The sequence below is a fragment of the Rouxiella silvae genome (assembly GCF_002093625.1).
In the GTDB taxonomy this organism is placed as follows: domain Bacteria; phylum Pseudomonadota; class Gammaproteobacteria; order Enterobacterales; family Enterobacteriaceae; genus Rouxiella; species Rouxiella silvae.
The window spans coordinates 1-57671 of sequence record NZ_MRWD01000027.1 but is presented as its reverse complement, the minus strand read 5'-3'; the positions used below and the strand labels follow the sequence as shown (position 1 = coordinate 57671).

General features: G+C 51.7%; 52 protein-coding genes and 9 tRNA genes. 29 read left to right on the top strand and 32 right to left on the bottom strand.

Annotated elements, in window-relative coordinates; genetic code table 11:
- Positions 1 to 13: 13 nt before the first annotated feature.
- Positions 14 to 964: a transaldolase gene (tal, locus tag BS639_RS12685; RefSeq protein ID WP_055773899.1), complete on the bottom strand. Its 951-nt coding sequence runs from the start codon at positions 962 to 964 to the stop codon at positions 14 to 16.
- A gap of 210 nt (positions 965 to 1174) precedes the next feature.
- A complete protein-coding gene (gene rpiB / locus BS639_RS12680) occupies positions 1175 to 1624 on the bottom strand; it encodes a ribose 5-phosphate isomerase B (protein ID WP_055773896.1) in 450 nt (149 codons plus the stop codon).
- A gap of 522 nt (positions 1625 to 2146) precedes the next feature.
- Here rpiB and BS639_RS12675 point away from each other — a divergent pair.
- The 7 genes from BS639_RS12675 (at position 2147) to maeB (ending at position 11376) form a co-directional block, all read left to right on the top strand.
- On the top strand, positions 2147 to 3514 hold the full coding sequence (locus BS639_RS12675) for an MFS transporter (protein ID WP_055773894.1): 1368 nt from the start codon (positions 2147 to 2149) through the stop codon (positions 3512 to 3514).
- A gap of 10 nt (positions 3515 to 3524) precedes the next feature.
- Positions 3525 to 5285, top strand: a complete 1761-nt coding sequence (locus tag BS639_RS12670; protein ID WP_084983234.1) for a dihydroxyacetone kinase family protein — start codon at positions 3525 to 3527, stop codon at positions 5283 to 5285.
- Positions 5285 to 6073, top strand: a complete 789-nt coding sequence (locus tag BS639_RS12665; RefSeq protein WP_055773889.1) for a triose-phosphate isomerase family protein — start codon at positions 5285 to 5287, stop codon at positions 6071 to 6073. Before BS639_RS12670 ends, BS639_RS12665 begins: the two co-directional genes overlap by 1 nt.
- A complete protein-coding gene (locus BS639_RS12660) occupies positions 6073 to 6873 on the top strand; it encodes a sugar phosphate isomerase/epimerase family protein (RefSeq protein WP_055773887.1) in 801 nt (266 codons plus the stop codon). Before BS639_RS12665 ends, BS639_RS12660 begins: the two co-directional genes overlap by 1 nt.
- Before the next feature lie 78 nt (positions 6874 to 6951).
- On the top strand, positions 6952 to 7809 hold the full coding sequence (locus BS639_RS12655; protein WP_084983233.1) for a phosphogluconate dehydrogenase C-terminal domain-containing protein: 858 nt from the start codon (positions 6952 to 6954) through the stop codon (positions 7807 to 7809).
- A 162-nt stretch (positions 7810 to 7971) separates the two neighbouring features.
- On the top strand, positions 7972 to 8934 hold the full coding sequence (locus BS639_RS12650; RefSeq protein WP_055773884.1) for a sugar-binding transcriptional regulator: 963 nt from the start codon (positions 7972 to 7974) through the stop codon (positions 8932 to 8934).
- A gap of 162 nt (positions 8935 to 9096) precedes the next feature.
- Positions 9097 to 11376, top strand: coding sequence for an NADP-dependent oxaloacetate-decarboxylating malate dehydrogenase (maeB, locus tag BS639_RS12645; protein WP_055773881.1), 2280 nt, complete (start codon positions 9097 to 9099; stop codon positions 11374 to 11376).
- 119 nt (positions 11377 to 11495) lie between these two features.
- Here the strand turns inward: maeB and BS639_RS12640 are convergent, their stop codons facing one another.
- From BS639_RS12640 to amiA, 7 genes are all read right to left on the bottom strand, one after another.
- Entirely contained in the window at positions 11496 to 12809 is a 1314-nt protein-coding gene (locus BS639_RS12640) for an MFS transporter (RefSeq protein WP_055773879.1), read from the bottom strand.
- 15 nt (positions 12810 to 12824) lie between these two features.
- Positions 12825 to 13322: a YhcH/YjgK/YiaL family protein gene (locus BS639_RS12635; protein WP_084983232.1), complete on the bottom strand. Its 498-nt coding sequence runs from the start codon at positions 13320 to 13322 to the stop codon at positions 12825 to 12827.
- 182 nt (positions 13323 to 13504) lie between these two features.
- Positions 13505 to 14434, bottom strand: a complete 930-nt coding sequence (locus BS639_RS12630; RefSeq protein ID WP_084983231.1) for a dihydrodipicolinate synthase family protein — start codon at positions 14432 to 14434, stop codon at positions 13505 to 13507.
- A gap of 94 nt (positions 14435 to 14528) precedes the next feature.
- Complete coding sequence (gene rbsK / locus BS639_RS12625; RefSeq protein ID WP_055773874.1) at positions 14529 to 15743, bottom strand: ribokinase; 1215 nt, start codon at positions 15741 to 15743, stop codon at positions 14529 to 14531.
- A 258-nt stretch (positions 15744 to 16001) separates the two neighbouring features.
- Positions 16002 to 16454 (bottom strand): YaiI/YqxD family protein, encoded by a 453-nt coding sequence (locus tag BS639_RS12620; protein ID WP_055773871.1) that lies wholly within the window; start codon positions 16452 to 16454, stop codon positions 16002 to 16004.
- On the bottom strand, positions 16454 to 17377 hold the full coding sequence (gene hemF, locus BS639_RS12615) for an oxygen-dependent coproporphyrinogen oxidase (protein WP_055773870.1): 924 nt from the start codon (positions 17375 to 17377) through the stop codon (positions 16454 to 16456). Before hemF ends, BS639_RS12620 begins: the two co-directional genes overlap by 1 nt.
- A 69-nt stretch (positions 17378 to 17446) precedes the next feature.
- A complete protein-coding gene (gene amiA, locus BS639_RS12610; protein ID WP_055773868.1) occupies positions 17447 to 18331 on the bottom strand; it encodes an N-acetylmuramoyl-L-alanine amidase AmiA in 885 nt (294 codons plus the stop codon).
- Positions 18332 to 18555: 224 nt separating this feature from the next.
- On the opposite strand from amiA, the gene BS639_RS12605 reads away from it, so the two are divergent.
- The gene (locus tag BS639_RS12605; RefSeq protein ID WP_055773866.1) at positions 18556 to 18981 is read left to right on the top strand and encodes a GNAT family acetyltransferase; all 426 of its coding nucleotides are present in this window, start codon (positions 18556 to 18558) and stop codon (positions 18979 to 18981) included.
- An 85-nt stretch (positions 18982 to 19066) separates the two neighbouring features.
- On the opposite strand, the gene BS639_RS12600 is transcribed toward BS639_RS12605, so the two are convergent.
- The gene (locus BS639_RS12600; RefSeq protein ID WP_173882093.1) at positions 19067 to 19456 is read right to left on the bottom strand and encodes a YgiW/YdeI family stress tolerance OB fold protein; all 390 of its coding nucleotides are present in this window, start codon (positions 19454 to 19456) and stop codon (positions 19067 to 19069) included.
- Positions 19457 to 19746: 290 nt separating this feature from the next.
- Between BS639_RS12600 and BS639_RS12595 the strand changes: the two genes are divergently transcribed.
- The 10 genes from BS639_RS12595 to BS639_RS12550 all read left to right on the top strand — a co-directional run bounded on the left by BS639_RS12595 (position 19747) and on the right by BS639_RS12550 (position 29233).
- The gene (locus tag BS639_RS12595) at positions 19747 to 20190 is read left to right on the top strand and encodes a DUF2919 domain-containing protein (RefSeq protein ID WP_055773862.1); all 444 of its coding nucleotides are present in this window, start codon (positions 19747 to 19749) and stop codon (positions 20188 to 20190) included.
- Between the two features lie 120 nt (positions 20191 to 20310).
- Positions 20311 to 20901, top strand: a complete 591-nt coding sequence (locus BS639_RS12590; protein WP_055773860.1) for an RpoE-regulated lipoprotein — start codon at positions 20311 to 20313, stop codon at positions 20899 to 20901.
- A gap of 130 nt (positions 20902 to 21031) precedes the next feature.
- Entirely contained in the window at positions 21032 to 21931 is a 900-nt protein-coding gene (locus tag BS639_RS12585) for a Dyp-type peroxidase (protein ID WP_055773858.1), read from the top strand.
- Between the two features lie 219 nt (positions 21932 to 22150).
- Positions 22151 to 23179 (top strand): sulfate ABC transporter substrate-binding protein, encoded by a 1029-nt coding sequence (locus tag BS639_RS12580; RefSeq protein WP_055773855.1) that lies wholly within the window; start codon positions 22151 to 22153, stop codon positions 23177 to 23179.
- A complete protein-coding gene (gene cysT / locus BS639_RS12575) occupies positions 23179 to 24009 on the top strand; it encodes a sulfate/thiosulfate ABC transporter permease CysT (RefSeq protein WP_055773853.1) in 831 nt (276 codons plus the stop codon). Before BS639_RS12580 ends, cysT begins: the two co-directional genes overlap by 1 nt.
- Positions 24009 to 24884 (top strand): sulfate/thiosulfate ABC transporter permease CysW, encoded by an 876-nt coding sequence (gene cysW / locus BS639_RS12570; protein ID WP_055773851.1) that lies wholly within the window; start codon positions 24009 to 24011, stop codon positions 24882 to 24884. Before cysT ends, cysW begins: the two co-directional genes overlap by 1 nt.
- Positions 24874 to 25968, top strand: coding sequence for a sulfate/thiosulfate ABC transporter ATP-binding protein CysA (cysA, locus tag BS639_RS12565; RefSeq protein ID WP_084983229.1), 1095 nt, complete (start codon positions 24874 to 24876; stop codon positions 25966 to 25968). Before cysW ends, cysA begins: the two co-directional genes overlap by 11 nt.
- A 134-nt stretch (positions 25969 to 26102) precedes the next feature.
- Complete coding sequence (cysM, locus tag BS639_RS12560) at positions 26103 to 26984, top strand: cysteine synthase CysM (protein WP_084983228.1); 882 nt, start codon at positions 26103 to 26105, stop codon at positions 26982 to 26984.
- Positions 26985 to 27213: 229 nt separating this feature from the next.
- Positions 27214 to 27897, top strand: a complete 684-nt coding sequence (locus BS639_RS12555) for a response regulator transcription factor (protein ID WP_055773845.1) — start codon at positions 27214 to 27216, stop codon at positions 27895 to 27897.
- The gene (locus BS639_RS12550) at positions 27878 to 29233 is read left to right on the top strand and encodes a HAMP domain-containing sensor histidine kinase (RefSeq protein WP_055773843.1); all 1356 of its coding nucleotides are present in this window, start codon (positions 27878 to 27880) and stop codon (positions 29231 to 29233) included. Before BS639_RS12555 ends, BS639_RS12550 begins: the two co-directional genes overlap by 20 nt.
- A gap of 76 nt (positions 29234 to 29309) precedes the next feature.
- Here BS639_RS12550 and crr read toward each other — a convergent pair whose 3' ends face one another.
- The 5 genes from crr to cysZ form a co-directional block, all read right to left on the bottom strand.
- On the bottom strand, positions 29310 to 29819 hold the full coding sequence (crr, locus tag BS639_RS12545) for a PTS glucose transporter subunit IIA (protein WP_055773840.1): 510 nt from the start codon (positions 29817 to 29819) through the stop codon (positions 29310 to 29312).
- A gap of 47 nt (positions 29820 to 29866) precedes the next feature.
- Complete coding sequence (gene ptsI, locus BS639_RS12540; protein WP_084983227.1) at positions 29867 to 31594, bottom strand: phosphoenolpyruvate-protein phosphotransferase PtsI; 1728 nt, start codon at positions 31592 to 31594, stop codon at positions 29867 to 29869.
- 123 nt (positions 31595 to 31717) lie between these two features.
- Positions 31718 to 31975 (bottom strand): phosphocarrier protein Hpr, encoded by a 258-nt coding sequence (gene ptsH, locus BS639_RS12535; RefSeq protein WP_003038086.1) that lies wholly within the window; start codon positions 31973 to 31975, stop codon positions 31718 to 31720.
- 403 nt (positions 31976 to 32378) lie between these two features.
- Positions 32379 to 33344: a cysteine synthase A gene (cysK, locus tag BS639_RS12525; RefSeq protein WP_084983226.1), complete on the bottom strand. Its 966-nt coding sequence runs from the start codon at positions 33342 to 33344 to the stop codon at positions 32379 to 32381.
- A 157-nt stretch (positions 33345 to 33501) separates the two neighbouring features.
- Entirely contained in the window at positions 33502 to 34260 is a 759-nt protein-coding gene (gene cysZ / locus BS639_RS12520; protein WP_139804093.1) for a sulfate transporter CysZ, read from the bottom strand.
- 238 nt (positions 34261 to 34498) lie between these two features.
- Between cysZ and zipA the strand changes: the two genes are divergently transcribed.
- The 3 genes from zipA (at position 34499) to BS639_RS12505 (ending at position 37887) form a co-directional block, all read left to right on the top strand.
- Positions 34499 to 35527, top strand: a complete 1029-nt coding sequence (gene zipA / locus BS639_RS12515) for a cell division protein ZipA (RefSeq protein WP_084983225.1) — start codon at positions 34499 to 34501, stop codon at positions 35525 to 35527.
- A 93-nt stretch (positions 35528 to 35620) separates the two neighbouring features.
- Positions 35621 to 37645, top strand: coding sequence for an NAD-dependent DNA ligase LigA (gene ligA, locus BS639_RS12510; RefSeq protein ID WP_084983224.1), 2025 nt, complete (start codon positions 35621 to 35623; stop codon positions 37643 to 37645).
- Positions 37646 to 37650: 5 nt separating this feature from the next.
- A complete protein-coding gene (locus tag BS639_RS12505; RefSeq protein WP_055773827.1) occupies positions 37651 to 37887 on the top strand; it encodes a DUF3820 family protein in 237 nt (78 codons plus the stop codon).
- A 76-nt stretch (positions 37888 to 37963) separates the two neighbouring features.
- Here BS639_RS12505 and BS639_RS12500 read toward each other — a convergent pair whose 3' ends face one another.
- On the bottom strand, positions 37964 to 38983 hold the full coding sequence (locus tag BS639_RS12500) for a bile acid:sodium symporter family protein (protein WP_233427665.1): 1020 nt from the start codon (positions 38981 to 38983) through the stop codon (positions 37964 to 37966).
- 104 nt (positions 38984 to 39087) lie between these two features.
- Between BS639_RS12500 and BS639_RS12495 the strand changes: the two genes are divergently transcribed.
- Positions 39088 to 40020 (top strand): LysR family transcriptional regulator, encoded by a 933-nt coding sequence (locus tag BS639_RS12495; RefSeq protein ID WP_084983222.1) that lies wholly within the window; start codon positions 39088 to 39090, stop codon positions 40018 to 40020.
- Here the strand turns inward: BS639_RS12495 and BS639_RS12490 are convergent.
- Positions 40017 to 40559: a nucleotidyltransferase family protein gene (locus BS639_RS12490; RefSeq protein WP_084983221.1), complete on the bottom strand. Its 543-nt coding sequence runs from the start codon at positions 40557 to 40559 to the stop codon at positions 40017 to 40019. The two genes, BS639_RS12495 and BS639_RS12490, sit on opposite strands and share 4 nt — an antisense overlap.
- A gap of 232 nt (positions 40560 to 40791) precedes the next feature.
- Between BS639_RS12490 and BS639_RS12485 the strand changes: the two genes are divergently transcribed.
- Together BS639_RS12485 and eutC are read left to right on the top strand one after the other, a co-directional pair.
- On the top strand, positions 40792 to 42183 hold the full coding sequence (locus BS639_RS12485; protein ID WP_084983220.1) for an ethanolamine ammonia-lyase subunit EutB: 1392 nt from the start codon (positions 40792 to 40794) through the stop codon (positions 42181 to 42183).
- Positions 42180 to 42980, top strand: a complete 801-nt coding sequence (gene eutC, locus BS639_RS12480; RefSeq protein WP_084983219.1) for an ethanolamine ammonia-lyase subunit EutC — start codon at positions 42180 to 42182, stop codon at positions 42978 to 42980. Before BS639_RS12485 ends, eutC begins: the two co-directional genes overlap by 4 nt.
- 70 nt (positions 42981 to 43050) lie before the next feature.
- Here the strand turns inward: eutC and BS639_RS12475 are convergent, their stop codons facing one another.
- The 13 genes from BS639_RS12475 to BS639_RS12415 form a co-directional block, all read right to left on the bottom strand.
- Entirely contained in the window at positions 43051 to 43248 is a 198-nt protein-coding gene (locus BS639_RS12475) for a hypothetical protein (protein WP_084983218.1), read from the bottom strand.
- Positions 43249 to 43500: 252 nt separating this feature from the next.
- Positions 43501 to 44814 carry a M20 family metallopeptidase gene (locus tag BS639_RS12470; RefSeq protein ID WP_055773815.1) on the bottom strand — a complete coding sequence of 438 codons (1314 nt, stop codon included), beginning with the start codon at positions 44812 to 44814 and terminating at the stop codon, positions 43501 to 43503.
- Entirely contained in the window at positions 44814 to 45803 is a 990-nt protein-coding gene (locus BS639_RS12465) for an ABC transporter permease (protein WP_173882091.1), read from the bottom strand. The genes BS639_RS12470 and BS639_RS12465 overlap by 1 nt, the downstream gene beginning before the upstream one ends.
- Positions 45800 to 46813 carry an ABC transporter permease gene (locus BS639_RS12460; RefSeq protein ID WP_233427664.1) on the bottom strand — a complete coding sequence of 338 codons (1014 nt, stop codon included), beginning with the start codon at positions 46811 to 46813 and terminating at the stop codon, positions 45800 to 45802. The genes BS639_RS12465 and BS639_RS12460 overlap by 4 nt, the downstream gene beginning before the upstream one ends.
- 52 nt (positions 46814 to 46865) lie before the next feature.
- Positions 46866 to 47870, bottom strand: a complete 1005-nt coding sequence (locus BS639_RS12455; protein WP_082457362.1) for an autoinducer 2 ABC transporter substrate-binding protein — start codon at positions 47868 to 47870, stop codon at positions 46866 to 46868.
- Between the two features lie 34 nt (positions 47871 to 47904).
- Positions 47905 to 48678: an ATP-binding cassette domain-containing protein gene (locus BS639_RS12450; protein ID WP_084983217.1), complete on the bottom strand. Its 774-nt coding sequence runs from the start codon at positions 48676 to 48678 to the stop codon at positions 47905 to 47907.
- An 18-nt stretch (positions 48679 to 48696) separates the two neighbouring features.
- Positions 48697 to 49470: a glutamine amidotransferase gene (locus tag BS639_RS12445; RefSeq protein ID WP_084983216.1), complete on the bottom strand. Its 774-nt coding sequence runs from the start codon at positions 49468 to 49470 to the stop codon at positions 48697 to 48699.
- Between the two features lie 731 nt (positions 49471 to 50201).
- Positions 50202 to 50277 (bottom strand) — tRNA-Lys (locus BS639_RS12440).
- 40 nt (positions 50278 to 50317) lie between these two features.
- Positions 50318 to 50393: transfer RNA gene (locus tag BS639_RS12435), tRNA-Val, on the bottom strand.
- Positions 50394 to 50434: 41 nt separating this feature from the next.
- Positions 50435 to 50510, bottom strand: a tRNA-Val gene (locus BS639_RS12430).
- 41 nt (positions 50511 to 50551) lie between these two features.
- Positions 50552 to 50627, bottom strand: a tRNA-Val gene (locus tag BS639_RS12425).
- A 41-nt stretch (positions 50628 to 50668) separates the two neighbouring features.
- Positions 50669 to 50744 (bottom strand) — tRNA-Val (locus BS639_RS12420).
- 41 nt (positions 50745 to 50785) lie between these two features.
- A tRNA-Val gene (locus BS639_RS12415) sits at positions 50786 to 50861 on the bottom strand.
- Between the two features lie 405 nt (positions 50862 to 51266).
- Here BS639_RS12415 and gltX point away from each other — a divergent pair.
- On the top strand, positions 51267 to 52682 hold the full coding sequence (gltX, locus tag BS639_RS12410; protein WP_055779437.1) for a glutamate--tRNA ligase: 1416 nt from the start codon (positions 51267 to 51269) through the stop codon (positions 52680 to 52682).
- Positions 52683 to 52783: 101 nt separating this feature from the next.
- Here gltX and BS639_RS12405 read toward each other — a convergent pair whose 3' ends face one another.
- Positions 52784 to 53581 (bottom strand): formate/nitrite transporter family protein, encoded by a 798-nt coding sequence (locus tag BS639_RS12405; RefSeq protein ID WP_084983215.1) that lies wholly within the window; start codon positions 53579 to 53581, stop codon positions 52784 to 52786.
- A gap of 361 nt (positions 53582 to 53942) precedes the next feature.
- On the opposite strand from BS639_RS12405, the gene BS639_RS12400 reads away from it, so the two are divergent.
- The 3 genes from BS639_RS12400 (at position 53943) to BS639_RS12390 (ending at position 54324) form a co-directional block, all read left to right on the top strand.
- Positions 53943 to 54018: transfer RNA gene (locus tag BS639_RS12400), tRNA-Ala, on the top strand.
- A gap of 77 nt (positions 54019 to 54095) precedes the next feature.
- A tRNA-Ala gene (locus tag BS639_RS12395) sits at positions 54096 to 54171 on the top strand.
- A 77-nt stretch (positions 54172 to 54248) separates the two neighbouring features.
- Positions 54249 to 54324: transfer RNA gene (locus BS639_RS12390), tRNA-Ala, on the top strand.
- Positions 54325 to 54456: 132 nt separating this feature from the next.
- Here BS639_RS12390 and BS639_RS12385 read toward each other — a convergent pair.
- Positions 54457 to 55644, bottom strand: a complete 1188-nt coding sequence (locus BS639_RS12385; protein WP_055779430.1) for a NupC/NupG family nucleoside CNT transporter — start codon at positions 55642 to 55644, stop codon at positions 54457 to 54459.
- A 404-nt stretch (positions 55645 to 56048) separates the two neighbouring features.
- Between BS639_RS12385 and BS639_RS12380 the strand changes: the two genes are divergently transcribed.
- Positions 56049 to 57278: an Nramp family divalent metal transporter gene (locus BS639_RS12380; RefSeq protein WP_084983214.1), complete on the top strand. Its 1230-nt coding sequence runs from the start codon at positions 56049 to 56051 to the stop codon at positions 57276 to 57278.
- Positions 57279 to 57671 lie beyond the last annotated feature (393 nt).

The following is a 57671-nucleotide window of genomic DNA, read 5'->3' as shown; positions in this document are numbered from 1 at the left end:
CTACTCCAGTTAATTACAGTTGAGCGGACAGCATATCTTCCAGCTTCTGCTGGTCGACAGCGAACAAACGAATGCCTTCAGACAGCTTCTCAACCGCCATTGGGTCTTGGTTATGCTGCCAGCGGAACTCTTCTTCTGCCAGTGGCGCTGGCTGATGGAATGCTTCTGTGGAGGGAGTCAGTTTGCGTTCAACCGGCTCGTTGCTGTTTTTCAGTTCTTCCAGCAGGTTTGGCGAAATGGTCAGACGATCGCAACCGGCCAGTGCCAAGATCTGGTCAACTTTACGGAAGCTGGCACCCATGATCACGGTCTGATAGCGATGCTCTTTATAGTACTTGTAAATATCGGTTACGGACTTCACGCCCGGATCTTTCGCCGCGTCGTAGGCTGCGTTTGGCTCTTTTGCCTTATACCAGTCGTAGATACGGCCCACGAAAGGTGAAATTAAATAAACCCCGGCCTCGGCGCAGGCGCGCGCCTGGGCGAAGGAGAACAGCAGAGTCAGGTTACAGTTAATGCCTTCTCTTTCAAGCTGTTCAGCGGCTTTAATGCCTTCCCATGTTGAAGCCAACTTGATCAAAATACGCGATTTATCAATGCCGTGGTCCGCATACATGCCGATCAGCTTACGCGCTTTTGCCACACACATGCCGCGATCGAAGGATAGACGTGCATCAACTTCGGTAGAAATACGGCCAGGGACACTTTTGAGGATCTCCAGACCGATGTTCACAGCCAGCTTGTCTGAAGCATTGATAATTTGCGTTTCCTTGCTTCCACCTTGTCGGCGGGCGTAATCAAGCGCTTCTTGAATCAGTGGTTTATACTGAGGAATATCAGCAGCTTTGAGGATCAGTGAAGGATTGGTGGTCGCGTCCTGCGGTTCAAAATGACGAATGGATTCAATATCGCCACTGTCGGCTACCACTGTCGTTAGCTGTTTAAGTGCGTCTAACTGGTTCATCTCTTACTCCTTAAGAAGAATCGATACAGCAAAAAGTCGTTACGTTTTAATTAGAGTACATAGACTGCATCATTTTATTAACACATTGAATGCGCTTTTTCTGATTGTTGTGATGGGCCTCAGCTATGGCTTTAGATATCAACAGGTTATAAAACCGGTTGGCGGACCTTATTATAGACAGTTCAACAAAGTCCGCTGACAGCAGAAAAATTATGCGCCTTTCAAACCTTCATAGTAGCCAATTTTTTCAACTTTGCTGGTCGAACCGCCCCCTTCAAAATTAGAGGCCAGCCAGGCCGCGACGATCGATTTTGCTAATTCCGGACCAACGACGCGGGCACCCAGCGTCATTATCTGTGCGTCATTACTTTTGCGAGCACGTTCAGCCGAATAAGTGTCATGGCATTGGGCCGCACGAATACCTGCAACTTTGTTCGCCACAATGCTCATTCCGATGCCGGTGCCGCACAGCAAGATGCCGCGTTCAAACTTTCCTTCTTTAATTGCCGTTGCCACGGTGAAGGCAATATCCGGATACAGCGGATTATTCGCATCCTGACTGTAATCGACCACTTCCACCCCCTGTTGCTGAATAAAAGCTTTGACGATGTTTTTCAGTTCAATCGCCGCATCATCGGCTCCAATCGCGATAGGTAACATATTTTCTCCTGCCTAATTAATAGGTTATGACTGTTAAATAACGTCATGGCATTGAACACAACGGCCATCTTTCTGCTACGGCATCAGACCTCTTCAGGTGGCGCGTAACGCTTAAAACTAAGATAACGCAAAATCAATCATATGTTCAATGGTTGTTCATATGTTTTGTGATGAATGATCTAAACTGATGCTGTTCGGCTAAATGTATTGAACAAAGTGTGATGTAAACTCGGATTAGGTTCGTTTTAATTGGCTTTTTGAGTCTTGTCACACTTTTAACGTTGGGGTGTAGGCAATTCCAGGAGGAAAGGGTAGTGTTCATATGTTCACTGATAGTATTTATGAACAACTCAAAACCCGTTAGAGGATGAGACCATGAGACAAGCCTGCAAAAGCCCTACAAGCACTGCCCATTTTGCAGCGTCGGATAAAACATCCAGCGCTTTTGAACGCTGCACCAGCCAGCACTCCAGAAGCTTCTTAGTTAATGCTTTGCCTGCCTGCGGGCAGTAGGAGTAAAAAATGACAACAATTTCTCAAACAGTACCTGGGACTGCTGAAAAATCAGCAATTCGTAAAATTTGTTTGCGCCTGGTTCCTTTCGTGGCGCTGATGTTCTTTATTAACTTCCTCGACCGTACCGCCATCTCTTTCGCGGGCCCCAATGGGATGATTAGCGACTTAGGCATTCAGGTGGCCCAGTTTGGACTGGCATCGGGTATTTTCTTTGTCGGCTACATTTTGCTGGAAGTACCGAGCAATCTGGCACTGCATCGCTACGGTGCACGCCGTTGGCTGGCGCGTATCATGGTCTCGTGGGGCATTGTGTCGCTGCTGTTTACTTGGGTTAGCAGCGTGCAGGGGCTTTATGGTCTGCGTTTGCTGTTAGGCGTAGCCGAAGCCGGCTTCTTCCCGGGGGCTATCTTCTTCCTCAGCGCATGGGTGCCGGCGCGCTATCGCAGCAAAATTCTCGCACTGTTCTATCTTGCCCAGCCGTTGACCGTGGTATTTGGTGCACCGCTGGCTGCCTGGTTTATTAACCAGCACGGGCTGTTCGGCCTTGAGGGCTGGCGCGTGATGTTCCTCGGCGTATCGATACCGGCCATTCTGGTCGGGATCGCGGCTTGGTTCTATCTGGTTGATAAACCTAAAGATGCTAAATGGTTGACGACGGAGGAGCGCGTTTGGCTCGAGACAGAACTTGAGAAAGAAGAGTCGAGTAAGAAAACCCCTCACGGTCATCATGGGCTGAGAGCGGCATTTGCCAGCGGTCGCGTGTGGATGCTGTGCATGATCTATTTCGGTTTCGTCTACGGCCTATATGCATTGGCTTTCTTCCTGCCGACCATTATTGGCGGATTCCAGCAGCAGTTTGGCGTCACCTTTAGCGTACTGCAAAAAGGGCTGATCACCGGCATTCCTTATTTGGTCGCCGCCGTCGTGATGTTCTTCTGGTCGCGTGATGCGTCAAGACGGGGTTGTAAAACCTGGCATATTGCGCTGCCTGCATTGGTGGGCGGTGTGAGTGTACCACTCGCGCTGTACATGGATTCGCCGGCTGCCACCATTGCTGTCATCACTATTACCGCCTGTTCAATTTTCGCCGCATTGCCGAATTTCTGGACGCTACCCACGCAATTCCTGTCCGGGGCTTCTGCCGCCGCCGCGGTTGCGCTGATTAACACCCTCGGCAACGTGGCGGGTTTCTCGGCTGGTTATGTCACCGGTGCCCTGCACGATGCCACCTCGAGTTATACGGTTCCGATGATGGTCGTTGGCGGATTTATGCTGCTTTCGGCACTGTTGATGGTGCTGCTGCGTGCGACTCAGCGACCGGCCAAGCCTGTTTCATCAACCCTTAAAGACTCGCATTCCGCTAAAGCTGTTTAGGAGTAGTGAAATGACCTATTTATTCAATAAACCCTCGGCGTTTACCAATGAGCTGATCGAAGGATTCGTTGCAGCGCATGCCGCTAAAGTTCGGCAAGTACCGGGAGGCGTGGTGAGAAGTACGCGCAGTCAACCCGGCAGCGTTGCCGTAGTGATTGGCGGTGGATCGGGTCATTATCCGGCGTTTGCCGGACTGGTTGGGCAGGGGATGGCGCACGGTGCAGCGATGGGCAACCTGTTTGCTTCGCCCTCCGCCCAGCAGATTTGTTCGGTGGCGCGTGCGGCAAACAACGGCGGCGGCGTGCTGCTGACCTTCGGCAACTATGCCGGTGACGTGCTGCACTTTGGCCTGGCGCGAGATCGCCTAATTTCAGAAGGCATTCCGTGCGAAATTGTGCTGGTAACCGACGATATCTCCAGCGCCAGCAAGGCTGAGCGTGAAAAGAGACGCGGTGTGGCCGGTGACCTAGTGGTATTCAAAGCGGCTTCAGTTGCCGCCGAGCAGGGTCTTTCATTAGAAGAGGTCACGCGTATTGCTCGCCTTGCCAACCAGCGAATTCGCTCGTTTGGCGTCGCTTTCAGCGGCTGTACTTTGCCGGGTGCCGACCATCCCTTATTTAGCGTGCCGCAGGGCAAAATGGCGCTGGGCATGGGGATTCACGGCGAGCCGGGGATTGGCGAGTCAGACATCCCTACCGCTGACGAGCTGGCTGAAGTCCTGGTCAAAAGTCTGCTTGATGAATTGCCAGACGACATTGCCAGCGCCAAGGGCCAGCGGGTTGGCGTGATCCTTAACGGTCTCGGTTCGGTGAAGTACGAAGAGCTGTTCGTGGTCTATCGTCGTATTGCCCAACTGCTCGATGAAGCAGGCATTGTGGCTGTCGATGCGGAAGTTGGCGAATTTGTGACTAGCTTTAATATGGCGGGGGCATCCTTGACGCTGTTCTGGCTGGACGACGAACTCGAAGCGCTGTGGCGTGCACCGGCCGATGCGCCAGCCTTCCGCAAAGGGTCGGTAATTGCCGCCGAGCCGCTTGCGGTGCAAAAGATAGCTGAAACGGCGGCGGTGAGTGTGCCGCCTGCCAGCGAAGCTTCCAAAAAAGCAGCACAGTGTCTGGTGGGCGTGTTAAATACCTTGGCACAGACCGTGGTGACCCACGCCGACGAGCTGGGGCGTATTGATGCCGTTGCCGGAGACGGTGACCACGGAATCGGCATGGAGCGTGGTGCGCTGGCGGCGGCGGAAAAAGCCGCCGAAATGCAACTGCGCGGTGCGGGTGCGGGCACACTATTACAGCAGTCAGCCGATGCCTGGGCCGACCGTGCCGGAGGAACCTCCGGGGCGCTGTGGGGAATGGCGCTTAATGCGCTCGGCACGGTGATTGGCGATGAAAAATATCCTGATGCGCACACTGTCGCCGAAGGCGTAAGCAAGGCGAAAGACGGCATCATGCATTTTGGTAAAGCCAAGGTTGGCGATAAAACGCTGGTCGACGTGCTGGTTCCATTTAGCGATACCTTAAGCGCCTGCGTTCAGCGCGGCGACAGCTTTGGTGCTGCCTGGCAGCAGGCGGCGCAGGAGGCCGACGTTCAGGCTAAAGCGACCGCCCATCTGCGCCCTAAAGTAGGCCGTGCCAGACCGTTGGCAGAAAAGAGTTTAGGGACTCCAGATGCCGGTGCTGTGTCCCTGGCGCTGATTGTCAATGCACTGCTGCCGCTGTTTGCTGATAAAGCCGGCGACGGTGTAAAACCACGTGAGGAAAAAGTGTGATGAAACCAGAACTGACGCTGGGGGTGAGCCTCAAAATGTATTTCGGCTATCAGCAGACGCTCGAATGGTCACGTCAGATAGCCGAAATTGTTAGCCATCATCCGGCGACGCGCGACGGGAACATTGAACTGTTCGTGTTTCCTTCTTTACCCGCTATTGCCGGTACGCTCGAGGCTTTTCGCGACACGCCGGTGAAGGTGGGGGCGCAAAACATGTTTTGGGAAGACACCGGTGCCTATACCGGTGAAGTGAGCGGAGCCATGTTGCATGAGATGGGCTGTGGGTATGTCGAGATTGGGCACGCCGAGCGCCGCCGCTATTTTGCCGAGACCGATCGACAAATTGCCGATAAAACCACCGCCGCGTTGCGCAACCAACTGATACCGGTTATCTGCATGGGTGAAGCTGAACGTTGCTCTGCCGCCGAGGCGATTGAGCAGGCGGTTGAACAGGCCCATCAGGCGCTGGGACCGGCTGAAAAGCTAGGGCTGACCGGGGATGCCATTCTGGCCTATGAACCGCAGTGGGCGATCGGTGCTAAAGAACCGGCTTCGGCCGAGTTTATTGGTGAGGTGTGTCAAGGCTTGGCCGAGCGATTGGCCCGTGATGCCAGCGGCGCACGTCGGGTGATTTATGGCGGCAGTGCTGGACCGGGTCTGCTTTCTCAACTCGGCCGCCGCAGCGGCGGACTGTTCCTCGGGCGGTTTTCACATCAGCCTGCGGCCTACAAAGCCATCCTCGATGAAGCTTTCACGCTGTTAAACGCCTCGACTAAAGGGAACGGATAATGGCGATTGGACTGAGTACTTACGCCTATTTTTGGCGACATTCAGACCGTGTTCCCGTCCCGATGGGGCTAGATGCGATGCTCGAACAGACTGCCGAGCTGGGCGGTCAGGTTTTTCAAATTTGCGATTATCCCAAAATTGAAAAACTGTCGGCTGAAAGCCTGGAAAAACTGAGACAGCGTGCCGAATCGCTTGGCGTGGTGCTAGAGCTGGGAACGCGGGGTCTGAAGGCCGATCACCTCGGGTTGTATTTAAATCTGGCTAAATCGTTGGACGCCAAAATTCTGCGCTCAATGTTTAACAGCCCAGATTCGCGTCCGACGATTGCTCAGGCACAGCAGCAACTGGCGCAAATTTTGCCGGATTTCGAGCGCAGCGAAGTGGCGCTGTGTATCGAAACCTATGAACAGGTTCCTACCGCCAGCAATCTTGAGGTGGTGAAACACTTCAACTCACCGTGGTTGGGCATTTGTCTCGACCCGGCCAACTGTGTGGCAGCGCTGGAAGCACCGAAAGAGGTCATTACCCTTACCGCGCCCTATGTGCTGAATCTGCACGTTAAAGACTTTGCCTTCTCGCGCCGCGACGGCTGGGTTGGCTTCACCTTCGCCGGATGCCCGCTAGGTGAAGGGCTGTTGGATTACGACGCGATGATTGCCGAGGTGAACCCACAGTCGCGCGGTATAAACCAGATTATTGAGCATTGGCTGCCGTGGCAAGAAGACGCCGATGCAACCTGTGCAATGGAAGACGCGTGGACGCGTCACAACCTTGATTTCCTGCTGTCGCGAAATTCATAGCGTCTGGCCGGAAAGTTATCGATTACCCCTTCTTTTAAGTATGACTCTGAATTTTAAATATTAAGTGAGGAACACATCATGACGACAACGTTGAAAACAATTACCGTATTGGGCGCCGGTGGTAAAATGGGCATGCGTATTTCTGCCAATTTCCAGAGCAGTGATTATCAGGTGTTCTACTGCGAGAATTCTCCGCGTGCGCAGGAGCAGGTTGCCGCACTGGGTCGTGAAATATCGGATGCCGACACCGTCGTGCCGCACAGTGACGTAGTTATTCTTGCGGTGCCTGATATTGCACTCGGTGCCGTTTCTACCGCCATCGTGCCGAAAATGAAGGCCGGTGCCGTTCTGTTGACCCTTGACCCTGCGGCAGCCTACGCCAACCTGATTGCCCAGCGCGATGACATAAAGTACGCCGTAGCGCATCCCTGCCATCCGTCAGTATTTCTTGAGCGTTATACCAAAGAAGAGCACGCCGATGCCTTTGGCGGCATTGCGGCTATTCAGCACGTGGCGGCCTCTTATGAGCAGGGAAGCGACGCCGAACGTACTGAATTGGCCAAAGTGGTCAGCGTGATGTACGGTCCGGTTGAGCAAGTGCATTGGGTCAGCGTTAAACAGCTGGCCTATCTTGAGCCTACGCTGGTTGAAACCGTGGCCTGCATGGTCGGTTCTTTCATGAAAGAGGCGCTCGACGAAACCGTTAAGTCCTGCGGCGTGCCGGAAGAAGCGGCAAAAGCTATGTTGTATGGTCATATTCAAATTGCGCTGGCCGTCGCATTCCGCAGCACCAATCCTTTCTCTGATGCCTGTATGATTGCGATGGAGTATGGTCGTGAGAAGATTATTAAAGAGGACTGGAAGCAGATCTTCGAAGAAAAAGAGCTGGATATCGTGATTGCCCGCATGTTGAAAATCGAAGCCATAAAACGCTAATTTAGCACGCAGCAGGAGGTGGCGCAGTCCCACAAGGTTTGCGCCACCTTAACTTTTTCGCCCCGTGACTCTTTTTCCCGTCTTGTCGATGCCATGCTGTAGTCAAGTTTCCCTGATTAGCGTATAAAAAGGCAGAATTTGCCAGGAGAATTGAGCCCCCGGATGGAAAAGCACACTGTCATTCAAGATAACGAACTGCTGACTGAGATTGCCGTCGCTTACTATCAGGACGAAATTACTCAGGAAGAGATCGCAAAAAAATTTGGTATCTCGCGGATTAAAGTCGGGCGTTTGCTCAAGCGAGCCAAGGAAGAAGGCATCGTTGAGATAAACGTGCGCTACCATCCCGTATTCAGCACCCGTCTCGAACAGCAGATGATGGAGCGCTTCCCGATTAAACGCGCGCTGATTGCCCTCGACCATCAGGACGAAGAGGAGCAGCGTCGCCAAGTCGCGGCACTGGTTTCCAACTATCTGGCCTCTACGCTAAAAGACAATACCGTGGTCACTGTCGGTCAGGGTCGCAATGTGGCAGCCGTCGCCGACCATCCGGGCAGCATGCCGGAACGCCAGTGCAAATTTATTTGCGGCATCGGCGGCACCCACCGCCCAGGCGATTCGATTAATGCCGACCATATCAGCCGTCGTTTGGCCAAGAAGTTTGGCGGTATCAGCGAAACGCTTTACGCCCCAGCCTACGTTGAGGAGAAGTCCCAGCGTGAGGCTTTTATGCGCAATGGCACGATTAACGAAACGCTCGACCGCGCGCGCAAAGCAGACATCGCGCTGGTGGGGATTGGTGACATGAACGAGAACAGCTACATGGTCAAGTTGGGCTGGTTTACGCCGCATGAAATTATCGACGCCAACCTCAATCAGGGCGTGATCGGCGACGTAGCCGGTTATGACTTTTTCAATGCGCAGGGCCAGCACGTTGATACGGTGATGAACGAACGGGTGATTGGTCTAAGCATTGATGAGCTGCGACAAATACCCTGCGTGATAGCGATTGCCGCCGAGAACACCAAGGCGCTGGCCATTCTCGGCGCGCTGCGCACCGGCGCGATTGATATCATCGCCACCACGGCGCTGAATATCCGCACCATTTTAAACATGTCCCAATAGGACTTTAAAGGTGTCGAAGAAATAGTATTGCCCGCATTGCCCGAGTCCTTCGGGCAAGCTGTTTTCCTGCTTTTCGAGCCGCTTCAAGGTTTGTCTTTTTAAGCTCCTTATACTGGTTAACTGGAATTTCTCAGTCAGTGCCAACATAAAAAGGAACCGATAATGGATGATCAACTGAAGCAGAGTGCGCTCGATTTTCATGAGTTTCCCGTTCCCGGTAAAATTCAGGTTTCACCCACCAAGCCGCTGGCAACTCAACGTGACCTCGCGCTGGCCTACTCACCCGGCGTGGCGGCACCCTGTCTCGAAATCGAAAAAGACCCGCTTGCTGCCTACAAATACACCGCAAAAGGCAACCTAGTGGGGGTCATCTCCAACGGCACGGCGGTGTTGGGACTGGGCAACATTGGCGCACTGGCAGGTAAGCCAGTGATGGAAGGCAAGGGCGTGCTATTCAAAAAGTTTGCCGGCATCGACGTGTTTGATATCGAGATTGATCAGAATGACCCCGATAAGCTGATTGAGGCGATTGCCTCACTGGAGCCGACGTTCGGCGGCATTAATCTGGAGGATATCAAAGCACCCGAATGTTTTTACATCGAGAAAAAGTTGCGTGAGCGCATGAAAATTCCGGTGTTCCATGACGATCAGCACGGCACGGCGATTATCTGCACTGCGGCTGTGCTTAACGGCCTGCGCATCGTTAAGAAAAATATTGCCGAGGTGCGACTGGTGGTGTCGGGTGCGGGGGCTTCTGCAATTGCCTGCCTGAATTTGCTGGTAGCACTTGGTTTGAAACGCGAAAATATTACTGCCTGCGACTCACGTGGTGTGATTTATAAAGGCCGTGAAGAGAACATGGCCGAGACCAAAGCCGCCTATGCGATTGACGACAACGGACAGCGCAGCCTGGGAGACGCCATTCCTGGAGCAGATATTTTTCTAGGCTGTTCAGGTCCCGGCGTACTTACTCAGCAGATGGTGAAAGCGATGGGCAGTAGCCCTCTGATTCTGGCGCTGGCCAACCCCGAGCCGGAAATTCTGCCACCGCTGGCAAAAGAGGTGCGTCCTGACGCTATTATCTGCACCGGCCGCTCTGATTACCCTAATCAGGTCAACAACGTGCTGTGTTTCCCGTTCATCTTTCGCGGTGCGCTCGACGTGGGGGCCACCACCATAAATGAAGAGATGAAGTTGGCCTGCGTGCACGCCATTGCCGACCTTGCGTTGGCCGAGCAAAACGACGTGGTGGCGTCGGCCTATGGTGAAGAAGAGCTGTCTTTTGGCCCGGAGTATCTGATACCCAAACCTTTTGACCCGCGCCTGATTGTGAACATTGCACCGGCGGTAGCCAAGGCGGCGATGGACTCCGGCGTGGCGACTCGGCCAATTGTTGACTTTGACGCCTACAGAGAAAAACTCTCCGAGTTTGTCTATAAAACCAACCTGTTTATGAAGCCTATTTTTTCACAGGCTAAAAAAGAGGCTAAAAGGGTGGTGCTGGCAGAAGGTGAAGAGGCGAGGGTGCTGCATGCCACGCAGGAGATTATTTCACTCGGACTGGCTAAGCCAATTCTGGTGGGCAGGCCCGGCGTAATCGATATGCGTATTAAAAAGTTGGGGCTGCAAATAGAGGCAGGCCGCGATTTTGACGTGGTAAACAACGAATCCGATCCGCGTTTTAATGAATATTGGCGTGAGTATTATCAGTTGATGAAACGACGCGGGGTGTCGCAGGAGCAGGCGCGACGTGCCGTTATCGGTAATCCCACGCTGATTGCCGCTATTATGCTGCTGCGCGGAGAAGCCGATGCGATGATTTGTGGCACCATTGGCACCTATCACGAGCATTACGAGGTAGTTGAAAAAGTGTTTGGTTTTCGCGAGGGCGTGCGCGTGGCGGGAGCAATGAATGCGCTGCTCTTGCCGAGCGGCAACACGTTCATCACCGATACTTATGTGAATGAAGACCCCACCGCCGAGCAACTGGCCGAGATAACCCTGCTGGCGGCTGAAACCGTGCGGCGATTCGGCATTGAGCCTAAGGTCGCGCTGCTGTCGCATTCAAGCTTTGGCACCTCAGACGGGCAAACGGCACGCAAGATGCGTAAAACGCTGGAGCTGGTGAACAAGCTGGCGCCTGATCTGGAAATTGACGGCGAAATGCACGGCGACGCGGCGTTGGTTGAAAGCATCCGTCATGACCTTATGCCAGACAGTCCGCTAAAAGGCTCGGCCAATATTCTGATTATGCCCAATATGGAGTCGGCACGAATCAGCTATAACCTACTGCGCGTCACCAGTTCTGAGGGCGTCACTGTTGGACCGGTACTGATGGGCGTGGCAAAACCAGTGCATATTTTAACACCGATTGCCTCGGTAAGACGGATCGTTAATATGGTTGCACTGGCCGTGGTTGAGGCGCAAACCGAGCCGCTCTAAGCCTACCGCTGCGGGCAGATTTTGGCGACTCACCAACATTGAATATCTGCTTAAAACGGGAGAATGGCCTTCGCCAGTGAAGGCCAGATTGCCCCCCTCGATGCGGGGGCTGTCATGAATTACCTCTGTAGGGTCACCAAAATCGGTTTTTTCACAAACAGTCCGTAGCTTAGCGCACCCAGCATAAGTAAACCGGCGCCGAGGAAGAAGACGTTGGTGAACTGGCCGGTCGCATCAAGGATTATCCCAGTGACAATGGGCGCACAGGCTGCGCCCAGGAAGCCCCCAAAGTTCTGGATTGCCCCCATTGATGCCACCTGCTCTTTTGGCGCAATATCTGAGGCCAGCGTCCAAATAACGCCCTGCGGCAACTGGGAGAAGAAGTAGCCAATCGACAGCAGTGCGATGCTCAACGTGGTGTTGTGCACAAACGGTATTGGCGCCACAAAACAGGCCGCCAGCGCAGCACCGGCAACGATCGGCACCTTACGCGCCGTAATGGTTTTCACACCGCGGCGGATAAGGCGGTCGGAAATCATCCCGCCACACAGCACGCCCAAAATACCCGCAAAGAAGGGGATAGCGGCCAGCCAGCCAGTTTGTTTTAGGCTAAAGCCCAGCGATTTCTCCAGATAACCCGGCAGCCAGGTCAAATAAACCCAAATGGTGAACATAATCGAGAAGTTGCCGATCACCATAAACCAAGTGGTTTTATGCTTGAACAGCGCACCCCAGCTCGCCTTGTTGTTGCCATGAACATCGACCACCGGTTGCTGCACTAACTGAGAGTTGGCGTGGATTACCTTTTCTTCCCGCTCTGTCGGATTGCGATAAAATTTCAGCCATACCAGCAGCAGCGGAATTCCGGCCAAACCAATGGCAATAAACATGCCACGCCAGCCGAGTGTTAACAGCAGCACGGTCAAAATTGGCGGCGCAATGGCATTGGCAATCTGCGAACCGGTGTTGATGATGGAGGTGGGCAGTGCGCGCTCTTTGTCGGAGAACCAGCGGTGAGTAATCTTGATGCCGGAGGTAAAGAACGGTGATTCGGAAATGCCCAGCAGCACGCGCAGTGCATAGAACATGGAATAACCATTAACGAAGCCGGCCATCACCGTAAAGGTAGACCACAGGCCCACGCCCCACGAGAACATTTTTTTAGGGCCAAAACGGTCAACCAGCCAGCCCGCCGGCAGGTTGGCCAGCGCATAAGGCCACAAGAATGCCGACAGCAGTAGACCCATTTCCGTTTGGCTGAAACCAAACTCCCTGGCGATGGTGGTATTGGCAATACTTAAATTAGCGCGGTCGAGATAATTAATCACCGCCGCCATTAATAAAATAAAAATAATGCCCCAGCGCAAACGTGAAACAACGGGGGCGGCCGTTTTAACCAGAGGTGCATCGAGAGAAGAAATCGCGTCTTTCATAATTTTAATTATCCACTATTGGTTATTCATAACTAAGCCATCGTCGAACAGGCTCAGGTGAATTTTAATCACAGCTTTACGAATAAAAGACCCGCCTTGGGTATGACAACAAGGGCGATGTAAATCTTGCGGAAAGAAAACAGCAAACATGCCGGGTTTTAAATGAATTAGCGATTCATTATTCGTTTCCTGATAAAACACAATGTCGTGCTGCTCCGCCCGGTCTTCGACTACCTCATGCTCAGCCTCACCGCGCGCCACACCGATGGTTTCTTCTCCCTGCAAGAGAAATTGAATATCTACAAACTTGAAATGTGACTCAGCTCGCATTTCATTAGCAGGAACGGTGTTCATTTCCTGAAGAAGGCAAAACATCTTGCCCGGAATAATGTCGAATTTCCCTGGTGTTAGCGTTGAAAAATCAGTTTGAGTAATATACTCAATACCTTTATTAATAATCGGATGGAAAGCGAATTTCTCTCGTTCCCAATCTCGTAGGCAACATACGATCATGTTGAGTAATCCTTTTATATTTATTTATACCGAGGGTCGAGTTAAGGCTAAAAACGTGATCAATTTAAAGCGTACTGCTTGGAAGCGTGATCGTTTGAATTAAATATAAATAGTCGACCAGGCCATTTAACAGCGGATAAGACGGCAGCTCATCCGCATCATTCACGTAAGGCTATTGCGCCTTATACGGCAGCAATTTTTTTCTGCCACAGCGCCGTGCCGCTGTGGATTTGATCCAGTAACACGGTGAGGCCCCAGAATTTCTCCAGCACATTGTCTTTATTCACTCGGCAGAATTCGCTGTCGAACGTGCCGAGACGTTGATGATAAATCTTGGCATTCTTCGGATAACCCAAGGTTTCAGTCACCGCGCCCAGCGACAAGAAAATGGCCAACTCGTCAGCCAGCTGCGGTTGGGTTTTCGCCTTGTGATACAGCCAGCTGTAAAGTTCGGGGTGGAAGTTAGTGAACACGCCGCTAAATCCTTTAGACCCCGCCTGCATCGCTGGATAAGCAATCGCGGCATTCGCATTAATGATGTTCAACGGCGTATTCGCCACCAGCTGCACGCGGCGGGTAACCGTTGCCAGGTCACAGCTCACGTCTTTTAGCACCACGAAGCGGCCGGTGTTGGCGCAGTAAGTTAGCTCTTCGTCGGTTAGCAGGCGGCGATACGGTGCCGGACACTCATACAGACCCAGCGGCATGGACTCGGGCAGGGCGCTCAGCAGCTTATCCAGTGTGGCAAAGAAGGTGTCGCTACCCTGATTTTTCGGGTCGAGATGGTTGGTTACCAGCACCAGCGCGTCAGCACCGGTTTTCGCCATCGCGCTCAGCTCACTGATTTGGTCATTGATATCATCACTGATATGGCCCGAGGCAATCACCGGAACACGCCCCGCGACTTGCTTGACAACAAATTCGGCCAGCTCAACGCGCTCTTCCAGCGTCAGAAACTGCATTTCGCTCGATTGACACACGGCAAACAGCGCGTCTACGCCTTTCTCAAGATACCAGTCGATCAGCCGGGTCAGGCCTGGGTAGTCAATCTGGTTGTCTTCGGTGAAGGGGGTCAACATCACCGGCACGATACCTTCAATACTTTTAGTCATTACTGCTCCTTAATACGTAATCGATTACGTGGCCACTAAACTTGATGCATCAAGGCAGCGACCGCCACAAGAAACTAAACAGTGAACGCCGCATTTATCGCTGCGCCAAACGTGCTAAAACTTGTGCGTTATCAGGCATGTTCGATGCCCCTTCGCGCTCGACTGACAGTGAGGCAAACGCTGAGGCATAGGTTGCCGCCTGAATCAGGCTTTGCCCGTTGGCAATGCTCGACGCCAACGCGCCGTTAAAGGCATCGCCCGCGCCAGTGGTGTCAACGCTCAGGGCCGGGAAGGCCGGAATGTGTTGAAACTGGTTGCCGTCGAGCAGCAGGGCACCGCGTGAGCCCATGGTAATAATGACCCGCTTTGCGCCCTGGCTGACAATGCGCTGTGCGGCCTCTTTAGCGCTGGCTAAATCCTGCACGTCGATGCCCGACAGCTGCGAAGCTTCGGTTTCGTTAGGTGTAATCACGTCAACGTATTCAAGACACTCCAGCGCGTGGGTCGAGAACGGTGCTGGGTTGAGGATCACTTTTACCCCCAGCGCCTTGGCCAATTTCATTGCGCGCAGGGTGGCGGAAAAATTGTTTTCGAGCTGTACCAGCAACACGTCCGAATCTTCAAGCTCTGGGGCAATGGCCGCGACCTCGTCTTCGGTGATGGTTTTATTGGCACCGGAGTAAATAGCAATCATGTTCTCGCCGTTCTCCTGCGAGACATAGATGATGGCATTGCCTGTCGGCTCGGTTTCCGACTGATACAGGGTAAAGGAGTGAATTTCGGAGGAGGTCAGGTGATCGTAAGCAAACTGGCTGAACTGATCTTTCCCGACTTTGGAAACAAAATGTACCTTTGCACCGGCGCGGCTGACCGCTGTGGCCTGATTTGCCCCTTTGCCGCCGGGACCGAGCGTACTGCCCAGCGCCATAAGCGATTCTCCGCCTTTTGGAAAGCGTTCGACCTTCGCCACAATATCGACGTTAAATGACCCCAGAATGCAGACCTTACCTTTCATGTTATTTCCTTTATTCTGCTGTCCGGCCTGCTTTCTTTTCTGATTTTGCAGTCGTTTTAGCAAGACTTCAAAGTTGTCGCCGGTATCGGTAATCAATTTGGACTGCAAACTCCGGCGGATCACTCGTGCACCACCGTGACAGCGCTGAACCAAATTTTCAGCCGCCAGTGCGTTTAGGTCACTGCGGATGGTTTCTCTGGTTACGCTAAATAGGGACGCCAAAATCTCGACTTTTACCCGTTCGTATTTATCGAGATACTCCAGAATTTGTTGCCGACGCTCTTCAAGAAACATAGTTACCTGCCTTTTCTACATTTAGAATAAATGTAACAAGCTAATTAAAGAGTGATGCTTCTCATAGCTTGGCTGGCAAAACGGAAGTAAACAAAAATTGAAGTGTATGAGTTTTTGACGTTAAAAAGGGGGGAAGCCTTTGGGGGAGAGACGTCGGAATTTTTAGAATCTCTCGCCCAGCCAGGAATTCTGTTTTATTCGAGCCCTCCCCATTAATCGGGAGGGTTAGGAGGGGAAAGCCGACGTTGAGGACGGAAACTAGCTTTTCTTGGCCTGCACCAGCCATTTATCCAGTTCATTGGCGAACTGCTGGCGATCGCGCTGGTTAAGCGCCGGTGGGCCGCCAGTCTGGACACCGCTGGCGCGCATGGTGTCCATAAAGTCGCGCATGTTCAGACGTTCACGAATAGTGTCAGTCGTATAGCGCTCTCCGCGAGGATTCAGCGCCACGCCGCCTTTTTCAATCACCTCGGCTGCCAATGGAATATCAGCGGTTATCACTAAATCACCGGTTTCCACGCGCTTAACGATTTCATTATCGGCCACGTCAAATCCGGCCTCAACGCGCAACGTACGAAGAAATCGTGAGGGCGGGGTGCGGATTATCTGGTTGGCGACCAGCGTAACCATCACTTCGGTTCGCTCGGCGGCGCGAAATAGCACCTCTTTAATCACATTGGGACAGGCGTCGGCATCAACCCAAATTTGCATTATTTCACTCCCGCCAGCCAGTCGCGTACTGGCAAGAAATCGCGATACAGCGCCGCCTCAGGACTTTCAGGGTCTGGCTCAAAGCCGTATTCCCAACGCACCAGCGGCGGCATTGACATCAGTATAGACTCGGTTCTGCCGCCGGTTTGCAAACCAAAAAGCGTGCCGCGGTCCCAAACAAGATTGAATTCTACATAACGGCCACGGCGATAAAGCTGGAAATCACGCTCGCGTTCACCCCAGGTTAACGCTCTACGCTTTTCAACGATCGGCAGATAAGCGTGGGTAAATCCGTTGCCAACTGCCTGCATAAAGTCGAAACAGTGTGCAAAATCTGGCGTATTTAAATCATCGAAGAACAGGCCACCTATCCCACGCGCTTCATTGCGATGTTTGATAAAGAAATAGTCATCGCACCATTTCTTGTAGCGTGGATAAACCTCTTCGCCAAAAGGCTGACAAAGGTCGGCCGCCGTCTGATGCCAGTGGCGGGCGTCCTCTTCAAAACCGTAATAGGGGGTTAAATCGAAACCGCCGCCAAACCACCACACTGGATCTTCGCCGGGCTTTTCAGCAATAAAAAAGCGCACATTGGCATGACTGGTGGGGATATAGGGGCTGAGCGGATGAATAACCAACGAGACGCCCATTGCCTGAAAACTGCGTCCGGCCAGTTCAGGACGGTGCGCCGTTGCCGAGGCCGGAAGCGTGGCACCCGAAACGTGGGAAAAATTTACGCCGGCCTGCTCGAAGACGGCTCCACCGGTCATTACTCGACTCTGCCCGCCGCCGCCTTCCTCTCTGACCCAACTGTCCTGTTTAAACTGTGCGCTGCCGTCAGCGGCGCTGAGTTTTTGGCAAATTTGGTCTTGCAGAGACAGCAGAAAGGCTTTTACTTGATTGATATCGGGTAATTGATTCACGGGCTAACTCGTAAGCTTTCGGACAAATAGGGCACCATTATAGCCTTATTTGTCCCTAGGATTGCACCGTCAGCGCGGTTTTCGTTCGTGGGCGTCAAAATAAGCGAAGAAATTGACGATGCCTGTAGAAATCGCCTGAGCAATTTCCTGACGAAATGCGGTGGTGTTGAGCAACTGCTCTTCCTGATGATTGGTGATAAACGAGGTTTCCACCAAAATCGAAGGGATTGAGGGTGATTTTAATACCGCAAAAGCCGCCTGTTCAGTTTGCTGGCTGTGCAGATGATGAATCGGGCGGATCCTTTCGAGCACGTGGTGCCCCAGCGTCAGGCTGTTTTTTATGGTGTCGGTTTGCACCAAGTCAAACAACACCTGTTGCAGATAATTATTGTCGGCTTCCTGATATTTTGCGCCCGCCACCAAGTCAGCATCGTTCTCCCTTTTAGAGAGGTAACGCGCCATGGTACTGCTCGCACCGCGATTGGACAGGGCAAATACTGAGGCGCCGCTGGCTTCAGGACTGGTAAAACCGTCGGCATGAATTGAAACAAATAAGTCTGCCTGATGCTGATGAGCAATCTCTACTCGCTGATAAAGCGGAATAAAGTGGTCGGAATCACGGGTTAATTTCACCTCGATATGGTCGTTCTGCGACAAATGCTCGCGAACGTAGTTAGCAATCTCGAGAACCACGTGTTTCTCTTCAGAACCTTCATGGCCGATCGCGCCAGAATCAATGCCACCGTGGCCTGGGTCAATCATCACCAGACGTTTTGCACCCGGCGGTTTGGGCTTTGGCGCGACTTTGGTCACGTGCTCGGTCTGCTGCGCTGAGGCGAAGCGACTGCCAAACGCGCCAAAGGCGAGTCCCAGTCCGGTCAGTAATACCTGACGACGCGTAGCTGAGCGAGGGAGCGGTTGGAAATGAAGGAATTTATTGAGGGGATTTAACATCTGTCCGCAGCCTTTTTTTATAGCAGAATGCGGATGTTATATAGTATCCAACCAGCATAATCGACATGAGAACTATTGCTGTTTATTAACAAAGTGTGCGTTTTTAATCATTCCGCAGTCTGATATTTATCTGATTTTTTTCTTAATGGCGGCCATTTTGATATTGCGTATCGGGAAGATCACGCGATAATCAATAAATAACTTATTAACCGCGGCGAAGAGTGATGGAAATTCGCGTATTTAAACAAGAAGATTTTGAAGAAGTGCTAACCCTTTGGGAGCGCTGCGATTTGCTACGCCCGTGGAACGATCCCGAGTTGGATATCGAACGCAAACTTAATCACGATCCGGAGCTTTTTCTGGTTGCTGAAGTGAGCGGCGAGGTGGTCGGTTCTGTGATGGGCGGCTACGATGGGCATCGCGGTTCGGCCTATTATCTAAGCGTTCATCCAGAATATCGCGGTCGTGGCATTGCCAATGCGCTGATGAATCGCCTGGAGAAAAAGCTGATCGCGCGCGGTTGCCCTAAAATCCAGCTGATGGTGCGCGCTGAAAATGATGCCGTGATTAGCATGTATGAAAAACTGGATTACGAAGTTATTGAAAGCATCAGCCTAGGTAAACGGCTGATCGTCGATCAGGAGTATTAATTTTTTAGCCGCTGGGCAGCGTTTGTTCATCCTGCCCGACACTCCTGACCAGAGCAGGGCAGGAGTGTCAATGCGGGTTTTGTGATTAATTAATGATATTTACCCGTTTCACATCAATTTCCTCCGAGTTCCAGTCCTTATCAATTTTCCCTTCCAGACGGACTTTGTCCTTCGGCGTCACGTTCTGACCATTCCAACGTTTGTCGTCAATCTCGGCCGTCAGCGTGCCAGTAGCATCGCGAAAAATATATTTTTCGTCGCCGGTACGTTTGTCAATGTGCCCTTCGAGCATCACCCACTGGTCATCTTTCATGGTTTTAACGTCTTTTATGCTGCTTAATGCCGTGCTATCGCCGGAGAAGCCGCCTTTTTGCTGTACCTGAGGGGCGTTCGGATCGCTAAAACCACCGCTGCTTTGTGCCAAAGCCGGAAGGGTAGAAAGTGCAATGAGGCTTGCCAGAGCTATCTTCTTCATCATAATAGTCATCCTTAATTTTGAGTTTTCTGTAAAAATCAGGCAACGTCATAAAGAGTGGAGTCAAAATATCTCGATGACGCTTTACTGCCTCGAAAGCAATTAAAGCAGACTGTTCTTAACAGTTTCTTAAGGTGTCTTAATTTATGCTGAATACGGCTTTCAAACCGGTCGCGCTGATGTATAACGAGCAGAAGTAAAATGGCCACTAGGCTTAACGCGCGCTCAGCTTGGATTTCCGACGCGTCCTCTTTGCGTCTTTATTAATTTAAGGAAGATTTTTCCGGGCTATGAATCCTGACGAATACAACAGCCACGGCATGCTCCGTCTGCCGTTATGGTTTTGGGCAATATTGGTATTACAGGCGCGTACCTGGTTATTATTTATTATGGCCGGTGCATCACGTCAGCAGGGTAACGGATTGTTAACGCTGTTTTATCCTGACCGACACTCTTTTTGGTATGGCATATTTCTTGGCATTCCGCCGGTGCTGATTTTCCTGCTCTGCGGGCGCAGACACTTGCTGCCAAAAATTTGGCCAATGAGCTATTGGCTGCTTTTGGCCGGCATGTTTGCCACCTTTGCGCTTCAGGGAGTGGGAATGTGGCAGTCGATGGAAGAGCCAAACTTGCTCGACTTTTCGCTGGCGTTGCTCGATGCCGGTGCCTTAGCCTATTGGCTAATGAGCCGCCGTCTGCGCGCCTGTTTTGACGAAGAGCGTCGACTGGTTTAAACGATCAAATTGAATTGGCTCAAAAATCTGCGGCACTTTTTGCGGTCGTTGTACTCCAATTGCCCGATACGATAAAACCGGTATCACTTTTCGCTGTATGACCATCAAGGAGTGTATTACATGACTATCCGCCCACTGTGGCTGGCGCTGCCGCTTATGCTGACCGGCTGTTCAACGATGGCGAACGCGCACATGTCGTGGTCAAGCCTGAATCCAATCAATTGGTTTAGTAGCAGCCTTGAGGTAACCGACGAGGGCGTGGGCAAAATTACCGCCAATACGCCGCTGACTGAAACCGCAGTCAATGACGGCCTCGACGGCAACTATCACCTGCGCAGCGGGATGTCGATGAACGAGGGTAAAATGCGTTCGTTCTATCAGGGAATGGACGATAAAACGGTTAAAATCACCGTGGCGGGCGAACCTAAGGGTAAGGTTGACCGCATTGAAGTTTCCGACCCTAATGTCGCAAGTCAGTGGGGGGTTAAAATCGGTACACCGTTTAATACGCTTTATACCAAAGCCTTTGACGCCTGCCAGAAAGCGCAGGGCGATGACGCACAAAACATTGAGTGTAAAGCGCCCGGCAGCCAGCACGTCAGCTATATTTTCACTGGCGTTTGGGATGGTCCGGACCAGCTGATGCCTTCCGACGACGCGCTCAAAAGCTGGAAAGTTAGCAAAATCGTCTGGCACGCAAAGGCGAATTAAATCCCCTAATACCCTGTTTCAAAACAGGGTTTCTTAAAAGAACTTGGGTATAATACCCGCCGATGCGACGACAGGCTTTTAGCCACTAAAAGTCTGGGACGGTCGCCGCTGACGCGAGGAAAATACTATTATGACCCAAGTTCAAGGCGGCATTCTGCTTGAGCACTGCCGTTTTGCTATCTACATCGAAGCGAAAGTTCAGGGTGAACTCGACGATGTTCGCAGCGGATGCCGCACTTTTTGCCAGTCACTGTCAGAGGTTCAGTCAACATTTCCTAACGATAACGTAGGTGCCGTGGTGGCCTTTGGGCACGACGTATGGCGCGATTTGTCCGCCGGCATCGGGGCTGAGGAGCTAAAACCTTTCGCGCCATTGGGCAAAGGGCTGGCCCCTGCCACTCAGCGCGATGTGCTGATTCACATTCAATCTCTGCGTCACGACGTTAACTTTCTGCTGGCCCAGGCCGCCGTGGCGGCGTTTGGTAACTGTCTGCACATAGAAGAAGAAACGCACGGCTTTCGCGGCATTGAAGACCGCGATTTGAGTGGCTTTGTCGACGGCACCGAAAATCCCAAGGGCGAAGACCGTGCGCAGGTAGCCGCTATCGCCGAAGGCCAACCTGATGCGGGCGGCAGCTATGTTATGGTTCAGCGCTGGAAACACAATCTGACCCAGTGGCAGCGTTTTAGCGTGGCGCAGCAGGAAGAAATTATTGGCCGCACCAAGCTGACCGATGAAGAGCTGCCGGGGGATGTGCGCAAAGAAACCTCGCACCTCGGTCGCGTCGATCTCAAAGAGGACGGCAAAGGGCTGAAAATTCTCCGTCAAAGCCTGCCGTACGGTACCGCCAGCGGTGAGCACGGTCTGTACTTTATAACCTACTGCGCCCGACTGTATAACATTGAAAAACAACTGTTAAGTATGTTTGGCGACCTCGACGGCAAGCGTGACGCGATGCTGCGTTTTACCCGTCCGCTGACCGGAAGCTACTACTTTGCCCCGTCATTAACCCAGTTGCAGTCGCTGTAAACTCTGTTTTCGCGATGCCAGCCCGCCGAGGTTGTGCATCGCGTTCCCCTCCTTTCGCAAAATGCCCGCTCAGTCCACATGGCTTATAGCTTTTCATGCTTGTAAATCACCAAATAGTATATAAAACCGTTACTGCTCTACCCCTAGTTATAAATACACTACAAGTCTAGGGCTGCGTCCGCGCGCCACGTCCACAGTGATTTCAGACCAGGACCGAGAATGAAAAATACGTTGGTCAAGAATAAAACTCTGCAGGGCGCTTTTGCCATTCTGCTGCTTGCCGGTGGCGTGGCCTCGGCGTCGGCTACTGAATTGCTCAACAGCTCTTATGACGTGTCTCGCGAGCTTTTTGCCGCACTCAATCCGCCGTTTCAAAAGCAGTGGGCCGAGCAAAATAACGGTGACAAGCTGGAGATAAAACAGTCTCACGCCGGTTCCTCAAAGCAGGCATTGGCTATTTTACAGGGACTGAGAGCGGACGTGGTGACTTACAATCAGGTGACCGACGTACAAATTCTGCATGATCGGGGGGATCTTATCCCGGCCAACTGGCAAAGCCGCCTGCCTAACAACAGCTCACCGTTTTATTCGACTATGGCGTTCTTGGTACGCAAGGGAAATCCCAAAAATATCCACACTTGGGATGACCTGACGCGCAGTGACGTCAAGCTGGTGTTTCCAAATCCTAAAACTTCAGGCAACGGACGTTATACCTATTTAGCTGCTTGGGGGGCGTTCAATATTGAAGACGGCAAAAATGACGCACAGACCCGCGAAAAAATGGCGCGCTTTATCAAAAACGTTGAGGTATTTGATACCGGCGGCCGCGGCGCAACCACCACTTTCGTCGATCGTGGATTGGGTGATGTGCTGATTAGCTTTGAGTCGGAAGTGAACAATATTCGTAAGCAATACGGTGCCGACAAGTATGAGGTTATCGTGCCGCCGGTCGATATTTTGGCGGAGTTCCCAGTGGCATGGGTCGACAAGAATGTTGAGAAAAATGGCACCGAAAAGGCAGCGAAAGAGTATTTGAATTACCTGTGGAGCCCACAGGCGCAGAAGATCATTACCCGTTTCAGCTACCGTGTGTACGACAAAAAAGTCATGGACGAGGCGAAGGGGCAATTCCCTGACACCAAGCTGTTTAAAGTTGAAGACCAATTTGGAGGATGGCCAGAAGTGATGAAAACACATTTCAATACCGGCGGTGAGCTGGACAAACTGATCGCGCAGGGACACCAGTAATGTTGTTGTCGACCAAACGCGTATTGCCCGGCTTTACCTTAAGCTTGGGAAGCAGTCTGCTGTTCGTTTGCCTGGTGCTGCTGTTGCCGCTCAGTGCTCTGGTTATTCAGCTTTCACACATGACATTAGCCCAATATTGGGCGGTGGTTTCCGACCCACAGGTGGTGGCTGCTTATAAGGTCACGCTCCTGTCTGCCGGCGTTGCCAGCATATTTAACGGCTTTTTTGGCATGCTGATGGCATGGATCCTCACCCGTTATGAATTTCCAGGCAAAACCATTCTCGACGGGTTAATGGATTTGCCTTTTGCACTGCCTACCGCCGTGGCCGGTTTAACGCTGGCCGGTTTGTTCTCGGTTAACGGATTCTACGGCCAGTGGCTGGCGCATTTTGATATTAAAGTGGCCTACACCTGGATTGGTATTGCGGTTGCGATGGCCTTTACCAGCATTCCCTTTGTGGTGCGTACAGTGCAGCCGGTGCTTGAAGAGCTGGGTCCTGAATACGAAGAGGCCGCAGAAACGTTAGGCGCATCGCGCTGGCAGAGCTTCCGTCGTGTGGTATTGCCAGAGTTAATGCCTTCGCTGATGGCCGGAACGGCGCTGTCATTCACCCGTAGCCTCGGCGAGTTCGGTGCAGTTATTTTTATTGCGGGCAACATCGCCTGGAAAACGGAAGTGACCTCGCTGATGATTTTTATCCGCCTGCAGGAGTTTGACTACGCGGCAGCCAGCGCCATTGCGTCGGTTATTTTAGCCGCGTCGCTGATTCTGCTGTTTGCCATTAACACCTTACAAAGCCGCTACGGCCGTCGTTTAGGAGGCCATTAATGTCGCAATTGACGCAGGTTGAAAACGCAGAACCGCGCCGCATCGACTGGATGAAATGGACGCTGATCGCCGTGGGCATGATTATTTGCCTGCTGCTGTTAGTGGTGCCATTAATTTCCATCTTTGTGCTGGCACTTTCTGACGGCATTGCCGCCGTGGGTAAGAATATTGTCGACCCTGACATGCTGCATTCTATTGGGTTGACGGTGCTGATGGCGCTTATCACGGTGCCGGTGAATCTGATTTTCGGAACGTTGCTAGCCTGGTTGGTAGCGCGATTCAACTTCCCAGGCCGCCAACTGCTGCTGACGCTGATCGATATTCCTTTTGCGGTTTCGCCGGTAGTGGCAGGGCTGCTTTATCTGCTGTTTTATGGCACCAACGGTCCGCTGGGTGGCTGGCTGGACGCCCACAACATTCAGTTTATGTTTGCTTGGCCGGGCATGGTAATGGTCACTATTTTTGTCACCTGTCCGTTTGTTATTCGCGAGCTGGTGCCGGTGATGCTGAGTCAGGGGAGTCACGAAGATGAAGCGGCGGTGCTGCTCGGCGCGTCGGGGTGGCAGATGTTTCGCCGCGTGACGCTGCCCAATATTCGTTGGGCGCTGCTGTACGGCGTGGTGTTGACCAACGCCCGCGCCATTGGCGAGTTTGGTGCGGTGTCGGTGGTTTCTGGCTCGATTCGTGGAGAGACCTACACCCTGCCTTTACAGGTTGAATTATTGAATCAGGACTACAACGTGGCGGGTGCGTTTACCGCCGCGGCACTGCTGACCCTGATGGCAATCGTCACACTATTTCTGAAAAGCGGGCTGCAGTGGCGTCTGGCACGCACCAACGACCGTCTTGAACGGGAGGAAAAAAATGAGCATTGAAATTAAAGGTATCAACAAATATTTTAGCCGCACCAAGGTGCTCAATGATATCTCGCTCGATATTCCTTCTGGCCAGATGGTTGCGCTGCTGGGGCCTTCGGGTTCAGGTAAAACTACGCTGCTGCGCATTATTGCCGGTCTTGAAAACCAAAGTGCAGGGCAGTTGAGTTTTCACGGCAAAGACGTGACGCGTCTTCATGCGCGTGACCGTCAGGTAGGCTTCGTATTTCAGCATTATGCGTTGTTCCGCCACATGACTGTTTTCGATAATATTGCCTTTGGTCTGACAGTGTTACCGCGCCGCGAGCGCCCGAACGCCGAAGCCATTAAACAGAAAGTCACGAAACTGCTGGAAATGGTGCAGCTTAGCCACTTGGGTAACCGTTTCCCGGCCCAGCTTTCCGGTGGGCAAAAACAGCGCGTCGCTCTGGCGCGCGCGCTGGCGGTGGAGCCACAGATTTTATTGCTTGATGAACCCTTTGGGGCACTGGATGCCCAAGTACGTAAAGAGCTGCGTCGCTGGCTGCGTCAACTGCATGAAGAGCTGAAATTCACCAGCGTATTTGTGACCCACGATCAGGAAGAGGCCATGGAGGTCGCCGACCGGGTGGTGGTGATGAGTCAGGGCAACATTGAGCAGGTCGGCACCCCAATTGAAATTTGGCGTGAACCGACTACTCGTTTTGTGCTGGAGTTTATGGGGGAAGTTAACCGTATTGGCGGTGAAATTCGCGGTTCGCAGCTTTACGTGGGACAGCATCACTGGCCGTTGGCGATAGCGCCACTGCATCAGGGAAAAGTTGATTTATTCCTGCGTCCGTGGGAAATGGAAATCACGCCACAGAGCAATGCGCGCTGTCCTCTGCCGGTACAGGTGCTGGAAGTGAGCCCGCGCGGCCATTTCTGGCAGTTAACTGTGCAGCCGCAGGGCTGGCACGACGAGCCAATTTCGGTCGTGCTGTCTGAAACATCGGACAATCGTGCGCCACAGCGCGGCGATCGCTATTTTGTGGGCGGTCTTAACGGGCGGCTGTATGCTGGCGATCGTCAGTTACAGTCGGTTGAGCTCGCCAAAACGGCCTAATAGTTTTAAAATTATTCAACGTTATTGCGTAGAATTAAACAGAAGGGCGGTTTTTCACCGCCCTTTTTAACGTCTTATATCCATTTATTCGTTTTAGTGCGGTACATATACCCAACTGAAATAAGGCAGCTACAGTGAGCACGCTCGAACAATTTATCGGCAATACGCCTCTAGTGCGGTTACAGCGACTGTCAAAGGATCTTGATAGCGAAATTTGGGTCAAACTGGAAGGCAATAATCCGGCAGGTTCGGTGAAGGATCGCGCAGCGTTCTTTATGATCGATCAGGCCGAAAAGCGCGGTGAAATTAGTCCGGGAGACACGCTTATTGAAGCAACTAGCGGCAACACCGGCATTGCGTTAGCGATGATTGCCGCGCTCAAGGGGTACAAACTCAAACTGTTAATGCCTGAAAATATGAGCCTGGAGCGGCAGGCTGCGATGCGTGCCTACGGTGCCGAACTGTTGTTGGTGAGTCGTTCGCTTGGTATGGAAGGCGCACGTGACTTGGCGCAGGAGATGGGCAGTCGCGGCGAAGGCAAAGTGCTGGACCAGTTTAACAATGCCGATAATCCGCTGGCGCATTTCACCACCACTGGCCCTGAAATCTGGCAGCAGACGGCGGGGCGCATCACCCATTTTGTCTCCAGCATGGGCACGACCGGCACCATTACCGGCGTAAGTCGTTATCTTAAAACGCAGAGCCCTAACGTGCGTATCGTGGGTTTACAACCGGACGAGGGCAGCAGTATTCCGGGTATTCGCCGCTGGCCGGTGGAATATCTGCCGGGGATTTACCGGCCAGAGCTGGTCGATGAGGTGATCGATATGGCACAGTCGGAAGCCGAAACGACCATGCGTTTGCTGGCCCAACAGGAAGGCATTTTCTGCGGCGTGAGCTCGGGTGGGGCGGTGGCAGGGGCTTTACGTGTTGCAAAAAGCAGCCCTGGCTCGATTATCGTGGCGATAATTTGTGACCGTGGCGATCGCTATCTCTCCACGGGTGTGTTTGATTAACCCCGGCAGGCCAGATCTCTGTTTCTATACTAGGCTCCTGATAGTCTCCAGAAAGATCCGTTCCGCAGGCTGATATTGGCCATTTCATGCAATATCAGTGATTTTATCGGGCTAAAAAGCCGAATTTCTGTGACCAAAGCCGGTAAAGGGTAAAAATAGAGTAAATGCTGCTGCGACTTTGCCAGATAGCGGTAAAAATAGGCGGAAATATGTTAGGCGGAAAAAAATAATGAAAATTCTGTTAGTCGATGACGATCTTGAACTAGGTACCATGCTGTGCGAATACCTTATTGCCGAAGGGTTTGATGCCAATTTGGTATTGAGCGGCAAAGCGGGGATTGAAGGCGCGATGTCTGGCGATTACAACGCGATGATCCTCGATATTATGTTGCCTGATATGAGCGGTATCGACGTGCTGCGCCAGGTGCGTAAAAACAGTCGTCTGCCGATCATCATGCTCACGGCAAAAGGGGACAACATTGACCGCGTTATCGGACTGGAAATGGGCGCCGATGACTATATGCCAAAGCCTTGCTACCCGCGTGAGCTGGTGGCTCGCCTGCGCGCCGTGCTGCGCCGTGTTGAAGAACAGCAGGACACGCACTCGGACTCTTCCAGCATTCATTATGGTGATTTAACCCTAAATCCAGCCACCCGCAGCAGTGAATGGCAGGGCGTGACGTTTGACTTGACCGCTTCAGAATTCAATCTGCTTGAGCTACTGCTTCGCTCTCCTGAGCGCGTGGTGTCCAAGGACGAGCTGTCCGAAAAGGGATTGGGCCGTCCTCGTGAAGCCTATGACCGCAGTATTGACGTCCATATCAGCAACATTCGTCAAAAATTGGCCTCGCTTAACGGGGGAGAAATAATGACAATCGAGACGGTGCGAAGCATTGGCTATCGAATCAGGTAGACGCCTGCGCGGCAGGCTTTTTTGGAAGATATTGCTGGGCTATTGGTTAACTTTCATTATCATGACTCAGGTGCTGTGGGCGGTATTTACCTTCTATTATCACCACGAGCCACCCGAAAGCAGCATCGCCCGTCGCTTCGTCAAACTGCAAATTACGTCGGCGGTTTCGACGCTTCACACCGGTGGACTGCCGGCGCTAAATGCCATGATAGCCGACTGGCCCACAGACGATCGGCGCCTGTTTTCGGTAGAACCTTCAATGATCCCGGTTAAAGGGCAGACGCTGGACGACTTGGAGCCAGGACAAATCCCTCACGAAATTGTCGAATTCGTTCAGGCACCCAACGGGCAGGGCTACAGACTGCGCTACAACGTCGAGGGATTGATGGATGAATATAGACCTAAACGCGAGAGACACGTGTTCAATATGCCACCTCCATTTTTATGGATTGGGGGAATTGGTGGGCTGCTGTTTAGCGCAATGCTGGCTTGGAACCTGACGCGTCCGATGCTGCAAATGCGTAAGGCTTTTGGACGCGTTTCTGATGGGGATTTATCGGTAAGGCTTTTTGCGACGATGGGTCGCCGACACGATGAGCTTTCTGAAGTTGCCCGCGATTTTGACTCGATGGCCGAGCGTCTGCAAGTGCTGGTAAAAGCTCGCGAAGAGCTGTTGCACGACGTGTCGCACGAGTTGCGTTCGCCGCTGGCGCGCCTGCAGCTGGCGATTGGTTTGGCGCGACAAAATCCGCTTAACGTCGAAACATCATTGCAGCGAATAGAACACGAGGCGGGAAGGCTCGACAAGATGATCGGCGAGCTGCTGGCATTGTCACGCACCGAGCACAGCAATATGCCGGACGAAGAGTACTTTGATCTGCACGGGCTGGTTGAGGCGGTGGTAAACGATGCGCGCTATGAGGCGCAGCTTCCCGGTGTTGATATTGTCTTGAACAGTCACGACCTTGCAGATCAGGACTTTACCGTCAAGGGTAATGCCGAGCTGATGCGCCGTGCGATTGACAATGTGGTGCGCAATGCGCTGCGTTTTTCGGCACGCGGAGACGCGGTGAGCGTTTCGCTGTCAACCGAGGAAGATTATTTGTGCGTTGAAGTGGCGGATCGTGGGCCTGGCGTTGAGGAAGACAAGCTGTCGAGCATCTTCGATCCATTCGTCAGGGTTATGTCTCCGCTGTCAGGCAAGGGATACGGTCTTGGGCTGGCGATCACTAAGAAAGTGATGGTAGCACACCATGGAAAAATTGAAGCGCGTAACGGGTCACCCAGAGGGCTTATCATCGATCTCAAGGTTCCACACTGGAAACATCTGGTCTGATTAAGCTCAGGTGACTGAGCAAGCAACAGGCAAAAAAAAACGGCGCTCAAGGCGCCGTTTTTTTATCTGCGTGATATCACTTCTTGATACGAATGATCGGCGTTTCGCCAACGACTACAGTACCAGTAAGTTTAATCAGCTCTTTAATCTCGTCCATGTTGGAGATAACAACCGGAGTCAGGGTCGACTTGGCTTTCTCTTCCAGTAGCGCCAGATCAAACTCGATAATCAAATCGCCTCTCTTCACACGCTGGCCTTCTTCGGCAATGCGTTTGAAGCCTTCACCTTTCAGCTCGACAGTGTCGATACCGAAGTGAACAAACAGCTCAATGCCGCTGTCGGATTCGATTGAGAAAGCATGGTTAGTTTCAAAGATTTTACCGATGGTACCATCTACAGGCGCGACGATTTTGTTGCCCGCTGGTTTGATAGCAATACCATCACCAACGATTTTTTCAGCAAATACAACATCGGGAACGTCTTCAATATTGACAATCTCACCAGAGATTGGCGCATAAATTTCTATTGTGCCAACGTCTTTCTTATCATCAGAAACCAATGATTTTAATTTATCGAACAAACCCATGATCTTCTCCTAAGCATTAATTTGGGCAGCTTTCCAGCAACGCGCAATTAGCAGAGTGTTTTTTCTTCAATGAATTTGTTAACCAAATTCATCAACTCTTGCGCCGTAGGTTGGGCCAGAGCCTCTTCTGCCAGCGCCTTCACATCTTCGAAGTTTGTATTACGAATAATTTTCTTGATGCGTGGGATTGAGATTGCGCTCATGCTGAACTCATCTAAACCCATGCCCAATAAGAGAAGTGTAGCACGTTCATCACCTGCTAGCTCTCCACACATGCCAGTCCATTTACCTGCGGCATGTGATGCATCAATAACTTGCTTAATAAGTGCAAGAACTGACGGGGACATTGGATTATAAAGATGAGAAATCAGTTCATTACCGCGATCTACTGCCAGAGTATACTGGGTAAGGTCGTTTGTACCAATACTGAAGAAATCAACTTCTTTTGCCAAATGATGAGCAATCACGGCAGCAGCCGGTGTTTCCACCATCACGCCAACTTCAATTGTCTCGTCAAAGGCTTTAGATTCTTCGCGGAGTTGTCCTTTCAACAGCTCCAGCTCGGCTTTCAGCTCGCGTACTTCCTCAACGGAAATAATCATTGGGAACATGATGCGCAGTTTGCCGAAGGCGGAAGCACGTAAAATTGCACGCAGCTGGTCGTGAAGAATCTCTTTACGATCCAGACAAATGCGGATTGCGCGCCAGCCAAGGAACGGGTTTTCTTCTTTCGGCAGGTTCATGTATGGCAATTCTTTATCGCCACCAATGTCCATGGTACGGACGATAACCGCCTGAGAACCCATGGCTTCAGCCACGGCTTTATAAGCCTGGAACTGCTCTTCTTCGGTTGGCAGGCTGTCGCGGTCCATAAACAGGAACTCGGTACGGTACAGGCCTACGCCCTCCGCGCCGTTACGCTCTGCGCCCGCTACGTCACGCACGGTGCCGATGTTTGCGCAAACTTCCACCTGATGCCCGTCCAACGTAATCGCCGGCAGGTCTTTCAACTTGGTCAGTTCGTCTTTTTCGCTGATGTACTGGTTTTGATCCGCTTTCAGTTGCTCAATAACTTCTGGCGTCGGGTTGACGTAGATTTTATTGTTCACGGCATCAAGAATCAGATAATCATCGTTTTTAACCTGTTTGGTCACGTCGCTGGTGCCAACAATCGCAGGCAATTCCAGTGAGCGCGCCATGATTGAGGTGTGTGAAGTACGGCCACCCAAATCTGTAATAAAGCCCAAAACCTTGTTCAGATTCAGCTGCGCGGTTTCTGAAGGAGTCAGGTCGGTGGCGACCAGGATAACTTCGCTCTGGATAGTACCCAAGTCGATAATCGGCATGCCCAGAATGTTTCTCAGCAGGCGTTTACCGATGTCACGCACGTCGGCCGCACGTTCTTTCAGATATTCATCGTCAAGCTCTTCCAGCGCCTTGGCCTGGCCTTCAATAACGGAGTAGGCGGCGGCGTCAGCAGTGGATTTGTCATCTTTGATGAGGGCTATGATTTCTTGTTCTAGCTCTTCGTCTTCCAACAACATGATGTGGCCTTCGAAGATGGCTTCTTTCTCTTCACCGAAGGTCTCGCCGGCTTTGGTTTTGATCGTTTCCAACTGTGCAGAAGCTTTCGCACGGCCAGACAGAAAACGCTCAACTTCCTGACTGACGTTCTCAGGAGAGATTTTTTTCCGGTCGATGACAATTTCATCTTCTTTCAGCAACAACGCCTTGCCGAAAGCAATACCGGGAGATACTAAAATGCCTGAAATCATAACCCTACCTTACTGTTGACTGGTGTTAACTCTTTTAGAGACCGTTAAGGACATTCTTACGCGATATAAGTTATTGGCTTAGAGAGTAAAAACGTCCTGATACAGCCTCTCTGACTAAGCTTCTTACTCGAGCTCTGCCATCAGTTTTACCAAGTGTTCGACGGCTTTTTGCTCGTCTTCACCTTCTGCGGAAAGAGTAACAACAGTACCCTGAGTCAGACCCAAAGTTTGCAGTTTGAACAGGCTCTTGGCGCTGGCGCTTTTACCGTTAGAGGTCACGGTGATGTCTGAAGTGAAGCCTTTGGCTTCTTTGACAAACTGTGCAGCAGGGCGAGTATGCAGACCATTTGGAGCAGTAATAGTAACTTCTTGCTGGAACATTGATGTTTCCCCAACTTAATTTAAAGTAATGTTGTGGAGCTAAAGTCTAGTCCAAGGACGCCACTTTAGCTTATGAGATAGCGCCTGACTATTGACCATGCGCAAGCTCCGATGCAACAGAAAAAACAAAAATTCGCACGCAGGGATAAATCCACTGACACTGTGCAAAAGCTTTTTCCATTCTGTTTCCATTATGCCGCCATTTACTAGGCTGTAACAAATCAGTAAATCGATTCAGCAGTAAGCAATTCTTTCGGCGATTAATTTTGCGCATCGAAATAATTGATGGGTTAAATACTAAACCTAGCGGCGAAAATCAATCATGAAGTGCTATAAACTTTGATGTAGGCCACAAAAAAGCACCCGTTAAGGTGCTTTTTTAATCACTTCAATCGAGATGGCATTATTGTTGCAGTTCTTTTTCAGTAAACAAATCTGCAAAGAGTGCGGTACTTAAATAGCGTTCGCCAGAGGACGGCAGGATAACCACGATAGTCTTGTCAGCAAACTCAGGTTCCTGCTGCAGTTTGACGGCGGCGGCAACGGCGGCACCTGAAGAAATGCCGGCAAGAATACCTTCTTCTTCCATCAAGCGACGTGCGTACTCGATTGATTCATCGTTAGTAATCAGCTCAACGCGGTCCACCAGCTCTAAATCCAGGTTGCCAGGGATGAAACCTGCACCAATGCCCTGAATTTTATGCGGGCCAGGCTTCACTTCCTGACCTGCCAACGTTTGGGTGATAACCGGAGAGTCGGTAGGCTCGACGGCAACCAGCGTCACGCTGCTTTTTTTACTTTTTAGATAACGACCGGTGCCGGTGATGGTGCCGCCGGTGCCTACGCCCGCGATCAGCACGTCTACGTCACCGTCGGTATCTTCCCAAATTTCAGGCCCGGTGGTTTTTTCGTGAACTGCCGGGTTGGCGGGGTTGCTGAACTGCTGCAGAATGAGATAACGCACAGGATCACTGGCCTGAATCTCTTCAGCCTTGGCGATGGCGCCTTTCATCCCCTTCGAACCTTCTGTCAACACCAGGTTTGCGCCCAGCGCCTTGAGCAGCTTGCGGCGTTCCACGCTCATGGTTTCAGGCATGGTCAGCGTCAATTTGTATCCGCGCGCGGCGGCAACGTAGGCCAGCGCGATGCCCGTGTTTCCGCTGGTAGGCTCAACCAGCTCGATGTCTTTAGTCAGAATGCCGCTTTTTTCAGCTTCCCAAATCATATTTGCGCCAATGCGGTCTTTTACACTGAAGCTCGGATTGCGTGATTCGACCTTAGCCAGAATGCGGCCATTGCCAATACGATTCAGGCGAACCAGCGGCGTATGGCCGATTGTTAATGAATTATCTTCAAAGATCTTGCTCATAGCCTGTCCTTAACCTTATGTCGACGTGTCTTGGGGACAATGTTTTGAAATTACGAGGGAAACGTAAAAAGCATACTCGAACGCCTTCCCCAGTGAAGTAAAGAATTAGTATAAGATATGTGAATATGAAATATGTTTTGATTCTAGTACAAAAGCCCTAGCGCCTGGCTGTTTCGGCGAGGTGAAGGTGACGATAACGATCGACCCACATCGCAGTAGCGCCGCAGACCGCAACGGGCAGAATAAGTAGGTTAAGGATCGGCACCAGCGTAAATACGCTCACCAGTGCGCCAAACTGTAGGTTGTCGATTTTATTGCGACCCAGCGAACGGCGCATATCGGCGAAACTGACCTTATGGTTGTCAAAAGGGTAGTCGCAGTATTGAATAGACAGCATCCAGGCACTGAAAAAGAACCACAGCACCGGCGCCAGGGTTTGCCCCACGCCGGGAATAAAATGCAGTATCAGCAACAGCAGCGCGCGGGGCAGGTAGTAGGCAAGCTTTTGCACTTCGCGTTTCATGATGCGCGGCAGGTCTTTCATTATTCCCCAGATACCGGCATCGGGGATCGTTTTACCGGTTAGGCGTGCCTCAAGCTGTTCTGCCAACAGGCCGCTAAACGGCGCGGCAATCAAATTCGCCAGCGTGCTGAAGAAAAAGCTGAACACCAGCAAAACCGAAACGACCGCAATCGGCCAGATGAGATAGTCCAGCCAGCGCAGCCACTGCGGCACATGCGACATCAAGGACGGGATCCACTGACCCATCTTGGTGAACAGCCACCAGAAGGCGCCACCCATCAATAAAATATTGACGATAAGCGGAATGATGACAAAACGACGGATACCCGGCAGGGAGATTAATTTCCATCCTTGCGTGAAATAGTGCACACCGTTGACTTCTGATGACGACATAACAGAAATTTTCTCTCTAAATTGAATAGGCTGGGCTATCATATCGATATGATTTTGCACTGACTAGGCACTTGTTGAGTGAAAAGTAGTCAAACAGGATGCAACAATCATGTTTATTAGCATAAAACAGTGTCCAGACTTGCACTTATCAACTCAGGCAAATAGAGTTAGATAGGTGAATGTTTGCCGCCTTGGCAATGAATAATTACCTTATCGGTAAAGAACAACAGAGATAGCAATGATGCAGGACTTGCGTCTGATATTAATCGTTGTTGGTGCGATCGCCATAATTGCGTTGTTATTGCACGGTTTGTGGACCAGCCGTAAAGAACGCTCTTCGCTTTTTCGCGATCGTCCAGCTAAACGAGTGAAAAAAGAACGAGAGCAATCCCCGAGCGAAGATTTCGCTGATGGGGTGGGTGAAGTGCGTGTGCGTGCAGCCCATCCTCATGAGGAACCTTCTCTGGGAAGCTATGACGAAGCTGAGAAATATGCCCCGATGCATGCTGAGCCAAAACATGCACCGCAGGCACCTGCTCCTCAGCAGACGCCCGTGCAGCATGCACCGCAGCCTCGACCAGTGCCTCCCCAGGCGCCGGTTCAGCAGCCGCATTCTGCCGTTCAGCAAGACGATCCGCTGTTAAGCGGGTATTCAGTTGCCGAGCCTGTTCATGCGCCGCGCCGCGAAGCGCCGGTTGAGCATCATCACGACGCTCAACATGCTCATGGACATTCAGCGCCTGTTCCTCCGGCAGAAATTCACGCGGATGCCGCGCCTGCTGCCCGCGCTGAACCGCAGGCTTTCGAGCTTGCCGAGCCGGAAGCGTTGCCGGTCAAAGAAAAATTGAAAGAAACCGTCCTTGTGTTGCACGTTGCAGCGCATCAGGGTGGCGTAATCGGCGGCGAAGTCTTGTTACAGAGCGTATTGCAGGCTGGTTTCCAGTTTGGCGCGATGAACATTTTCCATCGTCACGTAAGTCCGGCAGGCAGCGGTCCTGTGCTGTTCAGTCTGGCAAACATGGTGAAGCCGGGTTCATTCGACCCAGAGAATATGTCTGATTTCTCAACGCCGGGTATCACGCTGTTTATGATGGTGCCGTGCTTTGGCGATGCCCATCAGAACTTCAAACTGCTGCTCCAATCTGCTCAGCGCATTGCTGACGACGTGGGCGCCGTAGTGTGGGACGATGAGCGTCGAATGATTACGCCGCAGAAGCTAGAAACTTATAAAGCACGCATCCGCGAAGTGTTGGAAGCGACTGCCTAAGTTCTTCGAACGCGCTTTGTATGCGCTACAATAAGCCAAACTTCTTACTAACCCCCGCCTGTCGGGGGTTTTTTATCTTCATGATGGTGAGCTATGGCCACAATTCAACAACAAATAAATCAACTGCGCAGTCAGCTGCGTCACCATGAATATCAGTATCACGTGCTGGATGCCCCCGAGGTTCCCGACGCTGAATACGACCGATTGATGCGCGAGCTTCGCCAACTCGAAGAACAACATCCCGAGCTTATCACCCCAGATTCACCGACCCAACGCGTGGGCGCCGCACCGCTTTCAGCTTTTGACCAGGTCAAACATCAGGTGCCAATGTTGTCGTTGGACAACGTTTTTGATGAAGAAAGTTTCCTGTCGTTTTATAAACGCGTTCAGGACCGGCTTAAAATTTCTACCGCGCTGACCTTTTGCTGCGAGCTTAAACTCGACGGTTTGGCGGTGAGCCTGCTCTATGAAAATGGTGAGCTGGTGCAGGCCGCCACGCGCGGTGACGGCACGACCGGTGAAAATATCACCATGAACGTGCGAACTATTCGCGCTATCCCTCTGCGTTTGACCGGTGAAAATATCCCGGCTCGCCTTGAGGTGCGCGGTGAAGTGTTTATGCCGCAGCCTGGATTTGAAGCGCTGAATGACGAAGCGCGCCGGACGGGTGGAAAAGTGTTTGCCAATCCGCGCAACGCCGCCGCAGGCTCACTGCGCCAGCTTGACCCGCGTATCACCGCCAAACGTCCTTTGACCTTCTTCTGCTATGGCGTTGGCGCACTTGAGGGCAGTACGCTTCCTTCCAGCCATTTGCAGCGTTTACTGCAGTTCAAACAGTGGGGATTGCCGGTCAGCGACCGTGTAAAACTCTGCACCGGCAGTGATGAAGTACTGGCGTTTTATCGTCAGGTTGAGCAAGACCGCGCGCAGCTCGGCTTTGACATCGACGGCGTAGTGGTCAAAATTGATTCTCTTGAAACGCAGGAGACGCTGGGTTTTGTCGCCCGTGCGCCTCGCTGGGCGACGGCTTTCAAGTTTCCTGCCCAAGAGCAGATCACACAGGTGAAAGACGTTGAGTTTCAGGTGGGCCGCACGGGGGCTATTACACCGGTTGCGCGTCTTGAACCGGTGCTGGTGGCGGGCGTAATGGTCAGTAACGCCACGCTGCACAACGCCGATGAGATTGAACGTCTGGGCCTGCGTATTGGCGACACGGTGGTAGTGCGCCGCGCCGGAGACGTCATTCCGCAGGTCGTGGGGATTATCGCCGACCAGCGGCCTGAAGACGCCCGTGAAGTCGTGTTCCCAACGCACTGTCCTGTATGTAATTCCGACGTTGAGCGGGTGGAAGGTGAGGCGGTGGCTCGTTGCACCGGTGGCCTGTTCTGCGGCGCGCAGCGTAAAGAGGCGCTCAAACACTTTGTCTCCCGTCGCGCGCTGGACGTTGACGGCATGGGTGATAAAATCATCGACCAACTGGTTGAGAAAGAGTATGTCAAAACGCCGGCTGATTTGTTCCGCCTGAGCGCAGGTATTATGACTGGGCTTGACAGAATGGGGCCAAAGTCTGCACAGAATCTGGCAAAAGCGCTCGAAAAGGCTAAGGAAACCACCTTTGCACGTTTCCTGTATGCGTTGGGGATCCGCGAAGTCGGTGAAGCTACCGCCGCGAATCTGGCATCGCATTATGGCAGCATTGATGCTCTGCGTGCCGCCGATGTCGACTCTCTTAAGCAGGTGCAGGACGTGGGTGACGTGGTGGCAAAACACGTGGTCAACTTCTTAGCCGAAGATCACAACATTAAGGTGATTGACGATCTTCTGACTTTCGTTCACTGGCCAGCGCCGCAGGTCATTGTGGCCGAAGAAATCGACAGTCCGTTTGCCGGTAAAGTCCTGGTGCTCACCGGCTCGCTGTCGATCCTCTCCCGCGATGAAGCAAAAGATCGTTTAACCGCACTGGGCGCAAAAGTGACTGGCAGCGTGTCTAAAAAAACCGATATGGTGATCGCCGGTGAAGCCGCGGGATCCAAGTTGGCGAAAGCGCTTGAGCTGGGCATTCAGGTTATCGATGAAGAAGAGATGATCCGTCTGCTGGGAGAGAGCGAAGGGGGATAACAGCAGTGGAAAAAGAAAATTTAATCGAAATCGCTAATACGGTGATGCCGTTCGGCAAATATCAGGGAAGAGTGCTGATTGACCTGCCCGAAGAGTATTTGCTGTGGTTTGCCCGCAAAGGTGAGTTCCCTGAGGGTAAGCTCGGCATGCTGATGGAAATGACGCTGGCGATAAAAATCGAAGGACTGCAAGATTTACTCACCCCGCTTAAACGCGGTGGTCATAAATCACATACTGAATAAGTCGCTGATATAACAACTACGCATTAAAAAAGCCGGTCATTTCTCTGACCGGCTTTTTAGTTTTTAACGCGGTTAATTAATTCAGTTTTGCCTGAACGGGCGCGGTAGTATCGCTCTTTTCTCGCTTTTCATTTTCCAGCTTCAACTGCTTATTGTGATAGCGTTTTGCCAGCACGGCGCAAATCATCAACTGAACCTGATGAAAAATCATCAGTGGCAGTACCATCATCCCAATCGCGCTGACCGGGAACAGAATGTTAGCCAGTGGAATACCGTTTGCCAGGCTCTTTTTCGATCCGCAGAAGACAATAGTAATTTCCTCCGCTTTATTAAAGCCCATCCAGCGCGCCATATAAGTGTTAAACACGATAACGATCGCCACTAAAATCACACAGACTACGACGATAAACGCGAATGAACCGAGGCCCACTTTGTGCCAGATCCCCTGCGTTACGGCTTCGCTGAAGGCGGTGTAAACCACCAGCAAAATCGAAGTTCTGTCGGTTTTACCGATCATCTTTTTATGCTTATCGACAAATTTGCCAATCAGCGGACGCAGCAGGTGCCCGGCCATAAACGGCACCAGCAGTTGCAGAATGATGTGCCACATCTGCTCTAGACCATTGCCGGTATCGCCCTGAACGTGCATCAGCATGCTGACCAGCAGTGGCGAAACAAAAATACCCAGTAGGCTAGAGGCCGAGGCGCTGCATACTGCGGCCGCGACGTTACCGCCAGCCATTGAGGTAAAGGCAATCGCCGACTGCACGGTGGCAGGCAACACGCACAGGTAGACGAAGCCGGAATAAATCTGCGGACTTACATCAACGGGGTGCCACCACTGGAACAGCAGCCCAAGGATCGGGAACAGAATGAAGGTGCTGAACATCACCCAAAGATGCAGGCGCCAGTTGTTACTGCCCTCAAGTATTGCAGCGCGTGAAAGTTTGGCACCGTGCATAAAGAACAGCAGGCCGATGGCGAAAATTGTCAGGTCATTGAAGGCAGTAATATAAATACCGCGTGCTGGCAGGAAGGTCGCCAGAAGAACAGTGGCTACCAGCATCATGGTAAAGGTATCAGGCAAAAAACGCAGGACTTTCATAACGGTCTCATTATTTTGTAATCAATAGGGCTATTTTGTGCTTTTCGAGTAGAATTATAAAATTGATTTATTTAATCCATTAATGAATTTTTTTCATGAATTATTCTCTCAAACAGCTTAAGGTTTTTATCGCCGTCGCCCGCTACGGCAGTTTTAGCCGCACCGGCGAGGTTATCGGCCTCGGACAGTCGGCAATTAGCCACAGCATCAAAGAGTTAGAGTCAGAAATGGGCGTGCGACTGCTTGACCGCACCACGCGAGAAGTGGCCCTTACCGATGCGGGACGTCGACTGGCAAACCGCGTTGAGCCGCTGCTTGATGAACTGCACGCCATGCTGCTGGACACGCGCAGTTTTGGCACTGAGCAGAACGGTCGGGTACGCATAGCCTCAAGTCAGACTATTTCTGCCCATCTCATGCCGCAGTGTATCGCCAGCGGTGGCGATCTGTTTCCTGATATTCAGATTTTACTCAGGGATCAATCACAGCAGTTGGTATTAAACAGCGTGCGCAATGCCGAGGTGGATTTTGGGATTGTCATCGATCCTGGCTACAGCACCGACCTTGATACGGAAGTGATTCTGCACGAGCCGTTCCTGCTGCTGTGCCGCGAGGATAACCCTTTTGCACAGATGAGTTCCGTGCCTTGGACGGCATTGAATGAGGCTCGATTGGTGCTGCAAGATTACTCGTCGGGAAGCCGTCAACTGATAGACAAGGCGCTTGAGGAATTCTCAGTAAAAACTCAGGTTATTCAGGAAATAGGCCACCCAGCAACGCTGTTTCCAATGGTGGAAGCGGGGATTGGCATCAGCATATTCCCCGCACTGGCACTGCCGCTTCCCTCTGGCAGTCAGTTGGTGATTCGCCCGCTGTTACCCGAGGTAAACCGCGCATTGATGTTGGTGAAAAGAAAAAATCGTTCTTTAACGCCCGCTGCGTTAGCCATTTGGCAGGTGGTAAAACAGCAGGCACAGGCACTGACCGACAAGCGAGAAAGGGTTGGCCTAAACGTTCACTCGACCTAAATTTTTACGCTCAAGCCAGGCCAGCGGCGGATCCAGCCTTTTTCGCGTGCTCGCGCAAGCAGCACGTCGGGCTGGCCATGCTTAGGATTGGCACTGATGGTGTAACCAAACAGGCTTTCAATACCTAAAGGAGCCACCAGCTCCAACTGACTGTTAGCGTCGAGTTTAACCCCAATGGCGGTTTCAACCTCGACCCAGTAGCTGATGGCATCACTGCTAGACGTATATGGCTCGCGACCATATTTCAGGTGCATTCTTGCCTGATTTTTCACTGACCACGGCAGGGGGATCAAGTCATTTAGCCGTTGCTCATATTCGCGGTCTGCTTCAGGACTCAGGTTGGCAGGGTTGAAATAAATCACATCAATATCATTAAGCGGAGTGTTTTGCGCAAGTCCGTGCAGCCTATCCCACACCAGATTACGCACAAATCCAGCGGCGAGGCACCAGTCATTCAAATTTAGCGTTTGTGCGGCCTGTAAGGCCTGCATGCGCATCTCGTCCTGCTTTATCCATTCGATAATTTTTTTCTGCTTCATGTCGTCTCTCCATAACGTGACTGAATTATCCTAGCAGAACGATATTTCATGCCTATGAAAAATACTCTCTTTTGTTATCTGAATTTCATATGACGTCCCGTTTCTGACGGAATGCTATTTTTGTAGCCCGTACTGCTAACGTGTCGTCGAGCATGACTCACAGCTTGGGTGGTGAAAAATAGCTACGCTATATATGAAGCAGTGGGGTAATTCACGGTTTTTAGGGAGTGCTATGTACCAGACCACCTTAAGTCATCGCAGCTATCGGTTTCGTGATTTACGAGATCTGATGGCCAAGGCATCACCGGCGCGGTCTGGTGACTATCTGGCCGAGATTGCCGCCGAAAGTGCAGAAGAGCGGATGGCGGCGAAAATGGCGCTGGCCGAATTGCCACTCAAAGTATTTCTCCAGCAGGCGCTTATTCCCTATGAAGAGGATGAGGTCACGCGGCTGATTGTTGACAGCCACGATGCCGTGGCTTTTCACGAAATATCGCATCTTACCGTAGGTGATTTTAGAGACTGGCTGCTCAGCGAAAAAACTGACTCGGCGGCATTGGCGCGGGTCGCGAAAGGTATCACCCCTGAGATGGCGGCGGCAGTCAGCAAACTGATGCGCAATCAGGACCTGATTTTGGTGGCGAAAAAATGCCGGGTGATCACCCGTTTTCGCAACACCATTGGACTGCCTGGGCACATGAGTGTGCGTTTGCAGCCTAATCATCCAACCGATAATCTACAGGGCATCGCGGCCAGCATGCTGGACGGGCTGCTTTATGGCTCAGGTGATGCGGTCATTGGCATTAATCCGGCCAGTGACAGCCTGCCGTTGCTGGAAAATCTCAACTACATGCTCGATGACGTCATTAGCCGTTTTGAGATCCCGACCCAGTCGTGCATTTTGACCCACGTGACCAATACGATAAAGCTTATTGAACGTGGTGCCCCGGTGGACCTGGTGTTTCAGTCTATAGCGGGAAGTGAGGCGGCCAACAGCGGTTTTGGTATCAATCTGGCGCTGCTTGAAGAGGCACAGCAGGCGGCGCTGAGCCTTAAGCGCGGCACGCTGGGTGACGACGTGATGTATTTTGAGACCGGACAGGGCAGCTGTCTCTCGGCCAATGCGCATTTTGGTGTTGACCAGCAAACCTGCGAAGCCCGTGCCTACGCCATCGCTCGTCGATTTTCGCCACTTTTAGTGAACACCGTGGTTGGTTTTATCGGTCCTGAATACCTTTACGACGGCAAGCAGATTATTCGTGCCGGTCTTGAAGACCATTTTTGCGGCAAGCTGCTGGGCGTGCCGCTGGGTTGCGACGTGTGTTATACCAACCACGCCGAGGCGGATCAGGACGACATGGATACCCTGCTGACTCTGCTAGGCGCGGCGGGTCTGACTTTTCTGATTGGCGTGCCCGGCGCCGACGACATTATGCTGAATTATCAGAGCACTTCATTTCACGATGCGCTGTACATTCGCGAGCTGCTGGGCCTGAAACATGCGCCGGAGTTTGCTGTGTGGCTCGAGAAAATGAAAATAATCGACGAGCTAGGCAGGCTGCGAGATGCACGGGCATCCCACCCGTTGCTGAGCCAACTGCCGCAGTTAGGAGTCCAATCATGAGCAAAGAGGAAGAAAAGCAGGTGATGCAGTGGGTGCATGCCAATCCGTGGGAGGCGTTGCGCAAATTTACCGCGGCCAGAATTGCATTAGGTCGCACTGGGGCGAGTTTGCCAACCGATGAGGTTTTGCGGTTTGGTTTGGCTCACGCTCAGGCGCGGGACGCGGTACATCAGCCTTTTCACAGTGAGGAACTAGAACCTGAACTTCACGCATTGGGCCTGAAGACCCTGCGCGTTGAAAGCGCGGCGGCCGACCGCACTACTTATCTTTGTCGTCCTGACCTGGGTCGCAGACTGTCCTCTGACAGTCGAGATTTTTTACAGTCTCTGCCTCATGAGCCGGCAGATTTAGTGCTGGTGGTGGCTGATGGTCTATCATCAAAGGCCGTTCACCGGCAGGCCGTGCCCTTGATTAAGGCGTTGATGCCTTATCTTCATCAGCTAAACCTAAAGGTAGGGCCGGTGATATTGGCACATCAGTCTCGCGTTGCACTGGGTGATGACATTGCCGAGTCAATGAAAGCCAAAGCGGTCGCCATTTTAATCGGTGAGCGCCCCGGCCTTTCATCGCCGGACAGTCTGGGCATCTACATGACTTGGGGGCCGCACACTCGGCGTATGGAGTCAGAGAGAAATTGCATCTCAAACGTACGTCCCGAAGGGCTGGACTATCCTCAGGCGGCGTTTAAGCTCGCCTGGCTACTGGAGCAGGCATTTCATCGCCAACTGTCTGGGGTGGATCTCAAAGATGAGAGTGATAATCCTGCCCTGCGGGGAAAAGTGGTTTTTATAAACTAGGGTAGAGATTTTACCTCACCCATTAAGACTCGATTTTATTGCGCTGGAAACATCCAACAGTGTCTTGCTGTCAGGATGCTATGCGACCCGTTTTGTGATGATCTTCCCGTATATTTTCATCCGGCGTTTCTGCGGTATCCGCGAAGCTATTGTGGCTGTTAAAGCCGCCACGGTGCGTGGGCATTGATTTTAAATGCATAATGTCTTTTGCCATCGCGCCGAAGGTGATGAAGAGAAAAATCACCGCAATGCTGAGTCTCGGTTTCATGTCCATTTGCCTCAATATTCAAGAGTGAAACTGTATAGTAGAGCGTGCAGAGTAAAACAGTGTCAGCCCTTTTTAAGTCTCAAATGATATCTGTAACGTTTTAAACGGGCAGTTGAGACGCATTGCGTGCCAGCAGAATCGGGTCATAGTCACGGCCGACTAAACGATCGTCATAGATTGCAACTATGCCCGTATCTGCATTTACCTTTATCCTCACATCTTAAATGACATCAAACCTCCGTTTTAAGCCAACTATTTACACCATTTCTCGATGGCGAGTGCGATGGCCTTGGTGCAGTTCACCAGGTCAATGACCGGGACACGCTCGTTCGGCTGGTGTGACTGCGCCGGATCGCCGGGACCAAAGTTTACCGTTGGCGTGTTCCCTAAACCGGTAGGTAAACCAATATCGCTGTGCGCACCAAAACCAGACAGTGCTGGAGAAAGACGGGCCTCAATCACGGCCTGCTGAAAGGTTTGCACAAACGGATGATCGGCAGGGATTTCTGCACAATCTGCGTCCAGGATCCACTCTATTTTGGCGGGATGCTGGCGAAGGTAAGGGTCGGCAAGGCAGATGTTTGCCAGGTGCTCTTCTACCTCACGCTTCACGTGACCACCAAGCCCAAACGAGTCTTTTTCAGACGGCAGATACTGCACATCAATGATGATTTCGCCATAGCCCGCCGTCGATGACGGATGTTCACCCACCTTTAACTGAGTGACCAGAATTTGATTCGGCAACTCCATCAGGGGATGATTTTTCTTCGGGTCAAACTGCCAGCGGCGGTTGATGATGTCAATGCCGTCCATAATTTGGCGGCAAAGCTGTACCGCATCCACCGGCCCAGTACTGTCCCATGAGTTAGGCATCAGTTCAGCATGACCTCCCACGCCGTTGACCAGAATTTTGCCCCACAATATTCCGTGGCAAAGAGGGGCAATCCGATTAGCACTGGGTTCGGTCATGATACCGGCATCGGCCTTAAATCCACGGTCAACCATGGCCAGCGAGCCCATGCCGCCAATTTCTTCGTCAACAACGGTGGTAAACACGATGTCTCCGGCATGTTCGATGCCCAGTTCTTGCAAAAACTCTACTGCCATCAGCATGCAGGCGACGCCGCCTTTCATGTCAACCGCACCGCGGCCAAATACTTGTTGATCAATAACCTGTGGCAGGAAAGGGTCGGTGTTCCAATGTGCACGTGCGCCGGGCGGAACGACATCGATATGCCCAGTAAGCATGATTGACTTACCGCCGCCGGTGCCTTTTAAGGTGCCACCCAGATTCGGCCTGCCTTCAAAGGTTCTGCCTTTGTTAGCGCCCGGCCTGCCTTTGTATTTTTCATACAGCGCCGGACCATCCGGATCCCACAGGTCAGTGGTCATGCCCAGTTTTTCAAGGCGTTTTTGCAAATAGAGCTGGCAGTCGCGCTCGCCTGGCCCTGCCTGAGTAGGGTCAACCAGCACAATCGACGGGAAAGACAAAATGTCGCACAGCGTATCGACGATGCGCTGTTGATTCGCTTCAATATGAGCAGAAATTTTCTCTGAAAGGCGCATTATCGGGCTCCGTTAGTTTGCGATACGCGGGATGAAAGACGATCGGCCAGCAGTACGGCAATCAGTAACAGGCCAACTACGCCAACCTGCCATACGCTGTTGATTCCAAACTGCAACATGCTGGTTTTCAAGGCGACCAGCAGCAGCACGGCGGCGAAAACACCGCTAACACCACCTTTGCCACCAAAGATTGCCACGCCGCCCAGCAGTGCGGCGGTCAGGGATTCAAGTTCAAGATTGACGCCGGCATCGGGCCTGCCGCTGCCGAGCCATGAGAGGGAAACAAATCCTGCAGCGCCTGCCAGCAGACCACACAGGCTGTAAAGCAGGATGCGCACTTTATCGACCGGAATTCCAACCAGTCGCGCAGAGTTTTCATTAAACCCCATGGCGTAAATCCAGCGACCCCAACTAGTGAATGAAAGAATGACAGCGACAATCACAAACGCGGGGATAACCAAGGTCAAAAATGGCAGAGGAATATCGCCAAACATGCCGCGCCCCCAAGGCAAGGCCCAAGCGGGCACGCCTGACTGCGCAGAACCGTCGGTTAAACAAAGCGCCAGCCCGGAGTAAAGATAAAAGGTTCCCAGCGTGACGATGAGCGGATAAATACGCAGCCTGGCGACCAGAATGCCGTTTAGCGCACCGAGCAAGCCGCCGCACAGCAGGCAAACCACCGGCAGCAGCACGGGAGGAAGTCCAGCCTGCAGGCTCATAATGCCGACGATCGCCGAAAGTGAGACATTGCCGCCGACGGAAAGATCGATACCCGCTCCGCCGCACAGCACCACCAGCGCCTGACCGAGAGAGACCAACGCCAGCAGGGTGGCGAACTGTAGAATACTGCTCAACGTCGCGCTGGAGAGAATAGAGGGCTGGGCCACGAGGATAACCAGCGCCAGCACCAGCCACAGCGCGGCCAGAATGCTCAACACCAAATTTTTCTGACACCAGCGCGTCAGGCCGAAATTTACCGCAGACTTCATGATGAATGCCCCCCAAGCCCTGACACACTTTTAGGCCGTCTGAACCACGAGTGATATTTAAGCCGTCCCGTGGCAACCTCCGCAATTAACACCAACAGCAGCAGCGCACCGGTCACCACCGTCTGCCAGAGAGAAGGTACGCCAATCAGCAACAGGCCGTTTTGCAAAATACGCAGCAGGAAAACGCCAAGCACCGTGCCGAGCAGGCTACAGTGCCCGCCCATAATGCCGGTTCCCCCCAGCACCACGGCGGCGATAGCCTCCAGCGCTAGCGTGCTACCGATGGTCATTTCTACGTTGCGATAGGTGGCAACATAGAAGGTGGCGGCTAAACCGCACAGCGCCCCGCTGATGATAAAGGTGGCAAATCTGACGCGAACGACGGCGATACCGGACAATCGTGCCTTGTCGGGCGAGTGGCCAATCGCCAAAAGATGCGGGCCGAACGGCGTGCGGCGCAATGCAATCCACACCAGCAGATAGGCTAGAATAATGACCCACGCGGTTACCGGCAGCCCCAGCAGGTGTTTACCGAGTTGGTGGGTCAGCGTTGAGGGCAGGCCTGAAAGCCACTGGCCGCCCAGCAGGGCAAACACCGCTGTGCGGTAGACGCCGTATAAGCCAAGCGTGCCGACAATCGGCGGGATCCTGCCCAGTACTACCACACAGGCGGTAATCAATCCGGCAATAATGCCGATAACCGGACCCGCCAGTGCCGTCAGCGTTGGATTAAACGGAGTATTTAGCAGTTGTCCGACGCCAATGGCCGCCAGACCCATGACGACGCCGACTGAAACATCGACGCCGCCCATGGCTAACAGCAGCGTCATTCCAAGGCCTATCAACAGCAGCTCTACGCTGTTTCGCATCACAGTGGTTAAATTATCCACCGTGGCGAAATAGGGCGACGCCAGTGTGAAAATGACCATGGCCAGAATGCACACTGCGGCCAGCGTTATCTCGCGCCCGGATAACGAAATTATCGATTTAAGGCTCAATAGGTTTGCCACAGCGTTGTGCTCTCCGTTGAATTAAACTGAATCGGTCAGCGTTAAACGGGGATCAGAAATGGAACTGATCGACGTTTTTGGCGGTAAAGACCGCCGGGGAACCCAGTAGCAGCACGCCAGTTTTTGCATCATATTTGACCGACTGATCCAGTCCAGGAACGTGGTTTTCGGCGCTGAAACTTTTACCGTCAATCAGCTGCTTACCAGCCCAAACGGTTAAATAACCGAGTTTTTCTGGATCCCACAGCACGGAGTAGCCAAAGGATCCGCTTTTAAGATATGAACGCGCGGTGTTAGGGCTACAGTATCCGGCGCCTATCACTTTGCCAATTTTGTCAGCCGTTTCGATGGCCTGCGCCACGCCCGGACAGGTGGTTGAAGCGACGGCAATAATGCCTTTAAGATCCGGATGTGAGGACATCAGGTCAGTGGATATTTGTGCCGCACGACTGGCGGTGCCGCCGGCGAACTGGGGTTTCAACAGGGTGACATTTGGATATTTTTCTTTCACCCGTTTTTGCATAAAGCTTATCCAGGCATTGAGGTTAGAGGCGGTTGCTTCACCTGAAACAATGCCGATGGTGGCGTGGTCACCGACACGGTCGACCATTTGATCGATAATAGTGTCGCCGAGTCCCTCGTCCGTGGCTTGGGCAACATACACGGCACGGCCGCTGTCTGGTGCATCACTGTCGCTGGTGAACAGTTTGATATTTTTAGCTTTGGCCTGAGCCACTACCGGCGCAATGCTTGAAGCGTCGAGCACGCTAACGGAAATCGCATTCACGCCCTGAGCAATCAGATTTTGCACAATTTGTAACTGGTCCATCGGGTTGGTATCAACCGGGCCGGAATAGATAAAATCCACGCCAAACTGTTTCGCCGCACGTTCGCCGCCGTCTTGCATCGCCTTGAAGTAAGGAATACCGACTATCTGCGGTACAAACGCGACTTTGGGTTTGCCAGCACCCCAGGCACTTGCGGTGATCGTTGCCATCAGCGCCGAAGCGACCAACGTTGCCGTGAGCGTTTTTGCTATCAGTGAAGTCTTTAACATAACGGTTCCACCATGGGTAAAGGGATAAACGCGGCTAAACAGTGACAGCATCGAACGCCCGCGCGTCGGGATGGGCGCCCGTGATTAACGAAACAATTTCTTCGGGGGTGGTATCCAAACGACGTCGTTCGGCGATTTTTCGGCCACGGCGGAATACCACCATGCGGTCGGCAACTTCAAAGACGTCAGAAATATTGTGACTTATCAATACGACTGCACAGCCTCGTTCTGCCAGCTTGCGGGTCAGAGACAATACTTTGCGCGTTTCTGCCACCGCGAGCGCTGCCGTGGGCTCATCCATAATCACTAGGCGAGCATTGAGGTTCAGCGCGCGGCAAATTGCGACCGCCTGACGTTGACCGCCAGAAAGGCTGCCGACCGGCGCTTGAGGATCGGTGATATGCGCTTCAAGTTCGTGCAGCAACTCTGCAACGCGGGTTTGCATTGCCTGCTGCCGTAAAAAAGGAATGCCCAGAAAGTGGCGTTTAAGCTCACGGCCAAGAAACACATTTTCGGCAATCGTCAGATTTTCAGACAGTGCAAGCTCTTGAAAAATGGTCGCAATACCGCTGTCTGCCGCCTCTTTCGGTGAGGAAAATACTGCGGGTTTCCCCGCAACCAGCAGTTGGCCCTCCGTCGCCGGATAGGCACCGGCCAGCACTTTGGTGAACGTGGATTTCCCGGCACCATTATCACCGAGCAACGCCAACACTTCCCCGGCATAGATATCAATATTAATGTCGTTAAGTGCAGTCAGGGCGCCAAAGCGTTTGGTAATATGTTTGGCCTGAACGTAGGGCTGACTCATGCGCAATCCCCTCAGTTATCAGGCGTCTTCAAGCCGAGTGAGCCAGCTCAGGCAGTTTTTCCACAGCTGGTCGTAGCCGGGCCATTGGATGAACTCACCGGGTACCCAGTGTGGGCCAATATCGGAAGTCCAAACTAACGAACGGCCTTCGCCGTAGGTGCCGCTCACCAGCAGCGGGTGACCGCCCTCGTCGTCAGGCAGCGTGGCGAGCACTTCAGCACCTTCTTTAAGCAATACTTCGTTAGCGCCGAGCAGCAGTGGCCACTGGCCGGTAATGCCGTTGAGAATAGGGTGATCCTGCGGGGCGGTGATTTTTGCCGAAAACCCTTCGGGGATCTCAAGGCGGTCGTCATACGGCAGGCAGGTGACCGGCAGTGCATCTTCAACCGGCGTATTGCGCCAGCGCGCTTTGCCGTCGATTCCCTGGAAAGAGAAATAGCCGCCAATCATCATCAGGCCGCCGCCTTCTGCGGTCCATTGGCGCAAAAGCTTCAGGCGATTGGGCATCGGTTTGCTGTGCATCCAAACCGCAGGGGGCAGCAGCAGAGAGTTGGCACCGATATCGGATAAGATAATCGCGTCATAGGCTTTGAGGCCTTCCATATCAAACGGCAGCTTTTCGACCACCTCGTGAGCCGCCATATAAGTCAGCTCAAATTCAGTATTTTCCAGCGCTTTTACTAACGGTTCAGCGCCGAGATGAAAAGTCACACTGCCAAACTGATCAAATCCTTTGTAATGGGTGGCCGAACTCACCCAGCTTTCACCTAACAACAATACGCGTTTGCTCATACTGCTTTCTCCTGACCGAGGCATTTTTTTCGCCTCTGGGATTGAAAATAGGGATGTTTTATTTACGTGGTTTTTATCCTGATCTGAGAAGGGATCCATCCGCATCTTTACGCCTCATTACAGTTTGATATCAAAGTAAACCGGTTTAGTAAAGCGGTTTATTGGTGATTATTTAAGCTGTTTGGTGAAATATAAGCCAAATGTATGGTGGGTCACGAAAAGCGGTTTTTGTTGAAAGGATTTACTTATGGGAGGGGCGGTTTTGATCTACGCGCGACTTAGTTTTTATCTGAATGTAGGTCAGTGCTAAACCCTAATTCCAGTGAAATGGAGGAGAGGCATAAAGTTCGGATGTATGGGTTTGGATCTGAAGACTGGCGTTATATTTTGCGGCTGTGCACGACATATCCCCTCCCTCTTAGGGGGAGGGTTAGGGAGGGGGAAATGGCGTTTCACGAACTGAGATAACATTGATAGTAATCAGTCATTGGTTCCCCCATCCCCGCCTTCCCCCGCTGAAAAGAGCGGGGGAAGGGGCTAAAGCATAAATTCAGTGAAAAGCAGGAGAGGCAAAAAGTTTGGATGTGGTTTTGGATCTGAAGACTGGCGAGTTTAGCTTTAATGCTGAATTTAGGCGTGGGTGGTGCGGAATTTGTGGGTTTTGAGCAAGCAAAACTTTCAGTGCCCCTGAAACGCAAAAAACGCCCGTTAGGCGCTTTTTTCTTACTAATTGGTGGGCCGTGCGGGATTCGAACCTGCGACCAATTGATTAAAAGTCAACTGCTCTACCAACTGAGCTAACGGCCCACTGTTTAGTGGTTTTTACTGCTTCACTGCTTATCAGAAGTGGTGGGCGATGACGGGTTCGAACCGCCGACCCCCTCCGTGTAAAGGAGATGCTCTACCAACTGAGCTAATCGCCCATCATAAGATGGCTTATCACAACGCGGTCACTCGTAATGAGTGGTGGGCGATGACGGGTTCGAACCGCCGACCCCCTCCGTGTAAAGGAGATGCTCTACCAACTGAGCTAATCGCCCATCATAAGATGGCTTATCACAACGCGGTCACTCGTAATGAGTGGTGGGCGATGACGGGTTCGAACCGCCGACCCCCTCCGTGTAAAGGAGATGCTCTACCAACTGAGCTAATCGCCCATCATAAGATGGCTTATCACAACGCGGTCACTCGTAATGAGTGGTGGGCGATGACGGGTTCGAACCGCCGACCCCCTCCGTGTAAAGGAGATGCTCTACCAACTGAGCTAATCGCCCATCATAAGATGGCTTATCACAACGCGGTCACTCGTAATGAGTGGTGGGCGATGACGGGTTCGAACCGCCGACCCCCTCCGTGTAAAGGAGATGCTCTACCAACTGAGCTAATCGCCCCGTCGTGATGGAGTCGCATTATAGGGATAGTTCGAATTGAGTCAACGGTTTTTAAAAACAAAAATGACTGTTCGGCGTAAAACTAGACAAGACGCCAAAAAATTATGCAATCCGGTCTATTCTTTATTCATCAACGACCTGAAAAAGCCGTTTATCACAGAAATTTACCTGCTGCCGGTTGCATTCACTTCCCGCTATCCCCAACTAATATGGAAGGATATTACTATCTTTCCACCTATCAACGTTGAGGATCCAGTGCAGGGTGGTAGAATGAGCCCACTTTATACCCTGCGTATTTGAAGCTGCAGCAGCCTTGCCGCACTTCTATTTACGTTAAGTATCGTATTATGAGTGTCACGTTTTAACGCGACATCTATTTGAAACATAGTTAAGGCTGCTTTCCCGATGAAAATCAAAACCCGTTTTGCTCCCAGCCCAACCGGCTATTTGCACGTTGGCGGCGCTCGTACAGCACTTTACTCTTGGCTTTATGCCCGCAATCTGGGCGGAGAGTTTGTGTTACGTATAGAAGATACCGATCTGGAGCGCTCAACCCAGGCGGCAATCGATGCGATCATGGATGGCATGAACTGGCTGAATCTTGATTGGGATGAAGGTCCGTACTTCCAGACCAAACGCTTTGACCGCTACAACGCCGTTATCGATCAGATGCTGGAAAATGGCACTGCCTACAAGTGTTACTGTTCCAAAGAGCGTCTCGAGGCCCTGCGTGAAGAGCAAATGGCGAATAATGAAAAGCCTCGCTACGACGGACGCTGCCGCGATAGCCATGAGCATCATGCCGACGATGAGCCATGCGTAGTGCGTTTTCGCAATCCGCAGGAAGGTTCCGTTATTTTTGACGACCAAATCCGTGGCCCGATTGAATTCAGCAATCTTGAGCTCGATGATCTGATTATTCGTCGCACCGATGGAGCCCCAACGTATAACTTCTGCGTCGTTATCGATGACTGGGATATGGAAATCACCCACGTTATTCGTGGTGAAGACCACATCAACAACACGCCGCGTCAGATTAACATTCTTAAAGCGCTTGGCGCGCCAGTGCCGGTTTACGCTCACGTCTCAATGATTTTGGGTGATGATGGTAAAAAACTGTCCAAGCGTCACGGCGCAGTGGGCGTTATGCAGTATCGCGACGACGGCTATCTGCCAGAAGCGCTGCTTAACTACCTGGTGCGTTTGGGATGGTCACATGGTGATCAGGAAATATTCAGCGTTGACGAAATGAAAGCGATGTTCAGCCTCGACAACGTCAGCAAGTCTGCCAGCGCCTTCAACACTGAAAAGCTACAGTGGCTTAACCACCATTATATCAACTCCCTGCCGCCAGAATACGTTGCGACACATTTGCAGTGGCACATCGAACAGCAGGGCATCGAGACCCGCAACGGCCCTGAACTTGCTGACCTGGTTAAACTGCTGGGTGAGCGCTGCAAGACCCTGAAAGAGATGGCTGAATCTTGCCACTACTTCTATCAGGATTTCAGCGAGTTTGATGAAGCCGCGGCCAAAAAGCATCTGCGTCCCGTGGCTCGCCAGCCTCTGGAAGCTGTGCGTGCAAATCTTGCGGCCATCGCTGCCTGGACGCCTGAAAACGTGCATAACGCGATTCAGGGCACCGCAGACGAGTTGGGTGTGGGCATGGGCAAAGTGGGTATGCCACTGCGCGTTGCGGTTACCGGCGCAGGCATGTCTCCGGGCATGGACGTTACCGTGCACGCTATCGGTCAGAGCCGTACACTTTCTCGCATCGACAAGGCGTTGGCTTACATCGCCGAGCGAGAAGCTCAGGCTTAAGTCCTGCTCTTTGTAACACCTCATCTGGCCTTAAACGCCAGATAGACAAAAGGCCAGTGGAATCATCCAACTGGCCTTTTTTAATCAATCTTCAAAAGCGCTTAGCGAGACTGAGAAGTCGACTCGGCAGAGGCCGCCGTTGGACGGTAAGCCATAAAGTACATCAAGCCTACAAATCCTGCACCGCCCACCGCATTGCCCAGGAATACCGCAACAAAGTTAGGGAAGTACTGTGACCAGCTCAGGGCACCGGCGAAAATGGCCGCCGGAATGATAAACATGTTGGCCACAACGTGCTGGAAACCGATGGCGACAAACGCCATAACGGGGAACCACATGCCGATGACCTTGCCACCCATCTCTTTACTCGCGAAAGCCAGCCACACTGCCAGACAGACCAGCCAGTTACAGCCTACGCCGGAAATGAACGAATGCATAAAGTCAGCGTTAACTTTCCCCTGTGCAGTGGCGACGGTTTTTGCCAAAAATACGCCTTCGGTCATGCCCAAAATGTGGCCGAAGAAGTAGGCCACGGCGATGCTGCCGATAAGGTTGGCAATAGTGACCCAGAACCAGTTACGTACGACGGCGAACAGGCTGATTTGACGAGCAAACCAGGCCATTGGCAGGGTCATCATATTACCCGTCAGCAGTTCGCCGCCCGCCAATACAGTGAGGATAAGGCCGACTGGGAATACTGCCGCGCCCAACAGGCCGCCAAATGAACCCCAGGCTGCAGGCAGTGTCCCTACTACATGCAGGTCAAGCAGGAACCCTATTGCAATAAAGGCACCGGCAAGAAAACCAAGGATAAGTAAATTGGCAACGGACGAACGACTTTTGCTCACACCCGCCGCAACGGCGAGTGAAGCTATCTCTTTAGGTGAATACAGGGACATGAGTAGTAGGCTCGAATAGTGATTGATAGTTGTTATAAAGCGATTGAAGTTTATTATGAGAATTCTCTGAGAACAAGATGCTTTAGGCGCTTCGTTAACAGTTCGTTAATGAAGGCAGTAAGCTTTGTGAGGGAAATGGTTAACAGGATCAATTAAGTGGCCGGAGATTATCCTGCTAAAAGGAATTGACGAGACCTGCCAAAGTGCGCATCTTTTGTTCAAGATGAATGAAAAATCGCTTTGGTAGCCAGTATTTGGCGTCTTTTTCAGCGCTTGATTACATAATCAAATTTAGCCGTTGACAGGCTAGGCGGGGTTTCATATTATGCGCCCCGTTCACAAGATTTAATGTGTCTGGAACGGGGGTATAGCTCAGCTGGGAGAGCGCTTGCATGGCATGCAAGAGGTCAGCGGTTCGATCCCGCTTATCTCCACCAATCTTCTTCTCAGAGCAGGTTGGTCGCTTATCATCTTCCCAAGATGTAAGCATAAGACAGTAAATCGGAACACCCGTGGGGGTATAGCTCAGCTGGGAGAGCGCTTGCATGGCATGCAAGAGGTCAGCGGTTCGATCCCGCTTATCTCCACCAATCTTCTTCTCAGAGCAGGTTGGTCGCTTATCATCTTCCCAAGATGTAAGCATAAGACAGTAAATCGGAACACCCGTGGGGGTATAGCTCAGCTGGGAGAGCGCTTGCATGGCATGCAAGAGGTCAGCGGTTCGATCCCGCTTATCTCCACCAAATTTAAAGAACCCGCTTCGGCGGGTTTTTGCTTTTCTGCTTTTTATTGTCCAAAAGTTTATTCCGTCCCCCGTTTTGCGCCGATAAAAAAAGGCGCCGAAGCGCCTTTTCATAAAGCCTGTGCCGATAACGTTATGCCAATACCAGACCGGCGATAGACGCAGAAAGCACGCTCACCAGCGTTGAACCGTACAGCAGTTTCAAGCCGAAGCGAGAGACGACGTTACCCTGTTGCTCGTTCAAACCCTTGATTGCACCGGCAACGATACCAATCGAGGAGAAGTTGGCGAACGACACCAGGAACACCGACAGAATACCTACGCCGCGCGGTGACAGGTCGTGAGCGACTTTCTGCAAATCAAGCATCGCAACAAACTCGTTGGAAACCAGCTTGGTCGCCATAATGCTGCCAACCTGAAGCGCTTCGTGGCTTGGAACGCCCATCACCCAAGCGAACGGGTAGAAGACGTAACCAAGCACGCCCTGGAAGCTGATGCCAAACACGGTATCAAACAGGGCGTTCAGACAAGAGATCAGCGCAATAAAGCCGATCAGCATGGCTGCAACGATAATTGCTACTTTGAAACCGGCCAGGATGTATTCACCCAGCATTTCAAAGAAGCTCTGTCCTGCGTGAGCGTTTGTCATTTGCAGGTCTTCTTCACCCTCAACCTTATAAGGGTTGATCAGTGAGAGAACGATGAAGGTACTGAACATATTCAGAACCAGCGCAGCAACAACAAACTTAGGTTCCAGCATGGTCATGTAAGCACCAACAATCGACATGGAAACTGTCGACATTGCCGTTGCGGCCATGGTGTACATGCGTTTTTCAGACATTTTGCCCAGAATATCTTTATACGCGATAAAGTTTTCTGACTGACCAAGGATCAGTGAACTCACAGCGTTAAAGGATTCCAGTTTCCCCATGCCATTGATTTTAGACAAAACAGTACCGATTATGCGGATAACCACCGGCAGAATGCGGACATGTTGCAGAATACCAATCAGTGCAGAGATAAACACGATTGGGCACAATACATTGAGGAAGAAGAACGCTAATCCTTTTTCGTTCATGCCTCCAAATACGAAACCAGTCCCTTCTGCTGCGAATTTCAAAAGCTTTTCAAATAAGTCTGAGAAACCTTTTACGAAACCCAATCCAATTTCTGAGTTAAGGAAGAAATAGGCTAATAAGACTTCAATGACCAATAACTGAACGACGAAACGTAAACGAATGTTTTTACGGTCACGACTCACCAGTAAGGCCAGTACTGCGACAACGGCTAATGCTAATACAAAGTGCAGTATTCGGGACATGTGTGCTCCAAATTTGAGGCAGGCAATATTTCGACGGACATTTTATGTAACACGTACATAAAAAATGTGATATCTATTGCAAATATAGGAATTAAGCTGATAAAAAGCAACATTTCCAGCAACATAACACGAAAAGTGAAGATGTTAAGAAAACGACGCATAGTTGGATTTATTGTGCTAGTTTTAATAAAGGCCGTAGTACGTCCCGAGTATTCTAAAAAGTCTGCATTAGGAAAGCGAGTCATCATTGGTTCTTTTAGCGTCTAACGCATAAAACCTGTCTGTTTTACTTAGCTGCTTGTTCCCTATCAGAGAAATAACCAAGATCTATCCAAATGCGCTTGATAATCATTCTCAATTGTTTATGATGTCGATACGCGCAATAAATGTAAGGGTTAACTGATATGTTGAATAGCCGAGCCGAGTCCTCCAGCCGTTCTTCGCGGAAGATAAAGCTTTCTTTAATGGGGCCTGCTTTCATTGCCGCCATCGGCTACATCGATCCAGGTAACTTTGCGACCAATATTCAGGCAGGTGCCTCTTACGGCTATCAATTGCTGTGGGTGGTGGTCTGGGCAAACGTGATGGCAATGCTCATTCAGCTTATGTCTGCAAAATTAGGCATTGCCACCGGCAAGAATCTGGCCGAACACATTCGTGACCGTTTTCCCCGTCCTGCCGTCTGGGCCTACTGGGTTCAGGCCGAAATTATTGCAATGGCAACGGATTTGGCCGAGTTCATCGGTGCTGCCATTGGCTTCAAACTTCTTCTGGGTGTTTCCCTGCTACAGGGCGCCGTGCTGACCGGTATTGCGACCTTTATAATACTCGGCTTGCAAAAGCGCGGCCAAAAACCACTGGAACTGGTGATTGGCGGCCTGCTGCTGTTTGTCGCGGCGGCCTATATTGTCGAACTTTTCTTCTCACAGCCTAAAATGCTTGAGCTGGGTAAAGGCATGCTGACCCCAAGTCTTCCGGACAGCAACGCCGTATATCTTGCCGCCGGCGTGCTTGGGGCCACGATTATGCCGCACGTGATTTATCTGCACTCTTCTCTTACGCAGCGCTCAAGTAAGTCCTCGAAGGAGCAGCGCTATTCAGCGACCAAGCTCGACGTGGCGATTGCCATGACGATTGCAGGTTTCGTTAATTTGGCGATGATGGCAACGGCGGCGGCGGCGTTTCACTTCAGCGGACATAAAGGGATTAGCGAGCTTGAAGACGCCTATCTAACCCTAACACCTTTATTAGGACACGCGGCAGCAACGACGTTTGGACTGAGCCTGGTGGCGGCGGGACTTTCATCTACCGTGGTGGGTACACTGGCGGGGCAGGTGGTGATGCAGGGATTTGTGAAGTTTTATATTCCTCTGTGGGTACGTCGCGCGGTGACAATGGCGCCATCGTTTATCGTTATTCTGCTTGGAATGGACGCCACAAAAATACTGGTGATGAGTCAGGTATTGCTGAGCTTTGGTATTGCACTTGCCTTGCTGCCGCTGCTGGCATTTACCGGCAATCGCGAGCTGATGGGCGATATGGTCAACTCAAAGGCCATGCAGTTGGCCGGACGCGTTATCGTGGCGATCGTCATAGCCCTGAACGGTTATCTGCTGATCGGTATGCTGAAATAAAGATTGGGAGTTAAACGAATTAAAAAAGAGGGCACTGTGAAGTGTCTTTTTTTGCATTAAAGTGAATATGAAACCTGTTTTTTATGGTAAAAACAGCGGAGCTGGTCTGTGGGTAAACGTTATCCTCACATTGACATCCTTTTTTAGTGCTTTTAAGATGTTGGAACTCAATTTCGCTATTAAAAAGGATTAGGACATCAATGAGTAAATGTTTTTATTCAAATTCTGAGAAAAATGCTCACATCAAGATGTCTTTAGAAAGACGATTGTTAAATATGGTGAAATAAGTTATGTCTATGGTGTGATGAATAAGAGGGATATGGATGAGATGTTAATTATCAGTAACTTCCCAAGTGAGATTGTTGATAATTATCTTTCTAATAAATATCAAAA

Excerpts from the sequence above, each read along its gene's own strand:
- tal (WP_055773899.1), bottom strand. The coding sequence starts at position 964 with ATGAACCAGTTAGACGCACTTAAACAGCTAACGACAGTGGTAGCCGAC.
- rpiB (WP_055773896.1), bottom strand. The coding sequence starts at position 1,624 with ATGTTACCTATCGCGATTGGAGCCGATGATGCGGCGATTGAACTGAAA.
- BS639_RS12675 (WP_055773894.1), top strand. The coding sequence starts at position 2,147 with ATGACAACAATTTCTCAAACAGTACCTGGGACTGCTGAAAAATCAGCA.
- BS639_RS12670 (WP_084983234.1), top strand. The coding sequence starts at position 3,525 with ATGACCTATTTATTCAATAAACCCTCGGCGTTTACCAATGAGCTGATC.
- BS639_RS12665 (WP_055773889.1), top strand. The coding sequence starts at position 5,285 with ATGAAACCAGAACTGACGCTGGGGGTGAGCCTCAAAATGTATTTCGGC.
- BS639_RS12660 (WP_055773887.1), top strand. The coding sequence starts at position 6,073 with ATGGCGATTGGACTGAGTACTTACGCCTATTTTTGGCGACATTCAGAC.
- BS639_RS12655 (WP_084983233.1), top strand. The coding sequence starts at position 6,952 with ATGACGACAACGTTGAAAACAATTACCGTATTGGGCGCCGGTGGTAAA.
- BS639_RS12650 (WP_055773884.1), top strand. The coding sequence starts at position 7,972 with ATGGAAAAGCACACTGTCATTCAAGATAACGAACTGCTGACTGAGATT.
- maeB (WP_055773881.1), top strand. The coding sequence starts at position 9,097 with ATGGATGATCAACTGAAGCAGAGTGCGCTCGATTTTCATGAGTTTCCC.
- BS639_RS12640 (WP_055773879.1), bottom strand. The coding sequence starts at position 12,809 with ATGAAAGACGCGATTTCTTCTCTCGATGCACCTCTGGTTAAAACGGCC.
- BS639_RS12635 (WP_084983232.1), bottom strand. The coding sequence starts at position 13,322 with ATGATCGTATGTTGCCTACGAGATTGGGAACGAGAGAAATTCGCTTTC.
- BS639_RS12630 (WP_084983231.1), bottom strand. The coding sequence starts at position 14,434 with ATGACTAAAAGTATTGAAGGTATCGTGCCGGTGATGTTGACCCCCTTC.
- rbsK (WP_055773874.1), bottom strand. The coding sequence starts at position 15,743 with ATGTTTCTTGAAGAGCGTCGGCAACAAATTCTGGAGTATCTCGATAAA.
- BS639_RS12620 (WP_055773871.1), bottom strand. The coding sequence starts at position 16,454 with ATGCAAATTTGGGTTGATGCCGACGCCTGTCCCAATGTGATTAAAGAG.
- amiA (WP_055773868.1), bottom strand. The coding sequence starts at position 18,331 with ATGTTAAATCCCCTCAATAAATTCCTTCATTTCCAACCGCTCCCTCGC.
- BS639_RS12605 (WP_055773866.1), top strand. The coding sequence starts at position 18,556 with ATGGAAATTCGCGTATTTAAACAAGAAGATTTTGAAGAAGTGCTAACC.
- BS639_RS12600 (WP_173882093.1), bottom strand. The coding sequence starts at position 19,456 with ATGAAGAAGATAGCTCTGGCAAGCCTCATTGCACTTTCTACCCTTCCG.
- BS639_RS12595 (WP_055773862.1), top strand. The coding sequence starts at position 19,747 with ATGAATCCTGACGAATACAACAGCCACGGCATGCTCCGTCTGCCGTTA.
- BS639_RS12590 (WP_055773860.1), top strand. The coding sequence starts at position 20,311 with ATGACTATCCGCCCACTGTGGCTGGCGCTGCCGCTTATGCTGACCGGC.
- BS639_RS12585 (WP_055773858.1), top strand. The coding sequence starts at position 21,032 with ATGACCCAAGTTCAAGGCGGCATTCTGCTTGAGCACTGCCGTTTTGCT.
- BS639_RS12580 (WP_055773855.1), top strand. The coding sequence starts at position 22,151 with ATGAAAAATACGTTGGTCAAGAATAAAACTCTGCAGGGCGCTTTTGCC.
- cysT (WP_055773853.1), top strand. The coding sequence starts at position 23,179 with ATGTTGTTGTCGACCAAACGCGTATTGCCCGGCTTTACCTTAAGCTTG.
- cysW (WP_055773851.1), top strand. The coding sequence starts at position 24,009 with ATGTCGCAATTGACGCAGGTTGAAAACGCAGAACCGCGCCGCATCGAC.
- cysA (WP_084983229.1), top strand. The coding sequence starts at position 24,874 with ATGAGCATTGAAATTAAAGGTATCAACAAATATTTTAGCCGCACCAAG.
- BS639_RS12555 (WP_055773845.1), top strand. The coding sequence starts at position 27,214 with ATGAAAATTCTGTTAGTCGATGACGATCTTGAACTAGGTACCATGCTG.
- crr (WP_055773840.1), bottom strand. The coding sequence starts at position 29,819 with ATGGGTTTGTTCGATAAATTAAAATCATTGGTTTCTGATGATAAGAAA.
- ptsI (WP_084983227.1), bottom strand. The coding sequence starts at position 31,594 with ATGATTTCAGGCATTTTAGTATCTCCCGGTATTGCTTTCGGCAAGGCG.
- ptsH (WP_003038086.1), bottom strand. The coding sequence starts at position 31,975 with ATGTTCCAGCAAGAAGTTACTATTACTGCTCCAAATGGTCTGCATACT.
- cysK (WP_084983226.1), bottom strand. The coding sequence starts at position 33,344 with ATGAGCAAGATCTTTGAAGATAATTCATTAACAATCGGCCATACGCCG.
- cysZ (WP_139804093.1), bottom strand. The coding sequence starts at position 34,260 with ATGTCGTCATCAGAAGTCAACGGTGTGCACTATTTCACGCAAGGATGG.
- zipA (WP_084983225.1), top strand. The coding sequence starts at position 34,499 with ATGATGCAGGACTTGCGTCTGATATTAATCGTTGTTGGTGCGATCGCC.
- ligA (WP_084983224.1), top strand. The coding sequence starts at position 35,621 with ATGGCCACAATTCAACAACAAATAAATCAACTGCGCAGTCAGCTGCGT.
- BS639_RS12495 (WP_084983222.1), top strand. The coding sequence starts at position 39,088 with ATGAATTATTCTCTCAAACAGCTTAAGGTTTTTATCGCCGTCGCCCGC.
- BS639_RS12490 (WP_084983221.1), bottom strand. The coding sequence starts at position 40,559 with ATGAAGCAGAAAAAAATTATCGAATGGATAAAGCAGGACGAGATGCGC.
- BS639_RS12485 (WP_084983220.1), top strand. The coding sequence starts at position 40,792 with ATGTACCAGACCACCTTAAGTCATCGCAGCTATCGGTTTCGTGATTTA.
- eutC (WP_084983219.1), top strand. The coding sequence starts at position 42,180 with ATGAGCAAAGAGGAAGAAAAGCAGGTGATGCAGTGGGTGCATGCCAAT.
- BS639_RS12475 (WP_084983218.1), bottom strand. The coding sequence starts at position 43,248 with ATGAAACCGAGACTCAGCATTGCGGTGATTTTTCTCTTCATCACCTTC.
- BS639_RS12470 (WP_055773815.1), bottom strand. The coding sequence starts at position 44,814 with ATGCGCCTTTCAGAGAAAATTTCTGCTCATATTGAAGCGAATCAACAG.
- BS639_RS12465 (WP_173882091.1), bottom strand. The coding sequence starts at position 45,803 with ATGAAGTCTGCGGTAAATTTCGGCCTGACGCGCTGGTGTCAGAAAAAT.
- BS639_RS12455 (WP_082457362.1), bottom strand. The coding sequence starts at position 47,870 with ATGTTAAAGACTTCACTGATAGCAAAAACGCTCACGGCAACGTTGGTC.
- BS639_RS12450 (WP_084983217.1), bottom strand. The coding sequence starts at position 48,678 with ATGAGTCAGCCCTACGTTCAGGCCAAACATATTACCAAACGCTTTGGC.
- BS639_RS12445 (WP_084983216.1), bottom strand. The coding sequence starts at position 49,470 with ATGAGCAAACGCGTATTGTTGTTAGGTGAAAGCTGGGTGAGTTCGGCC.
- gltX (WP_055779437.1), top strand. The coding sequence starts at position 51,267 with ATGAAAATCAAAACCCGTTTTGCTCCCAGCCCAACCGGCTATTTGCAC.
- BS639_RS12405 (WP_084983215.1), bottom strand. The coding sequence starts at position 53,581 with ATGTCCCTGTATTCACCTAAAGAGATAGCTTCACTCGCCGTTGCGGCG.
- BS639_RS12385 (WP_055779430.1), bottom strand. The coding sequence starts at position 55,644 with ATGTCCCGAATACTGCACTTTGTATTAGCATTAGCCGTTGTCGCAGTA.
- BS639_RS12380 (WP_084983214.1), top strand. The coding sequence starts at position 56,049 with ATGTTGAATAGCCGAGCCGAGTCCTCCAGCCGTTCTTCGCGGAAGATA.